The sequence below is a fragment of the Litchfieldia stipae genome (assembly GCF_014837155.1).
Taxonomy (GTDB): Bacteria; Bacillota; Bacilli; order Bacillales; family Bacillaceae_L; genus Litchfieldia.
Genome location: NZ_JACYHA010000002.1, coordinates 346029 through 387086 on the forward strand (window position 1 = coordinate 346029; position 41058 = coordinate 387086).

The 41058-nt window shown below is 34.0% G+C and carries 41 protein-coding genes and 4 pseudogenes; 13 read left to right on the forward strand and 32 right to left on the reverse strand.

All coding sequences use genetic code 11. The features are described from left to right. The first annotated feature begins 40 nt into the window (after window positions 1–40). Window positions 41–1276, forward strand: a complete 1236-nt coding sequence (locus tag F7888_RS03895) for an IS110 family RNA-guided transposase (protein ID WP_191777352.1) — start codon at window positions 41–43, stop codon at window positions 1274–1276. A 749-nt stretch (window positions 1277–2025) separates the two neighbouring features. On the opposite strand, the gene F7888_RS03900 is transcribed toward F7888_RS03895, so the two are convergent. The 15 genes and pseudogenes from F7888_RS03900 to F7888_RS03965 form a co-directional block, all read right to left on the reverse strand. After that, window positions 2026–2688 carry a CadD family cadmium resistance transporter gene (locus F7888_RS03900; protein WP_191777354.1) on the reverse strand — a complete coding sequence of 221 codons (663 nt, stop codon included), beginning with the start codon at window positions 2686–2688 and terminating at the stop codon, window positions 2026–2028. Window positions 2689–2805: 117 nt separating this feature from the next. Then, a complete protein-coding gene (locus F7888_RS03905; RefSeq protein ID WP_191777356.1) occupies window positions 2806–3558 on the reverse strand; it encodes a ZIP family metal transporter in 753 nt (250 codons plus the stop codon). Window positions 3559–3628: 70 nt separating this feature from the next. After that, on the reverse strand, window positions 3629–5056 hold the full coding sequence (lpdA, locus tag F7888_RS03910) for a dihydrolipoyl dehydrogenase (protein WP_191777358.1): 1428 nt from the start codon (window positions 5054–5056) through the stop codon (window positions 3629–3631). A 113-nt stretch (window positions 5057–5169) separates the two neighbouring features. Further along, window positions 5170–7335, reverse strand: a complete 2166-nt coding sequence (locus F7888_RS03915) for a heavy metal translocating P-type ATPase (RefSeq protein WP_191777360.1) — start codon at window positions 7333–7335, stop codon at window positions 5170–5172. Beyond that, entirely contained in the window at window positions 7328–7693 is a 366-nt protein-coding gene (locus F7888_RS03920; RefSeq protein WP_191777362.1) for an ArsR/SmtB family transcription factor, read from the reverse strand. Before F7888_RS03920 ends, F7888_RS03915 begins: the two co-directional genes overlap by 8 nt. A gap of 693 nt (window positions 7694–8386) precedes the next feature. After that, window positions 8387–9163, reverse strand: coding sequence for a sulfite exporter TauE/SafE family protein (locus F7888_RS03925; protein ID WP_191777364.1), 777 nt, complete (start codon window positions 9161–9163; stop codon window positions 8387–8389). A 48-nt stretch (window positions 9164–9211) separates the two neighbouring features. Then, a complete protein-coding gene (locus F7888_RS03930) occupies window positions 9212–9439 on the reverse strand; it encodes a sulfurtransferase TusA family protein (protein ID WP_191777366.1) in 228 nt (75 codons plus the stop codon). Between the two features lie 23 nt (window positions 9440–9462). Continuing rightward, window positions 9463–10576 (reverse strand): annotated as a pseudogene (locus tag F7888_RS03935) (MBL fold metallo-hydrolase); the annotation flags it as partial. Between the two features lie 140 nt (window positions 10577–10716). Continuing rightward, on the reverse strand, window positions 10717–11292 hold the full coding sequence (locus F7888_RS03940) for a sulfurtransferase TusA family protein (protein ID WP_191777368.1): 576 nt from the start codon (window positions 11290–11292) through the stop codon (window positions 10717–10719). Window positions 11293–11344: 52 nt separating this feature from the next. After that, on the reverse strand, window positions 11345–11641 hold the full coding sequence (locus F7888_RS03945) for a rhodanese-like domain-containing protein (protein WP_191777369.1): 297 nt from the start codon (window positions 11639–11641) through the stop codon (window positions 11345–11347). A gap of 23 nt (window positions 11642–11664) precedes the next feature. Next, complete coding sequence (locus tag F7888_RS03950) at window positions 11665–12027, reverse strand: rhodanese-like domain-containing protein (protein ID WP_191777371.1); 363 nt, start codon at window positions 12025–12027, stop codon at window positions 11665–11667. A gap of 34 nt (window positions 12028–12061) precedes the next feature. Beyond that, window positions 12062–12541: a DsrE/DsrF/DrsH-like family protein gene (locus tag F7888_RS03955; RefSeq protein ID WP_191777373.1), complete on the reverse strand. Its 480-nt coding sequence runs from the start codon at window positions 12539–12541 to the stop codon at window positions 12062–12064. A gap of 51 nt (window positions 12542–12592) precedes the next feature. Beyond that, window positions 12593–12823, reverse strand: a pseudogene (locus tag F7888_RS22455) (sulfurtransferase TusA family protein). A 76-nt stretch (window positions 12824–12899) separates the two neighbouring features. Continuing rightward, complete coding sequence (locus F7888_RS03960; protein ID WP_144454610.1) at window positions 12900–13160, reverse strand: metal-sensitive transcriptional regulator; 261 nt, start codon at window positions 13158–13160, stop codon at window positions 12900–12902. A gap of 410 nt (window positions 13161–13570) precedes the next feature. Next, window positions 13571–14098 (reverse strand): GrpB family protein, encoded by a 528-nt coding sequence (locus F7888_RS03965; RefSeq protein ID WP_191777375.1) that lies wholly within the window; start codon window positions 14096–14098, stop codon window positions 13571–13573. 380 nt (window positions 14099–14478) lie between these two features. Between F7888_RS03965 and F7888_RS03970 the strand changes: the two genes are divergently transcribed. The 5 genes from F7888_RS03970 (at window position 14479) to F7888_RS03990 (ending at window position 18972) form a co-directional block, all read left to right on the forward strand. Next, on the forward strand, window positions 14479–15036 hold the full coding sequence (locus F7888_RS03970) for a recombinase family protein (protein ID WP_127738745.1): 558 nt from the start codon (window positions 14479–14481) through the stop codon (window positions 15034–15036). Between the two features lie 57 nt (window positions 15037–15093). Next, window positions 15094–16539 carry a Mu transposase C-terminal domain-containing protein gene (locus F7888_RS03975; protein WP_191777377.1) on the forward strand — a complete coding sequence of 482 codons (1446 nt, stop codon included), beginning with the start codon at window positions 15094–15096 and terminating at the stop codon, window positions 16537–16539. Then, window positions 16532–17341, forward strand: coding sequence for an AAA family ATPase (locus F7888_RS03980; protein WP_191777380.1), 810 nt, complete (start codon window positions 16532–16534; stop codon window positions 17339–17341). Before F7888_RS03975 ends, F7888_RS03980 begins: the two co-directional genes overlap by 8 nt. Before the next feature lie 624 nt (window positions 17342–17965). Beyond that, window positions 17966–18124 (forward strand): hypothetical protein, encoded by a 159-nt coding sequence (locus F7888_RS03985; protein WP_191777382.1) that lies wholly within the window; start codon window positions 17966–17968, stop codon window positions 18122–18124. 242 nt (window positions 18125–18366) lie between these two features. Next, window positions 18367–18972 carry a recombinase family protein gene (locus F7888_RS03990; RefSeq protein WP_191777384.1) on the forward strand — a complete coding sequence of 202 codons (606 nt, stop codon included), beginning with the start codon at window positions 18367–18369 and terminating at the stop codon, window positions 18970–18972. A 296-nt stretch (window positions 18973–19268) separates the two neighbouring features. On the opposite strand, the gene F7888_RS03995 is transcribed toward F7888_RS03990, so the two are convergent. The 4 genes and pseudogenes from F7888_RS03995 to F7888_RS04010 all read right to left on the reverse strand — a co-directional run bounded on the left by F7888_RS03995 (window position 19269) and on the right by F7888_RS04010 (window position 24368). Then, window positions 19269–19892: a ParB N-terminal domain-containing protein gene (locus F7888_RS03995; protein ID WP_191777386.1), complete on the reverse strand. Its 624-nt coding sequence runs from the start codon at window positions 19890–19892 to the stop codon at window positions 19269–19271. Window positions 19893–20141: 249 nt separating this feature from the next. Then, a complete protein-coding gene (locus F7888_RS04000; protein WP_191777388.1) occupies window positions 20142–22301 on the reverse strand; it encodes a type IA DNA topoisomerase in 2160 nt (719 codons plus the stop codon). 204 nt (window positions 22302–22505) lie between these two features. Beyond that, window positions 22506–24002 (reverse strand): annotated as a pseudogene (locus F7888_RS04005) (DNA topoisomerase 3); the annotation flags it as partial. 117 nt (window positions 24003–24119) lie between these two features. Then, window positions 24120–24368: a hypothetical protein gene (locus F7888_RS04010; RefSeq protein ID WP_191777392.1), complete on the reverse strand. Its 249-nt coding sequence runs from the start codon at window positions 24366–24368 to the stop codon at window positions 24120–24122. A gap of 375 nt (window positions 24369–24743) precedes the next feature. Here F7888_RS04010 and cspD point away from each other — a divergent pair, with 375 nt between their 5' ends. After that, complete coding sequence (cspD, locus tag F7888_RS04015; protein ID WP_191777394.1) at window positions 24744–24944, forward strand: cold-shock protein CspD; 201 nt, start codon at window positions 24744–24746, stop codon at window positions 24942–24944. Window positions 24945–24973: 29 nt separating this feature from the next. On the opposite strand, the gene F7888_RS04020 is transcribed toward cspD, so the two are convergent. Both F7888_RS04020 and F7888_RS04025 read right to left on the reverse strand, forming a co-directional pair. After that, window positions 24974–25174, reverse strand: a complete 201-nt coding sequence (locus tag F7888_RS04020; RefSeq protein ID WP_191777396.1) for a zinc-finger domain-containing protein — start codon at window positions 25172–25174, stop codon at window positions 24974–24976. A gap of 70 nt (window positions 25175–25244) precedes the next feature. Continuing rightward, window positions 25245–25907: a ribonuclease H family protein gene (locus tag F7888_RS04025; RefSeq protein ID WP_191777400.1), complete on the reverse strand. Its 663-nt coding sequence runs from the start codon at window positions 25905–25907 to the stop codon at window positions 25245–25247. Between the two features lie 190 nt (window positions 25908–26097). Here F7888_RS04025 and F7888_RS04030 point away from each other — a divergent pair, with 190 nt between their 5' ends. Both F7888_RS04030 and F7888_RS04035 read left to right on the forward strand, forming a co-directional pair. Continuing rightward, entirely contained in the window at window positions 26098–26487 is a 390-nt protein-coding gene (locus tag F7888_RS04030) for a reverse transcriptase-like protein (protein ID WP_191777402.1), read from the forward strand. Between the two features lie 17 nt (window positions 26488–26504). Next, the gene (locus F7888_RS04035; RefSeq protein ID WP_191777403.1) at window positions 26505–27437 is read left to right on the forward strand and encodes a DMT family transporter; all 933 of its coding nucleotides are present in this window, start codon (window positions 26505–26507) and stop codon (window positions 27435–27437) included. 17 nt (window positions 27438–27454) lie between these two features. On the opposite strand, the gene F7888_RS04040 is transcribed toward F7888_RS04035, so the two are convergent. The 3 genes from F7888_RS04040 to F7888_RS04050 form a co-directional block, all read right to left on the reverse strand. Beyond that, window positions 27455–27967 (reverse strand): CBO0543 family protein, encoded by a 513-nt coding sequence (locus tag F7888_RS04040; protein ID WP_191777405.1) that lies wholly within the window; start codon window positions 27965–27967, stop codon window positions 27455–27457. Window positions 27968–28068: 101 nt separating this feature from the next. Continuing rightward, window positions 28069–28353 (reverse strand): DUF6123 family protein, encoded by a 285-nt coding sequence (locus F7888_RS04045; protein WP_191777407.1) that lies wholly within the window; start codon window positions 28351–28353, stop codon window positions 28069–28071. 53 nt (window positions 28354–28406) lie between these two features. Further along, entirely contained in the window at window positions 28407–28868 is a 462-nt protein-coding gene (locus F7888_RS04050) for a divergent PAP2 family protein (protein ID WP_191777409.1), read from the reverse strand. Between the two features lie 99 nt (window positions 28869–28967). Here F7888_RS04050 and sspL point away from each other — a divergent pair, with 99 nt between their 5' ends. Then, window positions 28968–29108 (forward strand): small, acid-soluble spore protein L, encoded by a 141-nt coding sequence (gene sspL, locus F7888_RS04055; protein ID WP_191777411.1) that lies wholly within the window; start codon window positions 28968–28970, stop codon window positions 29106–29108. Between the two features lie 20 nt (window positions 29109–29128). Here the strand turns inward: sspL and F7888_RS04060 are convergent, their stop codons facing one another. The 8 genes from F7888_RS04060 to F7888_RS04090 all read right to left on the reverse strand — a co-directional run bounded on the left by F7888_RS04060 (window position 29129) and on the right by F7888_RS04090 (window position 38133). Next, on the reverse strand, window positions 29129–29992 hold the full coding sequence (locus F7888_RS04060) for a 5'-3' exonuclease (RefSeq protein ID WP_191777412.1): 864 nt from the start codon (window positions 29990–29992) through the stop codon (window positions 29129–29131). A 131-nt stretch (window positions 29993–30123) separates the two neighbouring features. Further along, window positions 30124–30255 carry a hypothetical protein gene (locus F7888_RS22800; protein ID WP_263601178.1) on the reverse strand — a complete coding sequence of 44 codons (132 nt, stop codon included), beginning with the start codon at window positions 30253–30255 and terminating at the stop codon, window positions 30124–30126. A gap of 298 nt (window positions 30256–30553) precedes the next feature. Further along, entirely contained in the window at window positions 30554–31387 is an 834-nt protein-coding gene (locus F7888_RS04065; RefSeq protein WP_191777413.1) for a sulfurtransferase, read from the reverse strand. A gap of 41 nt (window positions 31388–31428) precedes the next feature. Then, window positions 31429–31692 carry a DUF2533 family protein gene (locus F7888_RS04070; RefSeq protein ID WP_191777414.1) on the reverse strand — a complete coding sequence of 88 codons (264 nt, stop codon included), beginning with the start codon at window positions 31690–31692 and terminating at the stop codon, window positions 31429–31431. A 21-nt stretch (window positions 31693–31713) separates the two neighbouring features. Next, complete coding sequence (locus F7888_RS04075) at window positions 31714–35373, reverse strand: dynamin family protein (RefSeq protein ID WP_225228582.1); 3660 nt, start codon at window positions 35371–35373, stop codon at window positions 31714–31716. Window positions 35374–35737: 364 nt separating this feature from the next. Then, the gene (locus F7888_RS04080; RefSeq protein WP_191777415.1) at window positions 35738–36298 is read right to left on the reverse strand and encodes an isoprenylcysteine carboxyl methyltransferase family protein; all 561 of its coding nucleotides are present in this window, start codon (window positions 36296–36298) and stop codon (window positions 35738–35740) included. Between the two features lie 5 nt (window positions 36299–36303). After that, window positions 36304–37392 carry a type III polyketide synthase gene (locus tag F7888_RS04085; RefSeq protein WP_191777416.1) on the reverse strand — a complete coding sequence of 363 codons (1089 nt, stop codon included), beginning with the start codon at window positions 37390–37392 and terminating at the stop codon, window positions 36304–36306. A 195-nt stretch (window positions 37393–37587) separates the two neighbouring features. Continuing rightward, entirely contained in the window at window positions 37588–38133 is a 546-nt protein-coding gene (locus F7888_RS04090; protein WP_191777417.1) for a GNAT family N-acetyltransferase, read from the reverse strand. Window positions 38134–38608: 475 nt separating this feature from the next. Here F7888_RS04090 and F7888_RS23030 point away from each other — a divergent pair. The 3 genes and pseudogenes from F7888_RS23030 to F7888_RS04105 all read left to right on the forward strand — a co-directional run bounded on the left by F7888_RS23030 (window position 38609) and on the right by F7888_RS04105 (window position 40944). After that, a pseudogene (locus F7888_RS23030) lies at window positions 38609–38766 on the forward strand (cytochrome c oxidase subunit 2A). A 55-nt stretch (window positions 38767–38821) separates the two neighbouring features. After that, complete coding sequence (locus F7888_RS04100) at window positions 38822–39292, forward strand: cytochrome c oxidase subunit II (RefSeq protein ID WP_191777418.1); 471 nt, start codon at window positions 38822–38824, stop codon at window positions 39290–39292. Further along, window positions 39292–40944, forward strand: coding sequence for a b(o/a)3-type cytochrome-c oxidase subunit 1 (locus F7888_RS04105; RefSeq protein WP_191777419.1), 1653 nt, complete (start codon window positions 39292–39294; stop codon window positions 40942–40944). The genes F7888_RS04100 and F7888_RS04105 overlap by 1 nt, the downstream gene beginning before the upstream one ends. Window positions 40945–41058 lie beyond the last annotated feature (114 nt).

Here is a 41058-nt window from a genome sequence, read left to right on the forward strand (position 1 = left end):
AGGGGTTACTGGCAAAGAATTCAAAGGAGGAGATTTTAGAATGAATCCAGTAGTGGGTCTGGATGTGTCAAAAGGTGAAAGTCAGGTTCAAGCATATTTGGATAAAGGGAAGCCATATCGTAAGGGATTTAAAGTTTCCCATACTCTTGAGGGGCTGAAGGAACTCTTCGATTTCCTGGAAGAAGTTAAAGGTAAAACTGGTATTCAGCCACCTGTAGTATTAGAGTCAACAGGACACTATCATTCCCCTGTTGTGTACTATTTAGAGAATCGACATTATTTATTAATAATTGTAAATCCATTAGTCTCGTATCGAGCAAAAAGTTCAAGTTTAAGAAAAGTGAAAACTGATCCAATTGATGCCAGACATCTCTGCGAGCTGTATTACAAAGAGGACCTAGAGCCTTATAAAAAACGTGGCATTCAACTCTTAAACCTGCGAAATTTGACACGACAACACGAAAATGTCACAGGTATCTATGTACAAACTAAGCTTCTGTTTCAATCTATTTTGGATCAAGTTTTCCCTGAATATAGAGGAGTTTTTGGAGATTTGCATTCGATTGTTTCTTTGAAGACACTTTTAGAATATCCATCGTCTGAGGATATATTAATGGCTAGTGAGGAACAGTTAGCTACTACAATCAATGATTTATGTAAAAGCCGTTCTCTACAATGGGCAAAGGATAAGGCAAGCATGCTTAAGGCTGCAGCCGCACGCAATCCATTTGAAAAAACAATTTATAAAAGTCATTTATTAAGCCTAAACATGTATATTGATATGCTTCTTCAATACAAAGGGCACCTATCCAAGTTGGAAACTGAAATAGATGCCCTAGCAAAAGAAATTGAAGAATATAATATCATCAAATCTATTCCAGGAATCGGTGAAAAAATCGCGGCAACGATTATATCCGAGGTCGGTGAAATAGATCGATTTACAAGTCCCAAAAAACTTGTCGCCTTTGCGGGCATTGACCCTAGTGTCTTTGAATCAGGTAAATTTAGAGCTACACAAAACCGTATTACTAAACGCGGTTCAAGTAGGCTGCGTCATGCTTTATATATGGCAGTCGGAGCAGCCATAAGAGACAAGCGTAAAGCACGGACAGATGAACAACTCCTTCCTCGAAACAAGAGATTAAGAGAATATTACGATAAAAAACGGGAGGAAGGTAAACCCTATAAAGTCACTATAATTGCTTGTGCAAATAAACTTTTACACTGGATATATGCACTGTTGAAAAACAAATCTACTTTCCAAGATATAGCGTAATTAAAAAGGAAAACCAATGTGACCAAAACTTTCCAAATAGTGAAATTGGAAGGTTATTTGGTATGCATAAATTTAGTATAACATGAAAGATTTAAAGATTTTATTGAAAGATATTGACAAACTATTAGCTGGTTTTGTTTAAGTGTAAAACTTCACAAAATCAGTCTATTTCTAGAGATTTTTATTAGAAGAATGTTCCCTTTTTTATTAAATTGAACTTATCAAAAAGAGTGTTAATCTATAAAAAAGATTAACACTCTAAAGTTGATGTTTTCTAGCTTAAAATACATTCTTCCCTACTATAAAAGGGATAAAGACAGTATAATTTGCACTTTACTCTCTATTCCCTTTTAATGAATTACATTTTTTTTTATATTTATAAAAAATAGAAAGATTTATTAAAAATAATTCTCTATACTGATAATTTATTCAAAAAATTTGCTGAAAAAGTTATCTTACTCATAATATCTCCTAGTCTCATATCTTAAGTTTAGTATATAAAAAAATACCTGTAGATGAAATCACTCTTTTATGAGTGTCCTATCTACAGGTACCAGTTTAATGTCCCTGCTCTCTGCTCTTTTTTATAATGATATAATCTATTTTTCTGTTAGGGTTCCTTGCAAGCGAATCGGCACTACAAGCCTTAAGAATAGAGCTACACCATACTATAAAGTAATAGAAAAGACTTAATAATAAACTCAGCTAAAAGATTACACTGATACCGTAAGGAGCCTTTGGGTTTGAATTTATTTGAATAGATTTGACAGCGCGCTAAATGTTTCATTTTCTAACATAATATATATTCCTAATCCTATAAACACAATTGGAATAATCCATCGACCGTATTTCTCAAGTGTTTCAGAAACATATCTGAATCTTGCTAGACGATAGCCTATAAAGCACCAGACCCCAACCATTATAAAGAAAGTAACAACTGTAATGACCAGTTGTTTGGAATCTAAAGTGGAAAAGAACGGAACATAAATACCAATATTGTCTCCACCATTAGCAAATGTGATAAAGGCTACACTTAAATAAAATTTATTAAATTTGTTTAAATTAGAAAGAATATCCCCTTCATCTTCATCTTCACCTTTTATAAACAGTTTAACTCCTAAATAAATCGGAATTAATCCTAGTAAACCTACCCACTGATCAGGAATAAGGGTTACACCAAATGTTGCTAAAAGGCTGATTAAAACTAAAAGCGCAAAACCAAGATATTGGCCAACGATTATATCTCTAGGGTAAATACGGTTGCCCTTCGGCTGCATGTTAACCGTTCGGCCATTACTTGCTTTAGCTTGTGTCCTTGCCTGAGAGAACAGCAACATCAAGATAAAAATATCATCGACATTGGTTACTATAAAAGACCCTAAAGCAGAGAAAATGGTTAAAATTAAATTCATTTGTATCAACTCCTTCATATATTCATAAACAATCAAACAATATATTTTTATAGATTATATTAACCAGTTTAATCGGATTATTTTTCATCTAATCATTTCAAAATAACTTGTAAAACTCTAGTGTACGACTGGAGCAATTTGCTTCAATATCCAATGAAGTAGAAAATATAATATAATTCCCATAAAGAAGAAAAGAATAATTGGTCGATCTTCAGTTGCACTTACAACAGGTAACAAATCAGCCGTAGCTATATAGAGAAAAATACCTGCTGTAAGGGATAGAGTAATGGAAAGGAGACTGTTATTTACCGTAAAAAATTGAGTTAAAGACAAGGCTACAATCGCACCCACTAGCGTTGATATTGCCAGTAAGAAAGCTGACCCGATTGCCTTCTTCTTGCTTCCCAAGCTTGTAAATATGATAGAAGAAATCGTTAAACCATCTGGAATTTTATGTAGTAAAACACCAATCAATACAACAAATCCGATTCTTTCATCTATCTTAAAACTGGCCACAATTGATAATCCATCAAAAAACGTGTGAATCAACATTCCTAATAAGGCACCAAGGGTTGAACTTTTAGAGTGAGAATGTTTATGGATTTCTTCTCCGAAATGAAAATGCGGAGCAAGAAAATGTTGAAATAGGAAAATTAATCCAAATCCAATAACAATATATACAGCACTTGATTCATGCATTTCTAATGCTTCTGGTATTAAATCTATAATTGCAATGGTGAAAAGTATTCCCGCACTCAGGGCCATTAATCCATTCAAGCCTCTTCTAGACCAGTTTTTTTTAAGAAAGATCACAAGGCCACCCAAGACATTTGCGAAAGCTGCTGTTAAAACATAGAACAAAATATCCATTAGTCCCCCACCCTATTAATAAAAAGTTCAACCTGCACTTATCAAAAGTGCAGGTTTGCCTGCATTCACATTATTGTTTTTTATTGAGCATGTGAATAGCATGTCCCATAACCCCTTCAGCTGCTTCCATGAGTGGTTCGGGTAAAGTTGGGTGTGCATGAATTGTAAGGCTAAGATCCTCTGCAGTTGCTCCTGACTCAATTGCAAAAACTGCTTCAGCAATAAGGGATGATACTTCTGGTCCTACCATTTGTACTCCTAACACCCGATTAGTTTCCTTATCCGCCACAACTTGTACAAAACCATCGGCATCCGAAACAGATAAAGCTCTGCCGTTAGCTTGGAATGGAAAACGACTAGAAACGGTTTCATATCCTTCTTTCTTTGCTTCCTCCTCCGTTAAACCTGTATAGGCTACTTCTGGATCGCTGAAAATCACAAAAGGCATTGCCTGAAAATCTATCACACTCTTTAACCCACTTATCACCTCTGCAGCGACCTTACCTTCGTAACTCGCTTTATGAGCAAGAAGATAACCACCAGCACAGTCCCCGATTGCATATACATGTTCAACGTTTGTTTGACATTTATCATTTATCTTAATAAAACCGCGTTGGTCTAATTCAACCCCGATATTTTCCAATCCAATTTTCACTGTGTTCGGTTTTCTTCCAATGGAAACTAAGCAGTAATCGCCTTTAATAATCTCTTCCTTTCCATTTACCTGAACATGCACATTTACTTCATCGCCTGTATTTTCTCCGCCTTGGACTAAAGCATTCGTAATAACTGTGATTCCAAGTTCCTTTAAATGACGTTTTACTACATTTGTAAGCATAGAGTCCGTACCTGGAAGTATTGTATCTGATCCCTCAAGGATTGTCACTTTAGCCCCGAATTTGGCATAAGCAGTCCCCAATTCCAAACCGATATAACCACCCCCTACTACAACTAAATGTTTGGGTACTTCTTGAAGCATCAATGCCTCAGTCGAAGAGATGATTCTTTTTTTATCAAATGGCATACTTTTTAACTCTGTAGGTAAGGATCCTATCGCAAGGATTAAATCTTTGTAGGAATAGAATTGTTCTTCATTTTCGATTCTAATTTTTACAGTATTGGAATCAGTAAGATAAGCTTCCCCACTAATAACCTCCACTCCATTGCCTTTCAGCAAAGTCCGAATCCCATTTGTTAGTTTATTCACTATACCGCCCTTCCACTTCACTACTTCTGGCATATCAATTTCAACATCACCAGAAACCTTTATTCCCATTGAGTTGGCCTGCTTTATGTGTTTTACTCGTTCAGATGCGCTGATAAGAGCTTTGGAAGGTATACATCCACGGTTAAGGCAAACTCCTCCTAACTCTGCTTTATCCACCAACACCACTTTTTTTCCTAACTGAGCCGCACGTATGGCTGCCACATAACCTCCTGATCCTGCGCCTATAACTAACAAATCTAGATCCTTTTCCTTTTTCGCTTCAATAGTCATTTCGATTTCCTCCTTCGATGATTTCATTCTGAATGAAGAGAATTTTTAATTAGACTGAGATTTTTACTATTTAGAAAAGGGCTTTCTAATCTGTCTGGAAAGCCCTTTTTCCTTTATTCTTTCACTTTCATAAGTCGCAAACTATTTAACGCTACCAGAAGGGTTGCTCCCATATCTGAAAGGATGGCTATCCAAAGTGTTAACCAACCTGGGATAACCAAAAGCAAGGCAATAAATTTAATAGCAATTGCAAAAGTAATGTTAGCTTTGATTATATTCAGAGCTTTTCGACTAAGTTTTACAGTGAATGGAAGTTTTCTTAAATCGTCTCCCATTAGAGCGACGTCTGCCGTTTCTAAGGCCGTGTCTGTTCCAGCTCCACCCATTGCAATTCCAACTGTGGAAGCTGCTAACGCAGGCGCATCATTGACACCGTCTCCAACCATGGCTACGTTTCCGTACTCGGACCTTAATTGTTTAATATAGTCTAATTTATCCTGAGGCATCAGTTCTGCTTGAATATCTGATACTCCGACATGCTGACCGATTGCATTTGCAGTACCTTTGTTATCACCTGTAAGCATAATGGTTTTTTCGATTCCAAGTTGATGTAGTTTTTGAATGATTTCCTTACTTGATTCACGTACTTCATCTGCTACCGCAATAAAACCCAGTATTTCTTTTTCAGTTCCAATGATCATAGCTGTTTTACCTTGATTTTGAAGAGTAGCAACATTTTGCTCTAAGTTATGATCAAAATTAGAGGTTGATAATTCTTTAAAGAGTTTTGGATTTCCAATATAATAAGTCGTTCCGTCTATAGTCCCCTTAATTCCTTTACCTGTAATGGAAGAAAAGTCATCTACGACAACATTAGAATAAGAAATATTACTCTCTTCTGCCCTTTTCATAATGGCTGAAGCCAGAGGATGCTGAGAACGATACTCTAATGCAGTAATGATAGAAAGCAATTCATTTTCTTTTATCTTATTGTTCACTACATTAAAATCAGTTACAACTGGGACCCCTCTTGTTAATGTACCCGTTTTATCGAATGCTATAGCTTTTATGGCACCCATTTCTTCTAGATACACTCCGCCTTTTACAAGGACCCCTTTTTTCGCAGCATTCCCAATTGCTGAAACAATAGAAATAGGAGTCGATATAACCAACGCACAAGGACAACCAACAACAAGAACAGCTAATCCTTGATAAACCCATGTTTCCCAACTGCCATCAAAGAATAAAGGTGGGACTATAGCAACCAATGCTGCAATGATCATAATGATTGGTGTGTAATATTTCGCGAATTTATCAACAAATGCTTGCGAAGGAGCACGTTCTCCTTGTGCTTCCTCTACAAGATGAATAATTTTAGAAATCGTTGTATCTTCTACTAGTTTCGTTATTTTTACTTCAAGTAATCCTTCTTCATTTAAGGTACCTGCAAATACTTCATCATCAACCGTTTTCTCAACAGGGACTGATTCACCTGTAATAGCTGCTTGGTTAACGGCAGAGTATCCACTTACAACTACACCATCCATAGCAATCTTTTGACCAGGTTTTACGATCATGATATCCTCAACAGCAATATCATCAACATGAATCATTATCTCTTGTCCATTACGTCTAACTAGTGCCTCTTTAGGAGCGATATCCATTAATGAGCGAATCGATTGTCTTGCTCTATCCATAGAAAATCGTTCAAGTGCTTCACTAATTGCAAAGAGTATAACAACAAGGGCAACTTCAGCCCATTCACCTATAATGGCACCACCTATAACAGCTACTGTCATAAGGGTTTTCATGTCAAAGTCAAAATGAATCAAGTTTTTTAAACCGACTTTAAAGAGTGATAATCCTCCGATTAACATAGATGCTACAAATAATAATGTAGTAACAATATTCTCATCCCCATTAACAGATGAGGAAAGGTAACCCAAGACAAGAAATAAAGCTGAATAGAGTAAAGTGCTGTGTTTTTTATAGAACGGCACTTTTTCTTCTTTTTTAACCACTTGCACCTCTTGATTAGCTTGTCGTACAGGTTTTTCAGGAGCTATTTTAAGATTTTCAAAAGCTCCTGCCTTTTCTAGTTCTTCAATCGTTGCATTTCCATAAACATCAATTTTAGAAGCCCCAAAATTCACTTTTGCTTCCTGTACTCCTGGAAGTTTTTTAACATTATTTTCAAACTTTCCTGCACAACTTGCACAGGTGAACCCTTGAACACGATAAACACTTTTTTCAGTATCTAATGCTTTTACTTCAGACAATTTTTACAACCTCCTTCTGATGTGTAAATGCAACCTTTATTAGTTGCTTTACATGATCATCATCTAATGAATAGTAGACTAACTTACCTTCTTTTCGATATTTAGCTAATCCAAGATTTTTAAGTAACCTCAAATGATGAGATGTTGTAGCAGTTGTAGCACCAACAATATTCGCTACATCACAAACACACAATTCATCTTCTAAAGAGAGAGCAAACGCAATCTTAATCCTAGTATCATCCGATAAAGCTTTAAAAATTTTGGCTACTTCCAAAGGATTTTGTTGGAGTAGTTCATTTTTACCTTTTTTGACTTTTTCCTCATCTATACACGTAACTTCACATGAGTCATTTTGCAAATTTTTAACCTCCTCATATCATTCAAACATTCATTTGAATATTATATTAACTAAACAAACACAAATAGTCAAATATATATTTGAATGTAATTTATATAAATAGCATGTTTTTTTAGTTTGCATTCAAATAATTATTCCTATAACAGAATTTAATTTCCTTTTTATGTTGGATACACTAGAGGCAATATTGTCAGTATGCAGTTTTAAAACACTCAAAGTTTTCTACTGTAAAAAGCTCATTTAAAAAAATGGTGTTACACTTAACGTGGAGGGGATCCTTTTATGGATAAAACAGGAATAAAGGACTGAAGTTTACAGAAAAATTTAAAATAATCGCTGTAAAACTATACAAAGAAGGAAACAAAAAGCTTATAAAACCTTATCGGAAAAGCTATGTCTCCAAGCTCAACACAATTAAAGAAATGGGTATTGAAACGTCTTGTTTTACCAACACCCGCGATAGCAAAATGCAGGTAAATAAAGGTTGTCTATTTAAGAATGGGTATTCTCGTAGTTGATAATCGTTATACATCCAATAATATCGAGAAAAACCACACCTATATAAGTTTTATACATTTAACTTCTCTTATCCTATCCGCTCTTGACTGCAAAAAACTGCAGATATTTGCAGTTTTTTAGGTTGTTCCCTTGTATCCTTATATTGGCAGAAGCCATTAAATATAAGCTTTACTTTTATAAGATAGATAGCCAAGTCTTCAATGCCGTTGCTAAAATTAGCAGCCCCATTGTTCCTTGTAACACTTTTGTGTTCATTTTTTTCCCCATGTTGGCACCTACAGGTGAAGCAATCAAACTCGCAACAACCATAATGAATGCAGGTAGAATTGGTATGTGACCCGTTACAATTTTTCCAGAAACTGCACCAATGGATGAGATTAATGTAATGGCTAAAGAAGAAGCAATCGTCATTCTTATTGGTATTTTTAATACTACAAGCATGATGGGAACTAATAAAAATGCACCTCCCGCACCTACAATCCCAGCTCCAATCCCCACTAAAAATGCAAACAAGGAGGCAGACAATTTATTAAAATTGACTTGTTCAAAATGAACATTATCGATTCCTTTTTTAGGAACAAACATCATAATAACTGCAATAAGAGCTAATATTCCATAAACGATATTTATTCCACTTTCCGGCATGTGAGAAGAACTAAAACCTCCAATAAGGCTGCCAATTAAAATCCTTATTCCCATGTAAATGATTAACGTTTTATTTAGAAAACCACCTTTACGATAAGCTAAAACACCGCTAAGAGTCGCAAAAAAAACTTGTATGGCTGTAATCCCCGAAACTTCATGTGCTGTAAAATGCCCTACCCCTAACATTACTGGTATATAAAGCAACATAGGGTAGTTGATTATGGCACCACCTATTCCTAACATACCAGAAATAAAAGAACCAACAAATCCAATAACAAAAATCGTAATTATAAGAGTAATATCCACGTCGTTCACCTCTTTAGAAAAAGGGAACGCTATTGGTTCCCTTTATTTTCAACCCTTTTTAATCCAAAATTTTAATACTCCATTTACTTCTTCGTGTTTTAATAACTCTTGTACACCTGATTTAGTCCAAGCTGTTAAATCGTTTATTGCTCCTTTATCGGTTGTATGGACTTCTAATACCTGACCTGTTTCAATTTCTCCCATTGCTTTTTTTGTCTTTACAATCGGCATTGGACAAGCCAACCCTTTAGCATCTAATACTTTATTTGAATCCATCTCATATTCCTCCTATTTTAAAATTAACGAACTGCACAACGGTTTGGTCCAATTTCCATCTCCCGTTGATTCTCTAAGTCCGGACTAATTTTCCCCATATTTGTTTTACGAATTTCCTGATAAGCGTTTGGTTGTGGTGGTAAGTTTTCTGTTACTAATTTTCTAAATTCCTCTTCATTATCGATATTGAGTCCGTGATTTTCTTTAAACAATCTACCAAGGTTTTCTGCAACACTACCATCTTCATTCAACTCGTCTATGATCATGAAATGTGCTGGTAGGACCATTAGTTCTTCTGACAATTCTTTGTAGCGTTGATATAAAGTTTCCCTTAAATCACCCACCCAGTCTTCTGCCATACCTGCAAGGTCAGGTCTTCCAATAGAATCAATAAACAAAATATCGCCTGAAAGCAAGTATTTTTTATCCACAATAAATGAAGTAGAACCAATCGTATGACCAGGGGAATACAAAGCTGCAATATTAATGGTTGTGTTACCGATTGTTATATCATTACCGTCTTCTAATGGTTGGTAAGCAAAAGTCACTTCCGTTGCATCCTTTGGAGGTAACCAATAAGTAGCACCAGTATTCTCAGCAATTGTACGTCCTCCAGAAATATGGTCAGCATGAAGGTGTGTATCAAACACATGTGTAATTTTCGCATTCTTACTTTCGACAAAATCAAGATAGATACTCGCCATACGTGTTGAGTCGATTATTGCTGCTTCCCCTTCCGATAACACCATGTAGGAAAGACAGCCTTTACCAACTCGAACAAATTGATAAATTTCGCCACCATCATTTAAATCACCTATTTTAACCGGTTCTAAATGTTCACTCCATTCTTTCATTCCACCCTTAAGATAAGACACATTTAAACCGGTATCTGATAGCATTTCTGCCACCATCACAGATGACCCTTCCTTTGCACAAACCACTAATACTTCTTTGTTAGTGGGGATTTTACCTATAATGTCTTCTACTCCATCAAGTAATTCAAAATAAGGAACATTTAAATATTCAAAGTTTTTTCCCTCAATCTTCCAATCGTTAAAATCACTTTCATTTCGAACATCCAGAATAAACAACTCATCTTTATTCAAAACTTTTTTCATCACATCTTTTGTAGTCATTACATTAACAGCCACCCAAATACCCCCTATGGTATTTTTTATTTTAAAAAAATATATTCATTTAAAAAGTTAAAATAACATTTTCATTCATCGCAAATTCCAAAAATGTTACTGCTCCTCCTACTTCCATTCCACCATTATTCAATCATTTATACTGCTTGTTTTTCCATTCCATTGACTCATTCCTGGTTCAACATTAATAACTTTTGTAAATCCATTTTCGGATAATTTTTGTGCAGCAAGATCGCTACGATTTCCTGTTCGACAAACTACGTAAATTTCATCATTTTTGTTTAAATCATTTAATTTGTTTTCCAATTCACCCAATGGAATAGAGATAGCATTAGGAATATGGTTAAAAGCAAACTCAGCAGTTTCTCTGACATCAATAACAACAATGCTTTTATTTACTTCTATCTTCTTCTCTAGTTCTTCATTATTAATAACTTTTGGGTGTTTTTTTTCATTTGATTCTTCATTAGAAGATTTACGCAGATAATGCTTCAGTACTTCCCCTTCTTCAATAGTTCCTAGATAGTGATGTCCAGTGCTTTCAGCCCATGCTTTCATATCTGCCTTAGAGCCCTTGTCCGTCGCTTGAACTTCTAGTACTTGCCCTGCCGCTAAGTTATTCATCTCTTTTTTTGTCTTAACGATTGGCATGGGACATGCTAAACCTTTTGCATCTAAAATTGTATTTGCATTTAAGTTTTCCATTTTTTAAGCCTCCATTTTTTACTCCCAAAGGGTATTATTTAATTTCAAAAATTTATTCTACTTTTCCTTCCCAAGCAAGCATTCCACCAGTCATATTTATCACATTAAATCCATAATCTTCAAGGAATTGGGTGGCACGACCACTTCTTGCTCCAGAACGGCACACCATGATATATTCTTTTCCTTTATCTAATTCATGCATGCGAAACTCAACTAAACCTAAAGGAATATTAACGGAACCGGAAATTTTCCCTGTAGATACTTCATCCACTTCTCGTACATCAATAATATTCAAATTCTTCTCTTCGTTTAATAGAGTCTCCACTTCTTTTACAGTCATTTGTTTCATTATTTAATCCTCCTGATGTTTATTTAAAACCATGCACTCATGCCACCTTTGACATTGGTCACGTTTTTAAATCCTAACCTTTTTAGGACTTTACTTGCTCGTTGACTTCTCATTCCACTTTGACAAATTACGATAACTTCTTTTTCCTTTGAAAGTTCTTTTTCTGCAATTTGAGCAAGTTGTTGAAGTGGTATATTTTTAAAACCTTTGATATGATTCCCTTTAAACTCTCCATTTGTTCGTACATCAACAAATTGCTTGTTCTTATTATTTAATTCTTTTCTTAATTCTGTTGTGGTAATGTTGGTAACTCCTTTTATCGGTAGTAACTTTTTCAAAATAAAGAATATTAATAACACGATAACAAGATAATTTAAATAGGCCATTCAGTAACCTCCTTTATACATGGAAACTTTTTAGTTATATAAACAGGTTAATATTACCTTCCTCGGCATCTGCTAAATAAGCAGCAACTCCTGCATATTCAATGTTATTTAATAGTTCTTCCTCTTTAAGACCTAACAAATCCATTGTCATGGTACAAGCCACAAGTTTCACATCTTGTTCTTGGGCCATTTCAATTAATTGAGGCAGAGACATAGCGTTATGCTTTTTCATAGTATCCTTAATCAGCTTAGGACCAAATCCAGCAAAGTTCATTTTGGAAAGCCCCATTTTACCAGCACCTCTAGGCATCATTTTGCCAAACATTCTTTCCATAAACCCTTTTTGAACCGGAATATCTTCATCCTTGCGTAAGGCATTTAAGCCCCAAAATGTGTGGAAAATAGTTACTTCATGATCATAAGCAGCTGCCCCATTAGCTATAATATAGGCAGCCATAGCTTTATCGTAATCACCACTAAATAGAACAATTGTTGTTTTTTTCTTTTCTGTCATGTCATTACCCCTCCAATAGTTGTACACATACCTGTATGGGTATTTGTAAATCTAAAAAATTTTTTCCTTTTTAATACAAAACTTCAACACACCATTTTCTTCATTCTGGCTTAATAATTCATAACCTACCGTACTAGACCATGAAGTGAGATCATTTTTACACCTTATCTGTAGTATGCTTTTCTAAGATCTGACCAGATTCAAGTTCGGTCATAGCCTTCTTTTTTCATTTGGCATTGGACATGCTAATCCTTTTAAATCTAACATTTTATCTATTTTCATTATTATTACTCCTTACTAATACGGTTACCCCTACGGGTATAATAATACCAAAAAAAGAGAAGGTGTCAACTCTTTTTTATCTACTTTTTACAAGTAGGTTTACAGCTTCTTTTACTAACTCCTCTGTATTCTCCCCATTTTTATCAGCTTCCCGAACACATTCAATTAAATTTGAACTAACAATTAATCCTATTGTTCGGTCAATTCCAGTTCTTGATGCAGATAATTGTGTAATCACTTCCTTGCAATCTTTATTATCTTCCATCATTTTCAAAATTCCTCTTAACTGTCCTTCTATACGTTTTACTCTATTTTTTATTTGTTCATTATAATCCATTATTACTCACTCCCTTTTTATAGTTATAGATAATAACTATTTAATAATGCAACTTATAATTTATTGTTTTATTTTTTACATTTTTATATTAAAATTTTCATTTATATCGTATCACCAGATGAAATATATTCACTGACAAGCTTTATAATATACCCCATTAGGTATATAGTCAATGATTAATTTTTAAAAAAAGACCGCCATTAGAATAGCGGTCAAAAGGGATACACAGGGTTTTAAGAAGTAATTCCCGTAGTAAAGAACTACTTTATCGCCTATCGCTCCTAAAAGAAATTAAAATACGAAATCTTTGTGAATATAATCACTTAAACTAATCTGCCATTATAGTGCCATAAGAAAATTATCAAAAGGGCATTAATCCTTATTAGATCAAAGCCCTCGATATTTCACAACTATTTTCTTTTTCCGTATATTTCACTTACGAATTGTTCCTTATAGTCGGTGTATTCATCAATTCCACCATCTTTTTCTTTTACAAACTCAATTTTTATCCTTTTGTATTGTTCACGTGCTGTTTGGTTGGCATTTAAGTAATCCCTAAAGAAGATTAAATTTTTCCAGAGGTCTTTATTATATTCAACTAAATGAATAAAGTGGGTCTTTTCTTCGTAGGATTCATCAGTAAACTTTGCAAGTACGATTTCGTTTGGACGTTGTACTTGAAGTTTTAAAAACCCAGCTTTCTTTAGTCCTTGAAAAATAGTTTTTTCAACATTTTCAATATCATCTACACCCACAACTAAATCCAATATTGGTTTTGCAACCATATCCTTAATAGCTGTGCTTCCTATATGTTCAATTTGTTTTTCCTGAATAGGGGTTGAATTTAGAATATCCTGTTTCACCCTATGAAACTCTTTTTCCCATTCAATGGTATGTGTTTCTAATCTTAACTCATCACGTTTTAGTCCTAGTTTCATTTTAACCACCTCATTCTAAGGGTAACTTAAATGATTCGGCACTGTTACTTAAAATCCTTCTTCCATTAAACTTCCACTCTAATTCCATAAGTAAGGAACAAGCTAATTTCTTTTAACTTATCCTTACATAAATTTCCACACCAAAAGAATATAGAGCTATTTCCATTTTATAGGGTCTTTCCTAATTTATATTTTCCCTTCTAAAAAAAACATCTTCTTGTAACAAAAACGGTCATTTTTGTTACAACGACCGCTTTATAAATAATTTGAAGTATAAATAGCATTCTAGTTGTAACAAAAATATGTAACAAAATTAAAATGTAACAATACTATTTTTATACCTTTTTTGATACAATTAATCTGAAAAGGAAGTGAATTTCATGAAATTTGGTTATATGAGAGTTTCCACTATGGATCAGAATTTAGATCGTCAGGAACAACAATTAGTAGAATTTGGATGCGAGAGAATTTTTTTCGAAAAAGTAACAGGTGCGAAACGAAATCGGCCAGAATTAAATCAATTGTTAGAATATTTACGTTCTGGGGATACAGTTGTAGTTACAGATCTTACTAGGCTATCTCGTTCTACTAAAGACTTAATAGAGATTGCTGAACTAATTGCAAAGAAGGGTGCAAATTTAAAAAGTTTGAAAGAATCCTGGCTTGATACTACAACAGCCCATGGAAAAATGCTCTTTACTGTTTTTGCAGGTATTTCACAGTTTGAGCGTGACTTAACTTCTGAGCGAACAAAAGAAGGAATCCTGGCTGCAAGAAAACGAGGGAAAGTACCTGGGAGGCCGCCTATTGATAATGAAAAGATAAATTTTGCTTTTTATTTAATGGAACAAGGTATAACACTTTCTGAGGCAGCAGATAAAGCTGGAGTATCCAGAATGACTCTTTATCGCAAAATGAATAAAACCAATAATGATTAAAAATAGGAATAGAGCAACTAGTAATTAGTTGCTTCCATTTCTGAAGGAGTTGTTTATATGAGTGAACTTCCCCCACTAACTTCATTTTCAGAAGAACAAAGACAAAAGGCTATGGATAAATATTGGTTGATTGCTCCTTATCTTAATCAAGAAAAAACACTGAAAGCTATTGCTGAAGAAACTGGCATTACCAAACGAACACTTCATAATTGGATTAACAAGTATAACCATTTTGGACTAAGGGGTCTGATTCGTAAAGGTCGTACCGATTCAGGAGATTTTAAAGTTGAGAATAATGTATTGGAAGAGATAAAGAACCTAATATTCAATCATAGAAGGAATTCGGTCTCTTCTATCCATAGAAAAATATGTGAAGTATGTAAAAAGAAAAATTGGAAACAACCTAGTTATTATCAAGTCTATTCCATTTCGAAATCTCTTTCACCCAGTCTTAAGAAGTTAGCCTATGAAGGGAATAAAGAATATAAAAACAAATATGATTTGATATATCGACGTGAAGCAAACTACCCCAATGAAATTTGGCAAGCTGACCACACTCTACTAGATATTATCGTGTTAAATGAAAAGGGAAAACCAGAAAGGCCTTGGTTAACAATTATCTTAGATGATTATAGTCGAGCAATTGCTGGGTACTATTTATCCTTTGAATCCCCCACTGCAATAAACACATCATTAGTTTTACACCAAGCAATATGGAACAAAGGAAATCGTGATTGGCCAATATGTGGCATCCCAGAAAAATTCTACACAGATCACGGAAGTGATTTTACCTCCAAACATTTAGAACAGGTAGCAATTGATTTGAAAATTAACTTAGTCTTTTCGACTGTAGGTGTTCCTAGAGGACGAGGGAAAATTGAAAGGTTTTTTCTAACGGTAAATCAATTGTTTTTGCAAGATTTACCTGGTTATTTAGGTAATCAAACCACCCAGTCCCTTCTCACAATTAAAGAACTTGATGAAAAATTTTCAACCTTCCTTATATATAAGTATCACCATAGGATTCATGGCACAACAAAAAAAGAACCAATACATTCTTGGAATAGTTCAGGATTTTTACCTAATATGCCAGAAAGCTTAGAAACTTTGGATTTATTATTACTAAACGTAGCAAAACCAAGAAAAGTGCATTCTGATGGTATCCATTTTCAAGGCATGAGATATATAGATACTAATTTAGCTGCGTACGTTGGTGAAACTGTGATTATTCGTTACAATCCAAGAGATATTGCAGAAATTAGAGTATTTTATCAGGATAAATACATATGTACTGCCATTTCTCCTGAAATCTCTGATTATACCGTAGATCTTAAAGAAATTGTTTCTGCCCGAAATAAAGTAAGAAAAACTTTAAAGAAACAACTAGAATCTAGAAAATCTGTCATAGAAGAAGTTAGAGATTCCAAACAAGAAGAATATACAATCCGTCCAGATAGACCTGATAAAAAGAAGTCAAAACTAAAGAGGTATCTAAATGAATAAGGAGCAAAAATTTATTGAAACAAAAGAATATAAACGTTTTGCAGAATTTTGTGATGCTTGTATCAAATATAAATATATAGGTATTTGTTATGGGGTTCCAGGTGTCGGAAAAACCTTATCTTCAAGGTATTATACAAATTGGGATAATATAGAGAAGCAAATAGCTTATAAAAAAGCAGATGAAATTCCTTTAAAAACGGATGGAGCAATTCTTGAGGCCAACACAATTTTTTATACAGCTCCAGCAGTACGAGCTACTAAAATGACTGACAATATCAATACTTTAGGATTTAGAATAAATATGTCAAAGGCGATGTATAAACTACATACTACGGGCGAAGAAGAATATTATTCAGATTCCTATAAAGATATAGATTTAATCATTGTCGATGAAATTGACCGATTAAAACTGCAAAGTTTAGAACAACTTAGGGATATTTATGATCAAAACAACGTAGCAATGATATTAATTGGTATGCCAGGAATTGAAAAACGATTAGCTCGTTATCCTCAACTATACTCTAGAATTGGTTTTGCTCATGAGTTTGACAAACTAAGTAAAGATGAAGCTCATCATATACTAGAGTATAAATGGGAAGAGCTTGGACTTTCTATAAAACTTGAAGATTTTTCTGATTATGAAGCCATAAGCAACATCATAAAGATAACAGGAGGGAACTTTAGGCTTATACAGAGACTATTTACACAGATAGAGAGAATTCTTGAAATTAATAAACTTAATACTATAACTACAGATGTTGTTGAAGCCGCTAGAGATAGTTTAGTTATTGGAATTAAATAATAGTAAAAAAGCTATCCTTTATTATGGATAGCTTTTTGTATTAATGAAAAATAACTATTAAAATAAGTGAAAAATAAAACCAAAATTTACAACAAACGACTGTAGGTACCAAAAACTACCGTTAATGTTTATGTTTATGTTTATGTTTATGTTTATGTCAACGCTTATATCCTACGATCATTTTACCGAAATGTGTCTGGTCCCTTTTCCTAGTAACAAAAATAATCCACCTTGTTTTAGTTGACAAGGTGGATTATTTTCTTACTTTGGATTTTAAAACCAGAGATTATAAACCACGATGATTCATTGATTGATATACTATAGATAACCAATCTTTATTATTTTAACCTTAAAATATTGAAAATATTCACCTTTAAACGAGAAACCAACGAACATTAAATGTTTAAAACCCTTAAGACCACTTAAAAGAAAAGAACTATGATTAACTTTTTTAAGTCCTAACCTCAGGTAACGAAGATTATGTTAATACCTGAATATACTTCCATTCATAGCCTTGATTAATTGCCAAATACAAATAGTGATTAGCTGTTTTTCAGACGAGCTTTTTAAGCAGGGAATAATCTCCTTTTATCGAATTATAAATGGTAAAAAGGAGATGAAGCTATGAATCGCATTGAAGAATCTATCGAGAATCAGCCGTTGAAATGTTCTAAATGTGAGAAAGAAATAATGGATGAATGGGAATACCATGATAATAATGGTGTTTGTGATGATTGTTACAGTATTCCTTTAAAAAAAAGCAGAGGTTTAATTATTAGTTGATCATATTATTCCCTTTTATAAATCAAAAAACGTGAAGTAAGTTTCGTAACGTATGAAGACACTAAACGCCCTGTTCGAAAAAGTGTACTTTTTCGAACAGGGGGTTTTTTCTTTAAACTAACCTTTTTTTACGTTCAAAAAACTAGTAAAAATATTTACGAACGTTCTCTTGTTTTTATGTACTTTTGCGAACGTTTTTTAGTAGAATTATAGTAAAAGGAATTAAAAATGAGGGAGACCAAATGGACATTAGAAGATTTGGATACATACGAGTAAGTAGCAAGGATCAAAATGAAGGTCGACAACTGGAAGCCATGAAAGAAAAGGGAATAGATGATCGAGACATTTTCATGGATAAACAAAGTGGAAGGGATTTCCAACGGGAACAATATCAGCTACTTAAAAGAATCTTGAGAAAAGGAGATCTCTTGTATATACATTCTTTAGATCGTTTTGGACGGAATAAAGAAGAAATTTTACAAGAATGGAATGATATCACGAAGAACATACAGGCTGACATTGTGGTGTTGGATATGCCGTTGCTCGACACTACTCAATTTAAGGATAGTTTAGGAACCTTCATTGCCGATCTTGTTTTGCAAATTCTTTCTTGGATGGCAGAAGAGGAAAGGGAAAGAATTCGAAAACGACAGCGTGAGGGAATTGATCTAGCACTGCAGCAAGGTATAAAGTTTGGCCGACCAAAGGTACGAATAACAGAAGAATTTGAAAAAGTATATCAAAAATGGAAAGCAGGAGAAATAACAGCTGTGAAGGCAATGGATGAATTAAACGTTAAAAAGACTACCTTTTATAAATTAGTAAAGGAGTACGAAAAGGATTATTAAAAGTAACAATATAAACATGTAGAAACTCGTTAATAACGTAGACTTTTTCCAAATTAAAGGGTCCGATTATCGAGCCCTTTCGCTGAAGAGTTTCATCCCCCTACCCTTTCTAATTGTTTTTGAAAAAACGTTAGCACAAAGGCCAAACCCTTGATTTTGAAGGATTTAGCTTTTATTCATTTTTTATCGTTTATTTATGTTTTTACATTTCGTACATAAATCAATGTTACCGGGCTTTTAAAGAAGCTTAGTAGATGCATAAAAAGTAAAGTATAGAGTCATACAGTATTCTAAGCTTATTTTTCGTATACAACAGGGACTAAATCTAATTTCACTTTTTTAGCCACGATATATCGTCTATAACCGTCCGTGAGGACCTTTGTATCCCGATTAATAGTAATAGGCTCATCTAAATAGCCTGTCCGTTTGACATAGTCCACGACCTTCTGCGTTTTTTCAGGGTTAGGTGTTGAGTTCAAAAATTCTTCAGGAACACTGATTTTTTCAAGCAAAATAAAATCTTCTGTTCCTTCTGGTCCTTTTGTTTTTTCTTCTGCTTTTACCTCGTCTTTTTCTGGTTCTTGACTATCTTTACTTAATTCTTTCTCTTTCTGTTTTTCAGGAACGATCGATACTTGGAAACAGACGACACCAATTTCTCCTGGACAATCCTCAACAGGTACGTCCAAGGTTGGTTCACCTTGTAACATAATTTTTTGTGCTTGTATGTTTTCTTCCGTTAAATTAGCTTTCTTTAACTGCTTTTGATTAATAAATACTGTATATGTAATAGTTGAACTCTTGGGTAATCCCTTCGGTGCTGCTGGAGAGCCTTTCTCCTCCATATCAAAGGTATAGTAAGCTCCTTTCTGCCGTAATGAACTCACTGGTTTTCCTGTTAACGTAATTTTATGTGGCATACTATCCCTCCTAAACTTGCAAGTTAAACAACTTTATTGTAAGTCAACAGAATTGCATAAACAATCCCTTTTTTATGTAGCCGGCAAACTTCTAAAGAAGCCTGAAATCTTGATGAATCAATCATGTATAAAAAAACCGCAGAAACGCAGAAAAAGGCCTAATAACAGCGTAGCTGTCATAGACCGTAATAAGATTTCGTTTACTGCTGCAACAAATGTTGCATGGCTAGTTGTATATTTAAAACAAATTTACTTATTAAACTCCATCTTCCAACTAAAAAATTCGTTTTCTTGATTCTTTTCATATCTCATATTGGCATCAAACTTACTGCCTTTTTTACTTGTTAATCCTTTCACTGTTACTACACCATTTTTCAAAAGTGATTTTACCATCGTTTTCGTCGGCTTTTTCTTCATCGTGGCCAAAAATTTATCATTCTTCCAAATGACAAATTTACACCCATTCTTCCAATTGCTACATCCAAACCCTTTTTGTCCCTCGATCACACTATGGCCACAAAGAGGGCATTTACCCAATACTTCAATTGGTTTCTTATTTCTTACCACTTCATTAATAATTACTTGTTGTTCATTTTTAATTTTATCAACAGCTTTTGTTGTAAAATCAAAAATTGCATGAAGAAATTCTTGTTTCGTAAATTTTTGTTTTTCAATATCTGATAATGTTTTTTCTAACCGACCTGTAAACTCCAAATCAAACAATTCCTTAATCGGAAATGTTTCTACTAATTTTCTTCCAAGTTCAGTACATATTAAATTTTTATTTTGCGTAGTAATATAGCCGACATCCTTTAATTTTTTAATCGTTTCAGCCCTTGTAGCAGGTGTTCCGATACTATAACCACTTAAAATAGCCGTTAACATTTCTTCATTTTCCTCATCATCATGGCCTTTACCACAGGTTTCCATCTTTTTTAAAAGTGTTTTTTCTGTATGTTGCTTCGGTGGTTTCGTAACGTGAGATGTAATGGTATGGTTAATTAAGTCCACCATGTCATTGATACTCACATATGGTAAAATTGTATCTTTTGATTCAATTTTTTCAATCTTTTTCCAACCTTCAACAAGCTGAACTTTTCCTTTAGAAATGAATACGCCTTCTATCTCACTATTATTAACCTTCGTAATCATTTTTGTTTCTTCATATTCGGCAATAGGCATAAATTGCATAAGAAATCTATTTTTTATTGAATTATAAACGATTTTCTCATCCTGAGTTAAAGATTTTGGGATTAAATATGTGGGAATAATGGCACTATGACTTTCAACCTTAGAATTATCAAAGACTCGTTTAGATTTCATAAAATTAATTTCATCCGCAAAAGGCAATCCTTGTTTTAAGTTATCAAGTACCTTTGCTGCTTTTTCTACTAAACTTTCCTCTAAAACAACACTCGCAGTCCTCGGGTAAGTAATATACTTCTTTTCGTAAAGTGACTGTGCTACTTTTAATACCTTGTCAGAAGTCCAACCTTTAAATTTGCTTGTGATATATCCTTGTAAGTTTGAAAGGTTAAATAAATAAGGTGGATATTCCCGTTTTCGCTCTACTTTTTTGTCAATAATGGTCGAGGTCTGACTTGTAAGAGCCTGTTCAATGGAGTCTAAGGTTTCTTTATTTTTAAATTTATCCTCATTTTTTTCAAAATACGTACCTTCATAAACCTTGTTATCCTTAGTCTGAAAGGTAGCAGTCAATTTAAAATATGTTTCTGGTACAAAATTTTCTATTTCTTTATCCCGATCGTAAATAATCTTTAAAGTCGGTAAGAGTACTCTGCCTATATTTAAGGCTTTACCTACACCTTTTTGGTATTTTAATGTAGCAACAGATGTTAAATTGATCCCGATGACCCAATCTGCCCATTGTCTGCTTATTCCCGCATCTTGGAGAGGTTTCATTTCTGTATTAGGTTTTAGGTTTTGGATTCCTTTTACCACTTCATTTGGTGTCCATTCGTTCAGTAATAAGCGATAAACTTGTTTTTTTGTCTTAAGATTATAAATAATAGTGTCCCCAATGATCTGTCCTTCACGATCAAAATCACACGCAGAAATAACCGTATCTACGTCATTGCGTTTGATTAAACTGTAGATGATTTTTAACTGCTTTTTAGCACCAAGATCTTCTTTCCCTTTATTTCGTGGATCACTTTTTACTTTATAACGAAAGTGGGAAGGGATAAAAGGAAAGTTGTCCATACTCCACCTTGCCATACCTTCATCATAATCTTTGGCATCATAAAGCTGTAACAAATGACCAAAAGCCCAGGTAACAAAATAATCCTCACCTTCAAAGTACCCTTCTTTTCTAGTCTTAATATTTAACGCATCCGCAATATTCTTGGCAACTGATGGTTTTTCCGAGATAATTAACTTTTTTGACACAGCTGAACCTCCAAATCTATCTAAAATCAATCTAATTCTTTCATTTTATTTTCAAATAACATCCAATATTTGATGCCTTTTTCTGTAGACAAATCATAATCAAAATTGTATGATTATTTTAACCCAAAACATTATCAGGCAAAATACTTATATTTATTATATTACTAGTTTTATAGATTCTGCCCATCTAAAAAAGTACCTATAACCAGCAGTTTTCATTAACGTAATTAATTGTCCTTCAGTATATCTCTTAGGTGGCTGAGTCTTTCCATCTTTCACTTTAACGTTTTGAACAATTCCTCTTTCATCAGTCGATAACTGCGGCAATAGTACTTCTTTATCTTTACTATCTTGTTCATCAAATAACACCTTCCGCCAACCGTCCTGTATCTTTTGCTTCCCTTTAGATGTAAATTCAGCTCTTTCGTCAACGACAGTTTCTACTGTAGTATAATCAAAGATTGCTTTTTCATAATGAGCTGCAATCAGGCGTCGTGCAATCAAATCATATATCTTTTGCTCATCACCACTTAACTTGCTAAGTTGTGGAACCTGTTCAGTAGGTATAATCGCATAATGGTCAGTAACCTTTTTTTCATTAACGTATCTTCGATTATCCATGATTGACTTAACAGGTGTAGGGAAATACTTGTTGAATAATTCCTGATTAGCAAGCTTTGAAAAAATATCTGGGATCATCTTCGCTTCTTCTTTTGTAATAAAGCTAGAATCTGAACGTGGATATGAAATATATCCCTTAGTATATAGTCCTTGGGCTGTATCTAACGTTTTCTTTGGAGAAAATTTGAATAAACTATTTGCTGTTGCTTGTAAACTAGATAAATTAAACAAAAATGGAGGCTGATACTCTTTTCTTTCTATATCAAGACTTTTGATTCTTGCATCTTTCCCTTTACAAAATGCCGCGATTTTCTCTGCCATTTTTTGATCCAGAATTCTTGATTCTTGATCCTTATGCCATTTGCCTTCATATTTTTTTCCATCAATATTAAAAGTAGCAAGAACCTCCCAAAATGGCTCCGATTTAAAGGCTGTGATTTCTTTCTCTCTTTTAACAATTAAAGCTAATGTTGGCGTCTGAACTCTTCCAACCGAAAACACATCAGAAAATCCTTTCTGTTGTAATAAAAGGGTATACACTCGTGATGCATTCATCCCAACAATCCAATCTGCACAAGCTCTTGACCTTGCTTCAAAGTACAAGTTTCGTGTTTCGGATTCATCTAGTAAGCTATTAAAACCACCTAGTACTGCATTTTCTGTTAACGATGAAATCCATAACCTTTGTAAAGGTTTTTTAATTTTTGCAGTCTCAAGAATGGTCCGTATGATAAGTTCTCCTTCTCGCCCGGCATCACCTGCATGTATAATTCCTGTTACGTTTTGATTTAACAGAAGTTGCTTTATAATTTGATATTGCTTTGCCTTGGATCTACTAACTCGGTATTGAAATTGATCTGGAATGATTGGTAATGTCTGTAACCGCCATTTTTTCCATTGTGGATTATATTCCTCAGGTGAGAGTAATTCACAAATATGCCCAACTGCCCAAGTGACATATGCCCCAGATGGAAAAATCGGAGTAGGTAAGATTTCAATATATCCTTGTTTCTTTTTATGTTTAAATGGTGATGCAAGCTTTGATGCCTGATCAGGTTTTTCAGCAATAATGACCTTCAAGTTAATCCCCCATCAATTGAAATAAGAGAAGGTTTCCCTTCTCTTCTAGGATTTTTATATTATACTTTATTTTCGTTCGTCTGTTAAATCTCAAAAATTGAGTTTTTAGATCAGGGCTTAAAATATATTACTATTTTCAACTAAGTATTGAATCGTAACTACAATCAATTCTCCGAATTTAACATCTAAGACAATATTTACCCCTTCATTCTGAATAATCAGAGCTGATTCATCTTCAAGCATAAGTAGCTGCTCACCTAAACAAACTACTTTTTTATAAATCTCATCTCGCTCACTTTCTTCTAATGAAAGCCTTTGTGCAAACCTAATGATAAATTCTTTCCCATTCAATTCATGCCGAAGCATCCTAACTCCCCCAAGACCAGTAATTTTAATATCCTTAACTATTCTATGAAATTAGTAATTCAAGCATGTCTACAATCTAAAAATAATATATATAATATTATTATACCAATAAACACAGTCATTTAATACAATTTTCAAAATAGTTAGAACAATAATTAACTATTTCTTCAATTTTTTTGTGGAGAAAATAAGAGCTATCTTGACTATATTATAATAATTATTGTATATTAAAAACATCATTTAACCGAATATTCACGTAATTCAAAACCCGAAATAATTATTACGATCATATCATTCAATATTCAGTTATATGATAAATTTATTTTTTCGGGCTAGTATATAGATGCTAGCGCATGGTATTAGGAGGAATACGAAATGCAAAATGGTAAAGTAAAATGGTTTAACAATGAAAAAGGGTATGGATTTATTGAAGTAGAAGGTGGAGACGATGTATTCGTTCATTTCTCTGCTATTCAAGGTGAAGGATTTAAATCTTTAGAAGAAGGACAAGAGGTATCCTTTGAAGTTGTTGAAGGAAACCGTGGTCCACAAGCGGCAAATGTAGTGAAACTATAATTTTTCACTACTCTTAGAGGCTGATTTAATTATTCAGCCTCTTTTCTTGTATTTAGAGATAACTTTCTTCCATATTCTCTTAATGTTTCTCCAACTGTACATTTCTTGATGCAAAACACTTGAGCATATGATTTTCCATATTCTTTTCGATTATGTGTCTTTAAGAAACAATCGTTACAATAGGTGTCAAGTATTTCACCTACTTCCTCTATTATTTTCTTTCTTTCCATTTCACTCACCATCTCCTGTGTTTTCCATGAATTCATGCTGTTTTTTTAATCATATGTGTTAATAGCTTATTTACTTACCATTAATTTCAAATTTACTTGAAACCATTGTTCCTTCAAGTGCTTGAGTTGCAAGCTTATCACTTTCTCCATTTTGTTTTCTTGCTATTGGACTATATGTCGGACGAATCCCCATATCCTTCATCTTGTCTTCAATTCTGTCTAACCATTTGTTTAATGTATCCTCAAAACATGGCCAATCACCTGAAAGCTGATTTAATACAACTTGTGAATCACCTTTAAATTCAACAGCGGTGTTCTTCACACCTAACTCTTCAAGTGTTAAGAGCATAAACCAAAAAGCAGCATATTCAGCTTCATTATTTGTTTCTAGTTCGTCAAAAACCTCATTTGCTCTAACACGATAATCTCTATTATTTTGAGTGAAATAAATAGCAGTACCTAATCCAGCTTTATGCGTTTGAAGATCAAACCCACCATCAAAATACGCTACAATGTTTTGAGGTTCCGTTTCTACCTCTTTTAGTAATTTTATAAGTTCCTTCTTTGTCCATTTCGTGTGTTGTTGATCATAAAAGACAAGTTCTTTTACACGCCCTGTTTTTTCAAAATCATCAGAAATCATTAATGCTTCCTTCGCAGGTATCATTTCTGATGTAAGTACAATATTTTGGTTTTTGGGACTTTTATAGAACCATTCGATCAAAACTAACATGTCCCCACCTCCTCTGTTGTTATCTTCATTTTTCCATTAATTCTTCTAACGTATACTATATTATTGTAAGCGAATTATACCTTATTACAGGAGATTATTAAATATGGAATCATTTTTAGAATATTTTGATTGGTTACCACTCCCAATGTATGGTAAACTACTTATAGTTTTTTGAAGGAGGATATCATTTTTGATTGAAATCTATATTGATGGAGCAAGTGCAGGTGATCCTGGTCCATCTGGAGCTGGGATCTTTATTAAAGGAAATGGAATTGTTGAGAAATATTCTGTTCCACTCGGTGAAATGAGTAATCATGAAGCTGAATATTATTCATTAATTAAAGCTCTTGAGATTTGCATCGAAAAAAACTATAAAATTGTGTCTTTTCGAACCGATTCACAATTAGTTGATAGAGCGATTGAAAAAGAATACGTAAAGAATAAACGATTTGCCCCTCTACTAAAACAAGCCTTAGACTATTCTAAACAATTAGATCTTTTCTTTATGAAATGGATACCAAGTAGTCAAAATAAAGTGGCTGATGAATTAGCTAGAGCTGCAATTATCCGTAATAAATAAGATTGAGGTCATTAATTATGAAAAAAACATTGATCGCAGACATTAGTTTATTATTTGTTGCATTTATTTGGGGTTCTACTTTTGTAATTGTCCAAAATGCAATTGCGTTTTTAGAACCTATGACATTTAATGCACTAAGATTTTTCATTGCTGGTTTATTCCTTCTTGGATGGCTACTAATTTTTAAAAGAAACGAATTAAAGGAAATTAATAAAGGTCTGATTATTGCTGGCATAATAATGGGGTGTTGGTTGTTTGGAGGTTATGCTTTACAAACCTTTGGTCTTCTATATACAACGTCATCAAAAGCTGGCTTTATCACTGGTTTAAGTGTTGTCTTAGTTCCTTTATTTGCATTTGGGATTTTGAAACAGAAACCAAAGCCTAATGCAATCGTGGGAGTATTAGTTGCTACCGTAGGTCTATATTTATTAACAATGGGAGACGCCTTTGGTTTAAATCAGGGGGATGTACTGGTCTTCTTTTGTGCAATATCGTTTGCACTTCATATCATTTTTACAGGGAAGTTTACATCATTGTATTCGACTCTTGTACTAACTGTTGCACAAATTTTTACTGTTGCTTTCCTTTGTATGGGGTCAGCGCTTTTCTTTGAAGAGTGGCAGATTATTTTTGATCCAGAAGTTATTTTAAAAGGTGAAGTTCTGTTTGCCCTTATGGTTACATCTTTATTAGCAACAGCAATTGCCTTTTTCATTCAAACAAAGTATCAGAAGTATACGACCGCGACTAGAGTTGCATTGATCTTTGCAATGGAACCTGTATTTGCTGCTCTAACAGGCTTTTTAGCAGCTAATGAGCGTCTATCATTTATCGCAATACTTGGGTGTGTATTTATTCTTATTGGGATGATTCTAGCAGAACTACCAAGTAGGATCCAATCAAAGACAAGAAAATGTAAATATGGCATCCAAACACATAAAAGCTAGGAATGATTTCCTAGCTTTTATTTTTGCCCACGCTCTTCAACAGGAATATGTACTGGAACCTTAAACCACCATAAGAAGAAGAAACCAATAAATATGGATATTACATATGCTATTAATGGCCTTTTATAGAATAGTCGTAACATCGGAAACATAAAGCAATCAAAGAAAACTGACCACCAAAAATTCCAGCCATATTGATATTCGATATAGCCTGCTTTTAAAAAAACTACTTCTACAGCGATATACCAACCTATATACCACAAATAATGACGAATAACCTTCCCTTTCCCTTCTGGAAAATTACCGATAAATAACATGGCAGTAGATGGAAAAATAATGAATTCAGTTAATGTATGATTACTGAGAATATCTGAATTTAATCTCCAAAGAAAGTGATTAGCTGTCAAAAAATTATATAGCAAGTTTCCAAATGCAAAATATAGCATTACTGTATGATATTTTTCCCACTTCCTCCATAAACCAGTCTTCCAGACGATAACAATCATCACTAATGCTAAAAGGATATGCATCATATATCCTCCTTGTTCGTTCTTGACCTTAATATGTGATTGTACGTCCTTTCTTATCCAGTAAAAAAACACATCTATTATCTTAATAGATGTGCCCTTCGTTAAATAATATTTCTATATTGCGCAAGTTCTAAAGCAGATTTTCTTGTAGACACTTTTTGTTCTTTAAACATCTCTAATAAAGAAACAAAGAAGCTACCATCAAATTCCTTTTGAGCTTTTAACGTTATTTCAAGTGCAACATTTACTACTTCATCAGTGGTACTAGTGTAATGCTGACCAAATGAAATAAAACCAAGTGCATCTTCACCAAATGAAAAACCTTTTGAAGTCAAAAATTCAATATAATCTTCTACAGTTGTTACGGAATTAATCAACGTCTTCATCATCCTCAAATAAATACTGTTACAATTATATTACAGCATTTTTTGTCGAAAGACTACGACTTTTTTGTTAACAAATGACTAATTACACCTGTCATAATTCCAAATAAAGCCCCACCTAGCACTTCTTCTGGTTGGTGTCCTAGCATTTCCTTTAACTTCTTTTCTTTTCGATCATGAAAATGATGATCTTCTTCCCCTTTAATTCTTTCTAGTTGCTCATCAATCTCATTCACTTTTAGAGTCAATTCTCCTGCTTGTCTGCGGATCCCTTGCGCGTCATACATAACAATAAGACCAAATATCGTTGACAAAGCAAAATCAATGGTTGGAACACCTCTTTTTAAAGCAACATACGTCGCTAATGAGGACACACCCGCTGAATGCGAGCTTGGCATTCCACCAGTCTCTACAAATGTTCCCCAATCCCAAACACCAGTCTTCACTTTTTTTATAGGAATTTTCAAAAACTGTGCAAGACCAATTGTAGCTAATGCAGTATAGACAGCTTTATTCATGTCACTCACCTCAACCTTAGTTTTCATGTATTTTTAGCTTTCTATTCAAAACATATAACAACAATTGATGGAAAGAATATAGATTGGAGGTGATTAAAAATGGCTAAACATCAAGGGAAAAACCGTGGCGTTAAAGCACCTGGAGTAAATCCACAGGGGTATGGTCAAGATAATGAAATGACTGAAAATCCTAAGAGCAAGCTTGAGGAACGTGCAAAGAAGAGTAATACAAAAATATAAAAAGAGGGGATTCCCCTCTTTTAACTAATATATTGAGTTAAACCTTTAAATTCCAACTCATTTATCTTTGAATGGACTTTTTCCCGATTAATTGTTATTAAAGCTTGATCTAGTGAACATGTAACAGGGACATCACATTTTATTTCAGCAAGCTTTCTAGATAAATAGAGCATATCTAAATCTTCTTTAATTTTTGCCTGTTGTCCTTTTGGTAATGCATCGATATTTTCAAGGATCCCTTCGATTGAATGATATTGCTGTAATAGCTTCATTGCCGTTTTCTCACCAATACCGCGGACACCAGGATAATTATCACTGCTATCACCCATTAAAGCCTTTAAATCGATCATTTGTCTTGGAGTAATTCCTTTTTCAGTTGAAAAGCTCTCATTCGTATATTCTTGATAATTTCCAAATCCCTTTTTTAACAATAAAACAGAAATGTGATTATCTATTAATTGTAAGATATCTTGGTCACCAGTTAATATTTTGACATCTGCTTGGTGACTATATAATTTTGCTAGTGTTCCGATGCAATCATCTGCCTCAAACCCTACTAAACCTACATTAGGGATATCAAATGATTCTACAACTTCTTTTACTAAATCAAATTGGGGAATTAATTCTACTGGTGCCTCGCCTCTATTTGCCTTATATTCAGAGAATAACTCATTTCTAAATGTTGAACTACCCATATCCCAGCAACAAACAACATGAGTAGGCTGATATGTTTGAATAGCTGTCATCATATGTTTAATAAAACCATGAATCGCATTTGTAGGAATACCTTTGCTATTGACCATAAAATAACCGCTCATTGCTGTTGCATAAAACGAACGAAATAATAGTGCCATCCCATCTATTAACATTACTTGATTTTTCATCTATTTAATTCCTCCTTTTTGCAGGACCTTGTACTAAAAACTTTCCCCATTATATCATAACTGTCAGCATATTTTCACAGAAAAAGAGAAGCATTAGTTGTTAAATACGACCAAAGCTTCTCAAGATATCATTACTTCTTTTCATCGTCCATCATTTTTTCTGTTTCGATCTCTGAATATAATACAAAGTCTCTTTTTAGTTCGTTATTTTTGATTGCTTCTTGCATATGTGTAATCTGTGCTTTCTTTTTCTTATCAGTCATAAGTATCGTTACCCCTTCCTGATTGAACAACTTATTTTATGGCTGTTTTCGTATATATTGTTGCTTTGAATACCGCAGCCTGAATACACTCCGCGTCCTGTGGGGTAACCGGTGAGCCTCCTCGTCGCTAGCGCTCCTGCGGGGTCTCACTTAGGCTACGCATCCCACGGGAGTCTTGAGTGTATTCAGGCTGCTAGAAATCTATTTTCAATTAATTAATTTCAAAAAACAACAAACTTTGAGAAAACAGCCTATTTTATTAATATCAGGAATTGAACAATGTTTTATGTATCATTTGTTATTTATCTGTTGCAATCATGTTTTCAGGATACGTAATCCAATCACTCCATGAGCCTGGATAAAGTTTCACATTTCTATAATTTAATTCATTAAGTGCAAGTACGTTTGGACAAGCTGTGACACCAGATCCACAATAAACAATCACTTCTTTGTCTTTACCAATCGTTGAAAAATGCGTTTCTAGTTCTACTTTGTTCTTCCACTTTGCCCCATTTAATACCTCTTTCCAAAAGAAATTGGTAGCACCCGGAATGTGACCTGCTATTTTGTCAATCGGTTCTTCAATCCCACGGTATCTAATTTCTTCTCTTGAATCTATTAATTGGCTCTGTTTTGTCTTGATACTATCTTGAACATCAGCTAAAGTCGCAATCATCTGTTCCTGCAAATTCGGGACATATACAGATTTCTCAAAGAAGGGAATTTCTTTTGTTACAGGTAGACCTTTATTGATCCAAGCTGAATAACCCTCGTCTAATACAAATACTTTCTCATGCCCTACAAACTTCAGTAACCACCAAAGTCTTGAGGCAAAAGCACCCCCTTGGTCGTCATATGCAACGACCGTGGTTGAACTAGAAATGCCCGCTGCTGCTAACTTTTCTGTAAATTCCTCTACATTCGGTAGTGGATGCCTGCCCCCGTGCTCACTGATTTCGCTTGACATATCTTTATTCAAATCGAAATAAATGCTCTCAGGCAAATGGCCATCTAAATAGTCATTAAAGCCCATTGTCGGATCTGCAAGATTAAAGCGACAATCAATGATACGAACATGATTGGAGCCTAATTGATCCTGTAACCACTGTAAACTTACAATATTTCCAACCATTATGCACTCCATCCCCTCTACCTACTTTTATCCATATTTACTTACTGTTTACCGCGCTTAGCATACTCTATCACCATATCAGGTGTTACGATCTTTCTTGTAGGTGCAATCCCATTTCTTGCTAATTCATTGATTTGCTTCGTTACTATATTTATTTGATCAACAGAGAAGGGTAAATCTTCTTTGGCAAGAGAAACTGCTTCAGCAATAAAGCTTTCTCTTTGATTTTCTAATGTTAAAAATGTTTTTACGATCTCGTGTTGTTTTTTAGAATGCTTTGAAATTTCTTCGTGTACGTTACTCATCATTAAAACTCCTTTTATATCTTATGTTAGTTTTGTCATTGATTGTTGAATGGATAGTAATTTTTCAATATCTACTTCCTCTGATAAGGCTTGCTTGAATCCCTCATAATAGTCAGTAATCTCACTACTAATTTTCTTTTTCATTTCAGCAATGGATACATTAAATTCGTTTACATACCACTCATCTAATCTTGTTTGTTGTTCTTTTAGATAGTTTGAAACTGGTTCCTGAAGAAGATGTTCAATTTCTTGACTCATCATCTTCTTTTCATTTTTCTCAAAAAATGACTTAGGGTTTTTGAAAAGAGCAATTGCTTTTTTGAACTGTTGTTGTTCTATATCTTGCAAGGCATTTTCAAAGTCAATTTCAGGAAAATCATGCTGTATTGATTTTGATAATGAAATATGCTCATCTATTTCATTTATATCGTGAGTATATGAGAGTAATATAGTTTTAACAGTCTGCTGAATGAACCCTTCTATACGTAATGAGGTAGCTCTCATCTCTTGTGCTAAATCAAAACCAATCGAGTCAATCAGTTCATCCAAACATACCCATAGCGTTTTCTTTAAATCTCTTCCATCATCTCTAAGTGACACTGGATTAAAGGCTTCCTTAAAGAAATCTGAATATCTCAAGAAGATTCTCTGCTTAACATAATAAGTCAGTTCTGAAATTTCTTGAATTAATGCATCTTTTTGAGCAGTTAACTTAAGTGAATCAAGCATCTCAAGCAACTGTTCTTCCTGTCTTTTAACCTGCTCTAGCTTATGTCTCTTAGCTTCCTTACTTTCTTGTGCTGATTCAATATAATAATTGATAGTTGATTTAGCTCGCTGAATATCTTCATAGGCTGATTGAATGGTCATCTCGATTAGTTCTGTAACAATAAACGCGTCAAAATCGACTTCAAAGCTATGTATATTAGATGACTCTAATACCGATTGAGCTAGTTTTTCCTGCGAAGTTTTTTCCTTTAGAGCCATTTGACTTGATAAAGCATACAACCTTGGTTTTCTAATCCCATAACTAATTAACTGAGTACCAACATATTCCTTTACATCTTCTAATTCAGCTATAGAAGAGGCTAAATCAGCAGCATTAATAATAAAAAACATCTTATCCATACTAAAGGAATCTTTCACACGTCCTAATTGAATGAGAAATTCACGATCAGCCTTTGAGAATGCATGATTATAATAGGTCACAAATAGTATAGCATCTGCATTTTTAATATAATTAAATGCAACCCCAGTATGTCTTGCATTAATAGAGTCTGCTCCAGGTGTATCAACTAAAGTAATCCCCTTACTAGTCAATTCACACTCATAATAGAGCTCAATCCATTCAACAAAACAAGCCTTCTCCTCAATGGCCACGTACTCTTTAAACGCATCAATATCAACATGTAGATGATTTCCTAAGTGAGAACGACTAGCTTCAAAACCACTGCTGACGGCTTTTAAGAACCGGAAATGAGGTTTTTCTTTGCCACTTAGCTCCACATCATTTATAAGAAATAAAGTTATTGATTGTATCGCTGACTCTACATTTTTGGCCTCAATACCAAATACCTGTAACGAATGAATCAAATCCTCCAGCAGATGTTGTTGCGATTTGAGTTTAACAATGACTGTGCCATGTGGGTACGCTTCTGTCGGTGGTTTAATCTTATTGATCGTTGCTGTCGTTGGATTAGGTGACACTGGTAGAATGTTACTTCCAATCAAAGCATTAGCAAATGAAGATTTACCTGCACTAAATGCACCAAATAAAGCAACTGTAAACTGATTATGTTCGAGTCTTTCAGCCTTTTCAGCCATATCATTAGCCAAAGTAGTTAATCCTTTGATTGTTTCAATTTCACTTTTAACATTTAACAAATCCTGAATCGTTTTTTGCACACGCTGTTTATCATCTGTCTTTTTCAATTCTAAGTGTACAGGTTTTTCTATTTCTTTTTCTTCATTTTGTTTGTTATTTGTAGTAATTAATTCATCAGTAGAAGAAATAATGATATTGCTCGTTTCTTGTAAGAGTTGATCAATCTCTTCTCTACGATGATGGGTATCCCCCTCTATTAATAAATCAAGTAATTTTTTTTGCCTCTGTTCATACTCATAGTGCATCATTTCTAATTTAGATATCGCCTCTTGAACATTTTTTAAAGATGTCAGTTCAGCTTTTAACTTAGTTATTTTCTTATTTGTTGTTTTCTCAAGCTCAATCATGATTTGTTCAAGACCATGTAATGCAACCTTACGATATTGTTTTTTTATTTCATTTGCTACATCATCAGTATAAGTAAGAACATATTCTCCTGTTAAACGCGCACCGGACTTATAAGAATTGATGAGTGTTTCTTTTTTTAATGGTAGGTCGAATTCTTGAACTAGCCCTAACAAATTACTTAGTTGATTCTCCTTTAAAAAACGGCTAACATACTCCTTCAAATGCCACTGAATTTGTGAAGTCACCTTATCTTGTAAATCTTCGTAAAATTGATTTAAGCGATTTTCCCGCTCCTTTTCCGTTTTCGCCTTGGAAAAAATCAAACCTACTTTAAATTCATTTTGGCGTGATTCCAGATAGTTTTTGGCTAATTCCCTTGTTGAAAATGGCATCAAAATCGCATTATCAAGTACTTTGTTCAAACCATCATAAAAGAACGTTTTGGCTTGTTCGAGTGAATCCTGCTCCAATTCTAGCTCTGACTTAATCAAATTCACTTGATCATCCATATTGACTCTTTGTTCTTCAGTTAAAGCTGATAACATGAGTTCCAACTTCTCTTTTTCTTCACTCTGACTATGTTCAAATCCTGTTATATACTCATCAATCAGCTGTTTTGTGGATTCGAGAGTACTCTGATTAAGTAGTTCTTCTTTATGTAGAATTTTATCTGATATTAAAGCTTTCAGTTCATTAAGTTGATTATAAGGATGTTCTCTATCACGTAAACTCGTATAATAAATTCCTTCAGGTCTTACTTGATAATCATTAAACGCTTCTTCAACACTGTCTTTGAATTGCTCAAACGATAACTCGGATTCTTGATGTTTATCTATCTGATTAATAATTAAATAGATTGATTTATTCCGATCAGTCATCTCCTTTGTGAATTGGAAGTTCAACTCTGACTGAACATGGTTATAATCCATCACATAGAAAATCACATCAGCTAAATGTAATGCAGATTCAGTTGCTACCCTATGTGCATCATCTGTTGAATCTATTCCGGGAGTATCCATAATGGTTGTTCCCTTTTGGAGTTTATCTGTATTATGACTTATTTCAAGAGAGTCAATCTCTTCTCCGTTTTTACAATACTGTTTGATTACATCATAATTATAAGGAGCAGGATATTCGATGATATCATTGTTTTTATAATAGACACGTGCATATTCTCTGCCCTTTTTCACCATAACTAAATTTGCGCTTGTTGGTATTGGACTAGATGGTAATAACTCTTCTCCAATCAATTCATTAATCATACTTGATTTCCCTGCAGAAAAGTGACCACAAAATCCAATCATGAATTCTGATTGATTAAGCTTTTTCATTAATTGTATTACTTTTTTAGCATGATCCTTGTCATTCTTCATCTCATCATATACTGCTGTCAATCTATGTAGTAATTCTTCTTTTGAAAGCTCCACACGTCCCATGACCTCGACCATATTTATACCCCTCATATCCCTTTTTTACAGTATTAATAGTATTTTACTCTATTCTAAATTAAATTTAAACAAAACTAATGATATTGAAGCACAAAAAAACCAGGTATTGCGCCCTGGTTATATGAAAAAATATGTAAAACCTTATTTTTCAAGATCATGCAGTTTTAGATTTCGGAGCTTTTAACACTCGATTTACGACAAAATACATAAGAAAACTATAAATTACAATTGTAGGAAGGATAAAAAAAGCTAACATCCTATTTGCACCTTCTTTCATAAGAGTACAACCGATATTGATAATTAGTCTCATTTAAGATAAGTTTATTTTAACAAGAACGATATTGATTTTCAACATTATTCTGAATTATTTTGTCGTTCTCGGAAAAAATCGTTGAGTATTCGAGAATTTATCTTCATAATCAGTTAGCTTTATTAATGCCTCTTCTTCAGCTGGTATTCGAATTGATAAAATAATCAAATTTAAAATGGAAAAAAGAATGGCTGTTAGATATGCATTAAATATCAATGGAATTAACATCAATTCAATAACGACAACAACATAGTTAGGATGACGCAAAAACCGATAAGGACCTCTTGTTATGATTTCTTTATTTGGAAGGATAATGATCTTTGTGTTCCAATATCTCCCAAGGGATTTAATAATCCAGATTCTTATCAATTGCGTTAGTACAAACATTGTCATCAAAAAAGGAAACCAAGAAGAAAACTGCGTTCCTTTTTGGTATACCTCTATAAAATAACTAAGAAAAAACAATATATGGATACCAACTATGTACTTATAATGTTCTTCTCCTACTTCATACGCTCCATTTGCCTTCATCCAAGCTTCATTTTTTTTAGCAATATACAGCTCAACCAATCGTTGCACTAATAAAAACGAAAAAAATAAAACAAAATAGAGCATTTCCTTTACCCCCATTTTAATAAAAGTAATTCGGAGCTAAAACCTGGACCTAAAGCTGCTGCTAAACCATAATCCCCTCTAGTTACATTAGGTGATTTCATAAACCTAGCTAATACATAAAGAACTGTTGCTGAAGACATATTCCCATGATTTTTTAGAACCTCAAGTGAATGACTTGTCATTTCCTTTGAAAATCCTAATGCCTTTTCATATGCTTGGATCACTTTCTTACCACCTGGATGAGCGATAAAATGCACAATATCATGAAGCGATAATTGATGCCTCTTTAAAAACAAGATGACATTATCCTTTAGCCACGACTCTATAATTGTTGGAATATCCTTGGAGAAGATCACATGAAGACCAGTATTCTTAAAGTCCCATCCCATCACTTCTTCAGAATGTGGCATCAATGTAGATAGCGTGTCTAGAATGGTTGGAAGTGTCTTTAAATGACTAATTGAGGAATCAACCTTGTCCCCTATGACACAAGCACATGCCACTCCATCAGCAAATAGAGAGGTACCAATTAGATTACTCTTAGATTGATCTTGTTTTTGAAACGTTAAGCTACACAGTTCAATAGTTAGAACAAGTACTTTTGCATTCGGATATGCCTTACAATAATCAAAGGCCCGTGAAAGTCCAGAAGCTCCACCGGCACAGCCTAATCCCCATATTGGAATTCGTTTTGTATGTGGTGAGAATGGTAATAGGTTCATAATTTTCGCATCAATGCTTGGAGTACTTATTCCAGTTGATGAGATAAAGAAAATCGCATCAATTTCTTCATAATGAATATTCACTTTCAATAATGTAGGGTCTGATAAACAGGATTGAATTGCTTTAACACCATAACTGACAGCATGTTTTATGTATAATTGATTCTTTTCTTCAAAGCTATGATTTTCTTTAAACCAATCTAAGGAAGCAGTGAAATATCTTTTGTTGATTTGGCCGTTTCCAAATACATTTAATAGTCGATCGATGTCTGGAAATGATTCACCAAATACTTCTCGTGCGAATTGGCCGGTATCCTCCTGAAATACTACATATTCTGGATTGCATACACCTATAGATAGCACTGACGGCAACTGATACACCCCATTAGTTAACATTACATACTGGTTACTATTTCCTTTTCATGAAGATCTATACAAAAGAGTTAGACTTAAAGACATAAAAAAAAGCTTTCCCATCTTACTTGAGGAAAGCCAACGTTTTAAAGGAGTTGTTGCTTTGTTGCTGTGCATGTTCATTATATCTTATTATTTCACTATAATCATCAGTTAATTTTTGGTTAAAAAGTACGCCATTAGAATCTCGTCGTCGAATGAACCATTTAGGATTACTTGGTCTTTTTGTCTTCCTTCTTCAACAAACCCATACTTTTGATATAGCGCAAATGCAACTTGATTACTTGCAAAAACAGTTAAACACAATTTATGTAGCTTATGAGCCATACACCACTTCAATGTATATTCCATAATTAATTTCCCAATTCCTAACCCCTGTGCACTTGCAACTAGCCATGTACGGAATAATCCCACATGGTTTTTCATAGCTAATTCACCTCTGATTACGCGAGCAATCCCAACTATCTCGTTGTTTCTTAAGATGGCAATATACATATTGTCTTTCTTTTTCATATCTTGGATAAATTGCTCTTCCTCTGCAATAGTCCTTGGTTCTTCTTTTTGAATAAATGTTCCTGTTTCAATGATTTCTCGGACGGCTTGAATGATGTTACCTGCATCATCATGCTCAACAGGTCTAATGGTAATCAATGAACCATCATTAGCAGTAAATTCATGCTTAGTTAAAGTACTGATCATGACATATCCCCTTTTATTTGTTAGTAAGTCATTCTACTCTTTCTCACCAAAAAAGCTGCAAAAGCAGCCTTTTTATTTTTGAACATTTATTTCAATGCTATTTATTTTAGTGTTTCCACATTTTAAGCATTTTTGATGATTTTCAAATAGTAAAGTATGACATTTTGAGCAATAGTACCTTTTCATTTGATGATCACCTTTCTATATGACTTTATTAACACTATATGAGTATTTCAATTTAATGTTATTCGCTTAGAGTTAATCTAGCTTGTTTTTTTCACAATATCTCCACATTTCACCCAGCTATTTTGTGATTAATATCACTGTTAAACCAATTTCACACAGTTATCATAGTGGTAAAGTTATCAATGAACAATTTGTGAAATCCGTAAAACTGTATTTTATTTAAAAAATAGTTTTGTATGATGAAAGTGTATTCATTGATGTTTTTACTATGAAGGGAGATGAACGGATAATGCCCAAGGTTGAACTAAACAAAGTAAAAGGAACAAAGACCAAACTGAAGAAAGAAGATTCATCACTAAAGGGACCTTAGCTTCTGTTTTCATACTAGGTTTTTTCTTAATTGTTACATGGCTTGGTGTATACTTTCTATTCCTTGATCGATTATAGGACGTTGAAATCATCATTAAATTAAAAAATACTTATTAATGTCGGAGGTTAAGCCATGCATATCCATAAGTTTGAAAAAATATGGCTCATTTTTGGAATTGGAACACTGGTTGTCTTTCTAGCTACTGTTGGTATCGGCGCGTTTGCAATGGGACACCAGCCTGCAAGTAATATACAAACAATTGATCCTGAAAAGGTACTTGAAACTGCCCCATTTGATGAACCTGGGTTAAGACAGGTAGGTGATAACCAATATGAGGTGGTTATCGTCACTAGTGCATTTATGTTTACCCCAAACATCATTTCAGTTCCAAAGGGAGCAGAAGTTACCTTTATCGTCACAACGACTGATGTCGTTCATGGATTTCAAATTGCTGGAACGAACGTTAATATGATGGTTGAACCTGGTTACATTAGCAGATATACTCAAACGTTTGATCAGGTTGGTGAGTATTTAATTTTATGTAATGAATACTGTGGAGCAGGACATCATTTAATGAATGCACGAATTGAGGTGGTTGAATAATGATGAAAATGGAGAGTAAAGTGGCCCCACTCGATGCTAAATTATCGATGGCTCATATTTATGTGGCATTTATTGCTTTGGCACTTGGAGGAACAGCTGGACTTTTACAAACACTCGTACGATCTGGTCAATTTCAGCTGCCTGCTGGAATCGGATATTATCAGTTACTTACAGTTCATGGAGTATTATTAGGTTTAGTTCTTACTACTTTCTTTATTGTCGGTTTTCTATTTGCTGGGTTAAGTAAAACATCAGGAACTCTTTCAGATAAGGTTCGTCGCTCAGGCTGGATTGGATTTTGGTTGATGACTTTCGGAACTTCATTAACTGCCTCAGCGATTTTAACTGGAAAAGCATCAGTGCTCTATACTTTCTATGCTCCACTTATGGCACATCCAACGTTTTATATTGGATTAGCCTTAGTTGTTGTCGGTAGTTGGGTTAGTGGAATCGCCATGTTTATTCATTTTGCGAAATGGAAAAAGCAACATCCAGGGAAAGCATCCCCACTATTAAGTTACATGGCTATAGCTACGATGATTCTATGGTTAATAGCTACTTTAGGTGTAGCTGCAACGGTATTAATTCAATATATACCATGGTCGCTAGGCTTTGTTGATACAATTGATGTATTAATTAGTCGTACTCTATTCTGGTATTTTGGACATCCACTTGTATATTTCTGGTTATTACCTGCTTATATGGCATGGTATGTGATTATTCCAAAGATTATTGGTGGTAAGATTTTCTCAGATTCATTAGCAAGACTATCATTTGTTCTATTCTTATTATTTTCAATTCCAGTTGGATTTCACCATCAGCTAACTGAACCAGGTATAGCACCTTCTTGGAAGTACTTACAGGTTATTCTGACTTTCTTAGTTATCATCCCTTCTTTAATGACAGCATTTTCTATGTTTGCTACCTTTGAAATGTATGGTCGTTCAAAGGGTGCTACTGGATTATTTGGATGGTTCCGCAAGCTACCATGGGGAGATGCAAGATTCTTTGCACCATTTATGGGAATGTTAATCTTTATTCCTGCAGGTGCGGGTGGAATAATTAATGCAAGTCATCAATTGAACCAAGTGGTCCATAACACCATTTGGGTAACAGGGCATTTCCATTTGACAGTTGCAACAACAGTCCTATTAACCTTCTTTGGAATTGCGTATTGGTTAATTCCTCATTTAACTGGAAGAATTATGACGAAGGCAATGAATAAACTAGCGATTGTTCAAACCATTGTTTGGGTTATTGGAATGACATTTATGTCATCGGCAATGCATTTTGCAGGCCTTCTCGGTGCACCACGTCGTTCATCATTTTCAACCTATGGAGATTCGGCACAAGCACTTGACTGGATTCCTTATCAGGTTGCACAAGCAGTTGGTGGATCAATCCTATTCATTGGTATCATTTTGATTATTGTCATTGTGACAAATCTTGCTTTCTTTGCTCCAAAGGGTGAAACAGAATTCCCTATCGGTGAGGTTGAAGAAGCAGCTGAAAAGACACCTATGATTCTTGAAAATTGGAAATTATGGGTAGGTATCATTGTTGTCCTTATTTTAGTAGCCTATACTGTGCCATTTATTGAAATGATTCAACATGCACCACCTGGATCAAAAGGATTTAATCATTTATTATAAAGCAAAGAGGCTGGGACAAAACCCATCTCTGAAATGAAAAAGCCGGTGAAATTTTACGACAAGTAAAATTTCACCGGCTTTGATTATTTTTGAATAAAAAATAAGGACCACTTC

What these genes read in the sequence shown, in the direction of transcription:
- cspD (WP_191777394.1), top strand. Translation starts at nt 24,744, where the DNA reads ATGCAAAATGGTAAAGTAAAATGGTTTAACAATGAAAAAGGGTATGGA.
- F7888_RS03975 (WP_191777377.1), top strand. Translation starts at nt 15,094, where the DNA reads ATGAGTGAACTTCCCCCACTAACTTCATTTTCAGAAGAACAAAGACAA.
- F7888_RS03895 (WP_191777352.1), top strand. Translation starts at nt 41, where the DNA reads ATGAATCCAGTAGTGGGTCTGGATGTGTCAAAAGGTGAAAGTCAGGTT.
- F7888_RS03900 (WP_191777354.1), bottom strand. Translation starts at nt 2,688, where the DNA reads ATGAATTTAATTTTAACCATTTTCTCTGCTTTAGGGTCTTTTATAGTA.
- F7888_RS03970 (WP_127738745.1), top strand. Translation starts at nt 14,479, where the DNA reads ATGAAATTTGGTTATATGAGAGTTTCCACTATGGATCAGAATTTAGAT.
- F7888_RS04100 (WP_191777418.1), top strand. Translation starts at nt 38,822, where the DNA reads ATGCATATCCATAAGTTTGAAAAAATATGGCTCATTTTTGGAATTGGA.
- F7888_RS22800 (WP_263601178.1), bottom strand. Translation starts at nt 30,255, where the DNA reads ATGACTGATAAGAAAAAGAAAGCACAGATTACACATATGCAAGAAGCA.
- F7888_RS04025 (WP_191777400.1), bottom strand. Translation starts at nt 25,907, where the DNA reads ATGTTAGTTTTGATCGAATGGTTCTATAAAAGTCCCAAAAACCAAAAT.
- F7888_RS03950 (WP_191777371.1), bottom strand. Translation starts at nt 12,027, where the DNA reads ATGGCCTATTTAAATTATCTTGTTATCGTGTTATTAATATTCTTTATT.
- F7888_RS03985 (WP_191777382.1), top strand. Translation starts at nt 17,966, where the DNA reads ATGAATCGCATTGAAGAATCTATCGAGAATCAGCCGTTGAAATGTTCT.
- F7888_RS04090 (WP_191777417.1), bottom strand. Translation starts at nt 38,133, where the DNA reads ATGATCAGTACTTTAACTAAGCATGAATTTACTGCTAATGATGGTTCA.
- F7888_RS04060 (WP_191777412.1), bottom strand. Translation starts at nt 29,992, where the DNA reads ATGAAAAATCAAGTAATGTTAATAGATGGGATGGCACTATTATTTCGT.
- F7888_RS04040 (WP_191777405.1), bottom strand. Translation starts at nt 27,967, where the DNA reads ATGCATATCCTTTTAGCATTAGTGATGATTGTTATCGTCTGGAAGACT.
- F7888_RS04080 (WP_191777415.1), bottom strand. Translation starts at nt 36,298, where the DNA reads ATGCTCTATTTTGTTTTATTTTTTTCGTTTTTATTAGTGCAACGATTG.
- F7888_RS04105 (WP_191777419.1), top strand. Translation starts at nt 39,292, where the DNA reads ATGATGAAAATGGAGAGTAAAGTGGCCCCACTCGATGCTAAATTATCG.
- F7888_RS04050 (WP_191777409.1), bottom strand. Translation starts at nt 28,868, where the DNA reads ATGAATAAAGCTGTCTATACTGCATTAGCTACAATTGGTCTTGCACAG.
- F7888_RS04075 (WP_225228582.1), bottom strand. Translation starts at nt 35,373, where the DNA reads ATGGTCGAGGTCATGGGACGTGTGGAGCTTTCAAAAGAAGAATTACTA.
- lpdA (WP_191777358.1), bottom strand. Translation starts at nt 5,056, where the DNA reads ATGACTATTGAAGCGAAAAAGGAAAAGGATCTAGATTTGTTAGTTATA.
- F7888_RS03905 (WP_191777356.1), bottom strand. Translation starts at nt 3,558, where the DNA reads ATGGATATTTTGTTCTATGTTTTAACAGCAGCTTTCGCAAATGTCTTG.
- F7888_RS03945 (WP_191777369.1), bottom strand. Translation starts at nt 11,641, where the DNA reads ATGAAACAAATGACTGTAAAAGAAGTGGAGACTCTATTAAACGAAGAG.
- F7888_RS04045 (WP_191777407.1), bottom strand. Translation starts at nt 28,353, where the DNA reads ATGAAGACGTTGATTAATTCCGTAACAACTGTAGAAGATTATATTGAA.
- F7888_RS03965 (WP_191777375.1), bottom strand. Translation starts at nt 14,098, where the DNA reads ATGAAACTAGGACTAAAACGTGATGAGTTAAGATTAGAAACACATACC.
- F7888_RS03955 (WP_191777373.1), bottom strand. Translation starts at nt 12,541, where the DNA reads ATGACAGAAAAGAAAAAAACAACAATTGTTCTATTTAGTGGTGATTAC.
- F7888_RS04070 (WP_191777414.1), bottom strand. Translation starts at nt 31,692, where the DNA reads ATGAGTAACGTACACGAAGAAATTTCAAAGCATTCTAAAAAACAACAC.
- F7888_RS04020 (WP_191777396.1), bottom strand. Translation starts at nt 25,174, where the DNA reads ATGGAAAGAAAGAAAATAATAGAGGAAGTAGGTGAAATACTTGACACC.
- F7888_RS04065 (WP_191777413.1), bottom strand. Translation starts at nt 31,387, where the DNA reads ATGGTTGGAAATATTGTAAGTTTACAGTGGTTACAGGATCAATTAGGC.
- F7888_RS03990 (WP_191777384.1), top strand. Translation starts at nt 18,367, where the DNA reads ATGGACATTAGAAGATTTGGATACATACGAGTAAGTAGCAAGGATCAA.
- F7888_RS04035 (WP_191777403.1), top strand. Translation starts at nt 26,505, where the DNA reads ATGAAAAAAACATTGATCGCAGACATTAGTTTATTATTTGTTGCATTT.
- sspL (WP_191777411.1), top strand. Translation starts at nt 28,968, where the DNA reads ATGGCTAAACATCAAGGGAAAAACCGTGGCGTTAAAGCACCTGGAGTA.
- F7888_RS04010 (WP_191777392.1), bottom strand. Translation starts at nt 24,368, where the DNA reads ATGCTTCGGCATGAATTGAATGGGAAAGAATTTATCATTAGGTTTGCA.
- F7888_RS03980 (WP_191777380.1), top strand. Translation starts at nt 16,532, where the DNA reads ATGAATAAGGAGCAAAAATTTATTGAAACAAAAGAATATAAACGTTTT.
- F7888_RS03940 (WP_191777368.1), bottom strand. Translation starts at nt 11,292, where the DNA reads ATGGAAAACTTAAATGCAAATACAATTTTAGATGCAAAAGGTTTAGCA.
- F7888_RS03960 (WP_144454610.1), bottom strand. Translation starts at nt 13,160, where the DNA reads ATGGATTATAATGAACAAATAAAAAATAGAGTAAAACGTATAGAAGGA.
- F7888_RS03995 (WP_191777386.1), bottom strand. Translation starts at nt 19,892, where the DNA reads ATGCCACATAAAATTACGTTAACAGGAAAACCAGTGAGTTCATTACGG.
- F7888_RS03930 (WP_191777366.1), bottom strand. Translation starts at nt 9,439, where the DNA reads ATGGATTCAAATAAAGTATTAGATGCTAAAGGGTTGGCTTGTCCAATG.